General features: G+C 45.3%; 52 protein-coding genes and 1 tRNA gene (2 of these 53 only partly in view). 9 read left to right on the top strand and 44 right to left on the bottom strand.

Annotated elements, in window-relative coordinates:
- The 4 genes from purB to UM402_RS06830 form a co-directional block, all read right to left on the bottom strand.
- Positions 1-1,198: the 5' portion of an adenylosuccinate lyase gene (gene purB / locus UM402_RS06845; RefSeq protein WP_058579574.1), read on the bottom strand. Its footprint begins 173 nt before the window's first position; the window shows 1,198 of its 1,371 coding nt (coding positions 1-1,198); it begins with the start codon at positions 1,196-1,198; its stop codon lies off the left edge, out of view.
- 23 nt (positions 1,199-1,221) lie between these two features.
- The gene (gene hflD, locus UM402_RS06840; protein ID WP_058579166.1) at positions 1,222-1,842 is read right to left on the bottom strand and encodes a high frequency lysogenization protein HflD; all 621 of its coding nucleotides are present in this window, start codon (positions 1,840-1,842) and stop codon (positions 1,222-1,224) included.
- Positions 1,839-2,954 carry a tRNA 2-thiouridine(34) synthase MnmA gene (gene mnmA / locus UM402_RS06835; RefSeq protein ID WP_058579167.1) on the bottom strand — a complete coding sequence of 372 codons (1,116 nt, stop codon included), beginning with the start codon at positions 2,952-2,954 and terminating at the stop codon, positions 1,839-1,841. Before mnmA ends, hflD begins: the two co-directional genes overlap by 4 nt.
- Before the next feature lie 78 nt (positions 2,955-3,032).
- On the bottom strand, positions 3,033-3,611 hold the full coding sequence (locus UM402_RS06830; protein WP_053953762.1) for a pseudouridine synthase: 579 nt from the start codon (positions 3,609-3,611) through the stop codon (positions 3,033-3,035).
- A 105-nt stretch (positions 3,612-3,716) separates the two neighbouring features.
- On the opposite strand from UM402_RS06830, the gene UM402_RS06825 reads away from it, so the two are divergent.
- Entirely contained in the window at positions 3,717-4,469 is a 753-nt protein-coding gene (locus tag UM402_RS06825; RefSeq protein WP_058579575.1) for a hypothetical protein, read from the top strand.
- Between the two features lie 22 nt (positions 4,470-4,491).
- A complete protein-coding gene (locus UM402_RS06820; RefSeq protein WP_058579168.1) occupies positions 4,492-5,343 on the top strand; it encodes a glucosaminidase domain-containing protein in 852 nt (283 codons plus the stop codon).
- Positions 5,344-5,383: 40 nt separating this feature from the next.
- On the opposite strand, the gene ttcA is transcribed toward UM402_RS06820, so the two are convergent.
- The 12 genes from ttcA to UM402_RS06760 form a co-directional block, all read right to left on the bottom strand.
- Positions 5,384-6,301: a tRNA 2-thiocytidine(32) synthetase TtcA gene (gene ttcA, locus UM402_RS06815; protein WP_058579169.1), complete on the bottom strand. Its 918-nt coding sequence runs from the start codon at positions 6,299-6,301 to the stop codon at positions 5,384-5,386.
- 63 nt (positions 6,302-6,364) lie between these two features.
- Entirely contained in the window at positions 6,365-7,294 is a 930-nt protein-coding gene (uspE, locus tag UM402_RS06810; RefSeq protein ID WP_058579170.1) for a universal stress protein UspE, read from the bottom strand.
- A 79-nt stretch (positions 7,295-7,373) separates the two neighbouring features.
- Positions 7,374-8,045, bottom strand: a complete 672-nt coding sequence (locus UM402_RS06805) for a sulfite exporter TauE/SafE family protein (protein WP_063744331.1) — start codon at positions 8,043-8,045, stop codon at positions 7,374-7,376.
- Positions 8,029-8,247, bottom strand: coding sequence for a cbb3-type cytochrome oxidase assembly protein CcoS (gene ccoS, locus UM402_RS06800; RefSeq protein ID WP_058579171.1), 219 nt, complete (start codon positions 8,245-8,247; stop codon positions 8,029-8,031). The genes UM402_RS06805 and ccoS overlap by 17 nt, the downstream gene beginning before the upstream one ends.
- Positions 8,244-10,619 carry a heavy metal translocating P-type ATPase gene (locus tag UM402_RS06795; protein ID WP_058579172.1) on the bottom strand — a complete coding sequence of 792 codons (2,376 nt, stop codon included), beginning with the start codon at positions 10,617-10,619 and terminating at the stop codon, positions 8,244-8,246. The genes ccoS and UM402_RS06795 overlap by 4 nt, the downstream gene beginning before the upstream one ends.
- A 3-nt stretch (positions 10,620-10,622) precedes the next feature.
- The gene (locus tag UM402_RS06790) at positions 10,623-11,120 is read right to left on the bottom strand and encodes a FixH family protein (protein WP_058579173.1); all 498 of its coding nucleotides are present in this window, start codon (positions 11,118-11,120) and stop codon (positions 10,623-10,625) included.
- 50 nt (positions 11,121-11,170) lie between these two features.
- Entirely contained in the window at positions 11,171-12,124 is a 954-nt protein-coding gene (gene ccoP, locus UM402_RS06785; protein WP_058579174.1) for a cytochrome-c oxidase, cbb3-type subunit III, read from the bottom strand.
- A complete protein-coding gene (locus UM402_RS06780) occupies positions 12,117-12,302 on the bottom strand; it encodes a cbb3-type cytochrome oxidase subunit 3 (protein WP_053953649.1) in 186 nt (61 codons plus the stop codon). The genes ccoP and UM402_RS06780 overlap by 8 nt, the downstream gene beginning before the upstream one ends.
- Positions 12,302-12,922: a cytochrome-c oxidase, cbb3-type subunit II gene (gene ccoO / locus UM402_RS06775; RefSeq protein ID WP_053953648.1), complete on the bottom strand. Its 621-nt coding sequence runs from the start codon at positions 12,920-12,922 to the stop codon at positions 12,302-12,304. Before ccoO ends, UM402_RS06780 begins: the two co-directional genes overlap by 1 nt.
- An 11-nt stretch (positions 12,923-12,933) precedes the next feature.
- Entirely contained in the window at positions 12,934-14,370 is a 1,437-nt protein-coding gene (gene ccoN / locus UM402_RS06770; RefSeq protein WP_058579175.1) for a cytochrome-c oxidase, cbb3-type subunit I, read from the bottom strand.
- Between the two features lie 138 nt (positions 14,371-14,508).
- Positions 14,509-16,149 (bottom strand): methyl-accepting chemotaxis protein, encoded by a 1,641-nt coding sequence (locus UM402_RS06765; protein ID WP_058579176.1) that lies wholly within the window; start codon positions 16,147-16,149, stop codon positions 14,509-14,511.
- Positions 16,150-16,449: 300 nt separating this feature from the next.
- Positions 16,450-17,013 (bottom strand): FMN-dependent NADH-azoreductase, encoded by a 564-nt coding sequence (locus UM402_RS06760; protein WP_053953646.1) that lies wholly within the window; start codon positions 17,011-17,013, stop codon positions 16,450-16,452.
- Between the two features lie 114 nt (positions 17,014-17,127).
- On the opposite strand from UM402_RS06760, the gene UM402_RS06755 reads away from it, so the two are divergent.
- From UM402_RS06755 to fabA, 3 genes are all read left to right on the top strand, one after another.
- Positions 17,128-18,039 carry a LysR family transcriptional regulator gene (locus UM402_RS06755; RefSeq protein WP_058579177.1) on the top strand — a complete coding sequence of 304 codons (912 nt, stop codon included), beginning with the start codon at positions 17,128-17,130 and terminating at the stop codon, positions 18,037-18,039.
- Positions 18,040-18,194: 155 nt separating this feature from the next.
- Complete coding sequence (locus UM402_RS06750; RefSeq protein WP_058579178.1) at positions 18,195-20,111, top strand: AAA family ATPase; 1,917 nt, start codon at positions 18,195-18,197, stop codon at positions 20,109-20,111.
- Positions 20,112-20,199: 88 nt separating this feature from the next.
- Positions 20,200-20,712, top strand: coding sequence for a 3-hydroxyacyl-[acyl-carrier-protein] dehydratase FabA (gene fabA / locus UM402_RS06745; RefSeq protein WP_058579179.1), 513 nt, complete (start codon positions 20,200-20,202; stop codon positions 20,710-20,712).
- Between the two features lie 79 nt (positions 20,713-20,791).
- On the opposite strand, the gene rmf is transcribed toward fabA, so the two are convergent.
- The 5 genes from rmf to rlmKL form a co-directional block, all read right to left on the bottom strand.
- Complete coding sequence (gene rmf / locus UM402_RS06740; RefSeq protein ID WP_053953642.1) at positions 20,792-20,968, bottom strand: ribosome modulation factor; 177 nt, start codon at positions 20,966-20,968, stop codon at positions 20,792-20,794.
- Positions 20,969-21,137: 169 nt separating this feature from the next.
- Positions 21,138-22,847: a DUF3466 family protein gene (locus UM402_RS06735; protein ID WP_058579180.1), complete on the bottom strand. Its 1,710-nt coding sequence runs from the start codon at positions 22,845-22,847 to the stop codon at positions 21,138-21,140.
- Between the two features lie 14 nt (positions 22,848-22,861).
- Positions 22,862-24,814, bottom strand: coding sequence for an ATP-binding cassette domain-containing protein (locus UM402_RS06730; protein WP_058579181.1), 1,953 nt, complete (start codon positions 24,812-24,814; stop codon positions 22,862-22,864).
- On the bottom strand, positions 24,811-25,050 hold the full coding sequence (locus UM402_RS06725) for a glutaredoxin family protein (protein WP_058579182.1): 240 nt from the start codon (positions 25,048-25,050) through the stop codon (positions 24,811-24,813). The genes UM402_RS06730 and UM402_RS06725 overlap by 4 nt, the downstream gene beginning before the upstream one ends.
- A complete protein-coding gene (rlmKL, locus tag UM402_RS06720) occupies positions 25,050-27,167 on the bottom strand; it encodes a bifunctional 23S rRNA (guanine(2069)-N(7))-methyltransferase RlmK/23S rRNA (guanine(2445)-N(2))-methyltransferase RlmL (RefSeq protein ID WP_058579577.1) in 2,118 nt (705 codons plus the stop codon). Before rlmKL ends, UM402_RS06725 begins: the two co-directional genes overlap by 1 nt.
- 191 nt (positions 27,168-27,358) lie before the next feature.
- Here rlmKL and UM402_RS06715 point away from each other — a divergent pair.
- Positions 27,359-27,435: transfer RNA gene (locus UM402_RS06715), tRNA-Met, on the top strand.
- Positions 27,436-27,518: 83 nt separating this feature from the next.
- Here UM402_RS06715 and UM402_RS06710 read toward each other — a convergent pair.
- The 16 genes from UM402_RS06710 to UM402_RS06635 all read right to left on the bottom strand — a co-directional run bounded on the left by UM402_RS06710 (position 27,519) and on the right by UM402_RS06635 (position 48,599).
- On the bottom strand, positions 27,519-28,073 hold the full coding sequence (locus UM402_RS06710; RefSeq protein WP_058579183.1) for a cell division protein ZapC domain-containing protein: 555 nt from the start codon (positions 28,071-28,073) through the stop codon (positions 27,519-27,521).
- A gap of 89 nt (positions 28,074-28,162) precedes the next feature.
- Positions 28,163-29,167: a quinone-dependent dihydroorotate dehydrogenase gene (gene pyrD / locus UM402_RS06705; RefSeq protein ID WP_058579184.1), complete on the bottom strand. Its 1,005-nt coding sequence runs from the start codon at positions 29,165-29,167 to the stop codon at positions 28,163-28,165.
- Positions 29,167-34,014 carry an NAD-glutamate dehydrogenase gene (locus UM402_RS06700; RefSeq protein ID WP_058579185.1) on the bottom strand — a complete coding sequence of 1,616 codons (4,848 nt, stop codon included), beginning with the start codon at positions 34,012-34,014 and terminating at the stop codon, positions 29,167-29,169. Before UM402_RS06700 ends, pyrD begins: the two co-directional genes overlap by 1 nt.
- A 198-nt stretch (positions 34,015-34,212) precedes the next feature.
- Positions 34,213-34,437 (bottom strand): DUF2835 family protein, encoded by a 225-nt coding sequence (locus UM402_RS06695; RefSeq protein WP_053953635.1) that lies wholly within the window; start codon positions 34,435-34,437, stop codon positions 34,213-34,215.
- 22 nt (positions 34,438-34,459) lie between these two features.
- A complete protein-coding gene (gene pepN / locus UM402_RS06690) occupies positions 34,460-37,048 on the bottom strand; it encodes an aminopeptidase N (RefSeq protein WP_058579186.1) in 2,589 nt (862 codons plus the stop codon).
- A 19-nt stretch (positions 37,049-37,067) separates the two neighbouring features.
- Positions 37,068-38,522, bottom strand: coding sequence for a Na+/H+ antiporter NhaC (gene nhaC, locus UM402_RS06685; protein ID WP_058579187.1), 1,455 nt, complete (start codon positions 38,520-38,522; stop codon positions 37,068-37,070).
- 11 nt (positions 38,523-38,533) lie between these two features.
- Complete coding sequence (locus UM402_RS06680) at positions 38,534-39,916, bottom strand: sodium-dependent transporter (RefSeq protein WP_058579188.1); 1,383 nt, start codon at positions 39,914-39,916, stop codon at positions 38,534-38,536.
- 116 nt (positions 39,917-40,032) lie between these two features.
- Positions 40,033-42,093, bottom strand: a complete 2,061-nt coding sequence (gene prc, locus UM402_RS06675) for a carboxy terminal-processing peptidase (RefSeq protein ID WP_058579189.1) — start codon at positions 42,091-42,093, stop codon at positions 40,033-40,035.
- 9 nt (positions 42,094-42,102) lie between these two features.
- Complete coding sequence (gene proQ, locus UM402_RS06670; RefSeq protein WP_053953630.1) at positions 42,103-42,729, bottom strand: RNA chaperone ProQ; 627 nt, start codon at positions 42,727-42,729, stop codon at positions 42,103-42,105.
- Positions 42,722-43,018 carry a hypothetical protein gene (locus tag UM402_RS06665; RefSeq protein WP_273269847.1) on the bottom strand — a complete coding sequence of 99 codons (297 nt, stop codon included), beginning with the start codon at positions 43,016-43,018 and terminating at the stop codon, positions 42,722-42,724. Before UM402_RS06665 ends, proQ begins: the two co-directional genes overlap by 8 nt.
- Complete coding sequence (locus tag UM402_RS06660; RefSeq protein ID WP_058579190.1) at positions 43,018-43,482, bottom strand: GAF domain-containing protein; 465 nt, start codon at positions 43,480-43,482, stop codon at positions 43,018-43,020. The genes UM402_RS06665 and UM402_RS06660 overlap by 1 nt, the downstream gene beginning before the upstream one ends.
- A gap of 12 nt (positions 43,483-43,494) precedes the next feature.
- Positions 43,495-43,782, bottom strand: a complete 288-nt coding sequence (locus UM402_RS06655; RefSeq protein WP_053953628.1) for a YeaC family protein — start codon at positions 43,780-43,782, stop codon at positions 43,495-43,497.
- 3 nt (positions 43,783-43,785) lie between these two features.
- The gene (locus UM402_RS06650) at positions 43,786-44,112 is read right to left on the bottom strand and encodes a zinc ribbon domain-containing protein (RefSeq protein ID WP_053953627.1); all 327 of its coding nucleotides are present in this window, start codon (positions 44,110-44,112) and stop codon (positions 43,786-43,788) included.
- Positions 44,113-44,239: 127 nt separating this feature from the next.
- Positions 44,240-45,916 (bottom strand): alanine/glycine:cation symporter family protein, encoded by a 1,677-nt coding sequence (locus UM402_RS06645; protein ID WP_058579191.1) that lies wholly within the window; start codon positions 45,914-45,916, stop codon positions 44,240-44,242.
- Between the two features lie 44 nt (positions 45,917-45,960).
- On the bottom strand, positions 45,961-47,088 hold the full coding sequence (locus tag UM402_RS06640) for a M14-type cytosolic carboxypeptidase (protein ID WP_053953625.1): 1,128 nt from the start codon (positions 47,086-47,088) through the stop codon (positions 45,961-45,963).
- Positions 47,089-47,153: 65 nt separating this feature from the next.
- Positions 47,154-48,599: a glyceraldehyde-3-phosphate dehydrogenase gene (locus UM402_RS06635; protein ID WP_053953624.1), complete on the bottom strand. Its 1,446-nt coding sequence runs from the start codon at positions 48,597-48,599 to the stop codon at positions 47,154-47,156.
- Positions 48,600-48,755: 156 nt separating this feature from the next.
- Between UM402_RS06635 and UM402_RS06630 the strand changes: the two genes are divergently transcribed.
- Positions 48,756-49,559, top strand: coding sequence for a DUF2989 domain-containing protein (locus UM402_RS06630; protein ID WP_053953623.1), 804 nt, complete (start codon positions 48,756-48,758; stop codon positions 49,557-49,559).
- Here UM402_RS06630 and msrB read toward each other — a convergent pair.
- A complete protein-coding gene (msrB, locus tag UM402_RS06625; protein WP_053953622.1) occupies positions 49,544-49,942 on the bottom strand; it encodes a peptide-methionine (R)-S-oxide reductase MsrB in 399 nt (132 codons plus the stop codon). The two genes, UM402_RS06630 and msrB, sit on opposite strands and share 16 nt — an antisense overlap.
- A gap of 102 nt (positions 49,943-50,044) precedes the next feature.
- On the opposite strand from msrB, the gene pyk reads away from it, so the two are divergent.
- Positions 50,045-51,475: a pyruvate kinase gene (pyk, locus tag UM402_RS06620; RefSeq protein WP_058579192.1), complete on the top strand. Its 1,431-nt coding sequence runs from the start codon at positions 50,045-50,047 to the stop codon at positions 51,473-51,475.
- On the opposite strand, the gene UM402_RS06615 is transcribed toward pyk, so the two are convergent.
- Genes UM402_RS06615 through UM402_RS06600 form a run of 4 tightly spaced genes read right to left on the bottom strand, consistent with a single transcriptional unit; the run spans position 51,472 to position 54,931 of the window.
- On the bottom strand, positions 51,472-52,317 hold the full coding sequence (locus UM402_RS06615; RefSeq protein WP_058579193.1) for a DUF6279 family lipoprotein: 846 nt from the start codon (positions 52,315-52,317) through the stop codon (positions 51,472-51,474). The genes pyk and UM402_RS06615 overlap by 4 nt on opposite strands.
- 12 nt (positions 52,318-52,329) lie before the next feature.
- Complete coding sequence (locus UM402_RS06610; RefSeq protein ID WP_058579194.1) at positions 52,330-53,154, bottom strand: LytR/AlgR family response regulator transcription factor; 825 nt, start codon at positions 53,152-53,154, stop codon at positions 52,330-52,332.
- Complete coding sequence (locus tag UM402_RS06605) at positions 53,151-54,239, bottom strand: sensor histidine kinase (protein WP_053953618.1); 1,089 nt, start codon at positions 54,237-54,239, stop codon at positions 53,151-53,153. The genes UM402_RS06610 and UM402_RS06605 overlap by 4 nt, the downstream gene beginning before the upstream one ends.
- Positions 54,236-54,931: a flagellar brake domain-containing protein gene (locus UM402_RS06600; protein WP_058579195.1), complete on the bottom strand. Its 696-nt coding sequence runs from the start codon at positions 54,929-54,931 to the stop codon at positions 54,236-54,238. The genes UM402_RS06605 and UM402_RS06600 overlap by 4 nt, the downstream gene beginning before the upstream one ends.
- Before the next feature lie 75 nt (positions 54,932-55,006).
- Here UM402_RS06600 and UM402_RS06595 point away from each other — a divergent pair, with 75 nt between their 5' ends.
- Positions 55,007-56,770, top strand: coding sequence for a M61 family metallopeptidase (locus UM402_RS06595; RefSeq protein ID WP_058579196.1), 1,764 nt, complete (start codon positions 55,007-55,009; stop codon positions 56,768-56,770).
- Here the strand turns inward: UM402_RS06595 and UM402_RS06590 are convergent.
- Together UM402_RS06590 and UM402_RS06585 are read right to left on the bottom strand one after the other, a co-directional pair.
- Positions 56,767-57,591 (bottom strand): M23 family metallopeptidase, encoded by an 825-nt coding sequence (locus tag UM402_RS06590; RefSeq protein ID WP_058579197.1) that lies wholly within the window; start codon positions 57,589-57,591, stop codon positions 56,767-56,769. The genes UM402_RS06595 and UM402_RS06590 overlap by 4 nt on opposite strands.
- On the bottom strand, positions 57,584-57,671 hold the final stretch of the coding sequence (locus tag UM402_RS06585; RefSeq protein WP_058579198.1) for a 6-carboxytetrahydropterin synthase. 794 nt of this gene lie beyond the right edge of the window; the window shows 88 of its 882 coding nt (coding positions 795-882); its start codon lies beyond the right edge, outside the window — the gene reads right to left on this strand; the stop codon is at positions 57,584-57,586. Before UM402_RS06585 ends, UM402_RS06590 begins: the two co-directional genes overlap by 8 nt.

Genomic DNA, 57,671 nt, shown 5'->3' with positions numbered 1-57,671 from the left:
TTTCGACGCCGTAGCGACGCATCACGGTCTGTACCGGCTCCGCCATTAGCTCCCAGTTATCATCCAACTCGGCGGCTAGTTTGGCTTCATTAACTTCCAGCTTGCTGAGACCTTTTTGAGTCGCCTGATAAGCAATAACCGCATAAGCTAAACCAACACCCAGATTACGCAATACTGTTGAGTCCGTTAGGTCACGTTGCCAGCGGGAGATAGGCAGTTTTTGTGCCAAATGCTGCATAATGCTGTTAGCTATACCCAGGTTGCCTTCTGAGTTCTCAAAATCAATGGGGTTTACCTTATGAGGCATAGTAGAAGAGCCGACTTCACCTTCAATGGTTTTTTGCTTGAAGTGATTCAGGGCAATATAACCCCAGACATCACGGTCAAAGTCGATAAGCACGGTGTTAAAGCGTGACAGGGCATCGAAGTACTCTGCAATATAGTCATGCGGCTCGATTTGAGTGGTGTATGCGTTCCAGTTGATACCCAAAGACTCAACAAAACGCTCAGAAATGCCGTGCCAGTCAACGTTTGGGTAAGCCGCAAGGTGGGCGTTATAGTTACCCACCGCACCATTTATTTTACCCATAATATTAACCGCTTTAAATTGCTCAAGTTGACGCTCTAAGCGAACAGCAACATTGGCAAACTCTTTGCCCATTGTTGTTGGTGTAGCGGGTTGACCATGGGTACGAGCCATCATTGGAACGGCTCGGTACTCTTTAGCTTTGGCTTTCACATCGTCGAGCAGCTGCGTCATCATTGGCACCAGTACGTTGTCTCGTGCCGTTGCCAGCATTAAGCCGTGTGACAGGTTATTGATATCCTCTGAAGTGCACGCAAAATGAATGAATTCAGACACATTATTGAGTTCGTCGTTTGATGCCACTGACTCTTTTAAAAAGTATTCAACCGCTTTAACGTCGTGGTTCGTCGTTCTTTCAATTTCTTTAATGCGTTCCGCATCTTCAACAGAGAAGTTTTCAACAATACCATCGAGTACTGCATTCGCGTCGGCGCTTAATGCGGGAACTTCTTTAATGCCATCGACAGTTGCTAACAATTGTAGCCAGCGGACTTCGACAGTAACTCGGAACTTGATTAAGCCGTATTCACTAAAAATAGGGCGCAGCATTTCTGCTTTTGAAGCATATCGACCGTCAACAGGGGATATCGCAGTGAGTGAAGATAAGGGCAACATACAAAGTTCTCCGAGTTTAATTAAGCAATTTGAAGGAGCTGCTGAGCGGCTTTCAGCATCTGTTTTCTTGAAAATATGAAATGGCGGCGCTTACCGCCGACTTGATTCCAGAGTATGGCACTGCGTAATCCCGCAAGTAGCAGGGCACGGATATGATGCTGATTAGCATCGGACTTTAACACCTCTGGTTTACCGTTTATTCGAATAGGCTGACCTAATGGGCTTATTAACTCACGGTATACGCCAGCCATACTTTCTAAAATACGATACTGTTCAAAGCCAAATTCTTCTTTTTGGCGCTTTATTTGAGAAATGCGCTGACCCAGCTCGTCCAGTACTTTTGGCTCTTTTAATAAGCGTCTTGAAAGGTGCAGCATTCCAATTAAATAGCGTGTGACTTCAACATCTTTCTGAGAACTGCTGCCAATTTGGCGCACAAATGTTTGTAAGCCGGGCTGTAAATTTACTAGCCCACCGTAAACCTGTTCGATGGAGTCGGGCGACTGCTGTAAGACACTATGAACTAATGTGTCGGTAATGGACTCTGGGTATAAACTGCCGCTGCGCGCTATTTTCTGTACCGCAGCGGCACTTAATGACATACCGGCTAATGCAATAACTCGCTGCTGCCAGTCGTTCATAGTTTTACCTCAAAGTCGGTCAGACGCTTTTCGATAATGCCGCCACCAAGGCAAACGTTATCAATATAAAACACGGCTGACTGACCTGGCGTCACTGCCGCAACAGGTTCGTCAAACTCAACATGGACGTCGCCATTGTCTAATGGGGTTACCTGACAGGCGATATCGCTCTGGCGATAACGCGTTTTTACGGCACAGCGGAAAGGTTCCGCAGGTGTTTCCCGGTTAACCCAATGCAGCTGGCCGGCAATTAAGCCTTTAGAGTAAAGGCGAGGGTGGTTCTTACCTTGTGCAACAATCAGTACATTACGCTCAACGTCTTTGTCGACTACATACCAAGGGTCGTCAGAAGCGTCAGCCAGCCCGCCAATGTGCAGCCCTTTGCGCTGCCCAAGCGTGTGATACATCAAGCCTTCATGCTGCCCAAGAACATCACCGTTGACAGTTTCTATGTTACCCGGCTTGGCGGGTAAGTACTGTTGCAGAAAGTCCTTAAACTTGCGCTCTCCGATAAAGCAAATACCGGTTGAGTCTTTTTTGTCTGCGGTTACTAAGCCTTGTTCTTCAGCAATACGACGAACTTCTGGCTTTTCCAGTTCCCCCACGGGGAATAGTGTCTGGGCAATGTGCTCATGACTGAGCGTATAGAGAAAATAGCTTTGATCTTTGTTGTTATCCAACCCACGCAGCATTTGCCATTTCTTGCCGTCATATTGTCGGCGAACATAATGGCCTGTGGCAATATAATCGGCGTCCAGCGCTTCGGCAGCAAACTCAAGAAAAGCTTTAAACTTAATCTCTTTGTTGCACATGATGTCCGGGTTGGGAGTACGGCCTGCTTTGTATTCTTCCAGGAAGTACTCAAACACGTTATCCCAGTATTCCGCAGCAAAGTTAATAGTGTGAAGCTCAATACCCAGGGTTTCGCAAACTTTTTCTGCGTCAGCCAGGTCATCGGCCGCTGCGCAATACTCGTCCGTGTCGTCTTCTTCCCAGTTTTTCATAAACAGGCCTTCAACATGGTAGCCCTGTTGTTTTAGAAGATAAGCTGAGACAGAGGAGTCGACCCCTCCGGACATTCCGACAATGACTTTTTTTACTGCATCACTCATAAATTTGCTCGGACGTTTTGGCGTACTAAAATTGGCGCGTATTCTATCATTTCCACCGCCACAGCGGTAGTCAAAGGTTTACCAAACCGGCGGCTCTTCACGCCACTGTCCTGGCTGCAGGCCTTTTAATTGAAACGGCCCGACCGCAGCTCTTATCAGTCTTAACGTTGGTAGGCCAACATGCGCTGTCATACGGCGAACTTGCCTGTTTTTGCCTTCACGTATCTTTATACAAAGCCAGGTGTCGGGCACAGACTTTCGCTCTCTAATAGGCGGGTTACGGGGCCATAAGTTATTGGGCTCGGGCATAACAAAAGCTTCGGCAGGGCGCGTCATTCCGTCTTTGAGCTCAACACCGTTACGTAACTGCTCCAGTTGTTCTTCTGTCGGTTCACCTTCTACCTGAACCCAGTATGTTTTCCATACTTTATACTTGGGGTTCGCGAGCCGCGCCTGATACACACCGTCATTGGTCAGCAATAACAAACCTTCACTGTCTTTATCGAGTCGCCCGGCAGGATAAACGTCTTTATGAGGAATATAGTTTTTTAAGGTATCATCGTCTGCTTCGCCGCTAAATTGCGATAAAACACCGTAAGGTTTGTTAAGTAAAACCAGCTTGGGGTTCGCAGGACGTTCTTTACGTTTTTTCTGCATGAGACTCCTTAAGTGTTTATCGAAATTATTGGATTGTCGATGTGGATGCTCTAGTATAGCGGGCGCTATTTTAACCGACTCAGCAATTAAAGTGTGGTAATTTTTGTGAATGATAACAAGCTAATAGTAGGCGGATCACTAACCGATGCTTTGACCGGCAAATACGACTTTTCTTTAAAAAGCGTCATAGAGCAGTCTTTTAATGTCACTAAGAACCATCTTGGCTCTTTATTAGGCGGCTTTTTAATTCTATTTGGCATTAACGTTTTAATGGTGTTGGTGCTTATTAATTTCTTCTCGCTGGAAAGTTTTGAAAACTCGCTGGAACTGCAGTTTGTCACCAGTATTATTCAAGCGGTTATTAATGCGCCATTGCTCGGTGGCCTTATGCTGATGGGCATAAAACACAGCGTTGATATAAAAACAAAAGCGACACAAGTTTTTGATGGGTTTCAACGTTTAATGCCGCTTATTGTGGTGTCACTTATTGCAACAGTCTTAAATATTATTCTGACATTACTTTTAGGCCAACTGCATCCGAACTTAGGGTTGCTCGGGTCTTTGTATTTAACGGTAGTGCTTGCGTTAGCCATGCCTCTTGTTATTGAGCGAGGTGTCAGTCCGTTAAATGCGTTGTACTATTCTTTTCGTATTACTCATTACAAGTTACCTAAATTTATTGTCCTGTTCTTGCTTATTATGGGAGCATTATTTTTAGCCATTATTCCATTTGGCTTAGGGCTTATTTGGATGCTGCCGATGATTTATAACCTGATAGGTGTGGTCTATAAAGAGATTATTGGCGTAACCGTTATAGAGAAAGACAGACCTGAGCCGTCTGACAATATTTCTATTTAAGATTATTTTCCTGAGGAAAAATATGCGAATAGCTACGATAATTTTATTTGTTATTTTATGTGTTGCGGCGCTGTTAACGCCTTGGTTTATTCCAAAAGAGCCACCTAAAAAGGAAGACGCTTCGGTCGTTGCACACTTACCGCCTATTCCGGATGTCGAGATTAAAACAACCATGCCTGAGTTTTCGGCAATGACAGATGTGTCCGAGAAAAAAGAAGCCTTTTTTAGCTTTTTACTGCCTATGGTTGAAGCGGAAAACATTCGTATATTACATGAGCGGGCGTATTTAAAAGACGTTTATGGGCGTTTTCAAGAAGGCCAGTTAACCGCTGACGATAAACAAAAGATTGATGATTGGATCGAGTATTATCGTTTAGAAGAAGATATCGCCATTGATGACAACTTATTTGGCTTGTTAAAACGTCGCATGGACATCATTCCTGAAATGATGGTGCTGGTTCAGGCTGCTAACGAATCGGGTTGGGGAACCTCGCGCTTCTCCCGTATGGGTCTTAACTTATTTGGTCAATGGTGTTACGTAAAAGGTTGTGGGCTTGTGCCAACCGGGCGTAGCGAAGACGGCCGTCATGAAGTGGCTAAGTTTGATTCAGTCAATGAATCAGTAAAAAGCTATATGCGAAACATTAATACCCACGGTGCCTATTTAGACTTACGTTTGTTGCGCGAGCAGAAGCGTTTAGATAATGAAGATATTACGGCAAATGACTTAATTGTCGGTTTGGAAAGTTACTCTGAACGTGGTGTTGAGTACATTGAAGAGTTACGTGCAATGATACGGATTAACCGTCCTATTGTGAATGAAGTGCGCCAAGAGCTGGACACTGAAACAAGTAGCGAAGCTGCTCCTCAATAACTTTCATTAGAAATACAAAGAGCCCCGAAAGGGGCTTTTTTTAGGCCAGCTGTTTAATACTTATGCTCTGCACGTCGGAATTGCCACCTTCATAATCATTGGGCGCTACAAACTGCTTGTTTTGAATAGGCTCGTCATCAAAAGCTTTGTCGCCGTCTTCTTTAGCAACACCGTCTGCCATAACTGATAAAAAGTCGAAAAGGTTATTATCGGCCAAATGTGAAGGAGCCACATTCTGCATGGCGGTAAAAATACTTTCGACCCGCCCCGGGAACTGTCTGTCCCACTGATTGAGCATTTGCTTTATTTGTTTACGTTGTAAATTTTCCTGTGAACCGCACAAGTTACAAGGAATGATAGGGAATTCCATAGCTTGAGAATACTGCTCAATGTCTTTTTCTTTATTGTATGCAAGTGGTCGAATAACGATGTGCTCACCATTGTCGCTGGCAAGCTTTGGAGGCATCGACTTGAGCTTGCCGCCATGAAACAAGTTTAAGAAAAGCGTTTCAATCATGTCATCGCGATGGTGACCCAGCGCTATTTTGGTTGCTTTTAGCTCTTTCGCGGTTCGGTACAAAATGCCACGGCGTAAACGAGAGCAAAGTGAACAGGTGGTTTTTCCCTCAGGTATTTTGTCTTTGACGATGCTATAGGTGTCTTCTTCGACAATTTTGTAGTCAACGTCTAGTGAATCCAGATAATTTGGCAGAACGTGCTCAGGAAACCCTGGCTGCTTTTGATCGAGGTTCACGGCAACGAGAGAGAACTTAATAGGCGCGACACGTTGAAGATACATAAGGGTATCTAGCAATGTATAACTGTCTTTGCCGCCGGACAGGCAAACCATAATATGATCGCCGTCTTCAATCATGCCAAAATCCTGAATGGCTTTGCCGGTTTCCCGGCGAATTCGCTTCTGTAACTTATTGAAGCTGTACTGACTGCTATTTGCCATTATGGCTCCCGTTTACCCGACTTGCTTAAAAATAACGCGCGGATTATACCTAAGCGGTTCGCATCAAGCGAGGGGGCATTTGAAATCTTCCGGTTTTATGGCCAGTACGTCACAGTTTATTTGGTCGAGCACATGCTCTGCGGTATTGCCGAGTAGGGCAGCGCTAATGCCGGTACGGCCGATAGTACCAAGCACAACAAGTTCGGCGTCTAGTTGTTTGGCGAATTCTGGTATCACTTGTTCTGGTAAGCCTTGAGAAAGGTGCTGCGCATGAGTGGATATACCAAACTCACGACCTAACGCCGCCATTCTATTAATATGGTGTTGTTCCAGTGCATCTGAGTATTCTGTCACATCGAACTCAGGAATTTCGACCGCGATATTCACCGGAGCACTGGGATAAGCATTGACTAAATGAACACTGGCATCGAGAGTTTTACTCATTGCCTGAGCATGCTCAATTATTCGCTTATTAAGCTTTTGGTGGTGTTCTTCCTCAGAGCCTGTGTGAACGGCTGCGATAATTTGTCCGTGACTTGGCCACTCGTGTTCTTTCACCAATAACACGGCACAAGGCGCTTTTCTCAATAAATGCCAATCTGTTGGTGTAAAGAGAAGGTTCTGAAAGCTTGGACTCACTTGGGTGCCTTTAATCAGAAGCTCATGGTTATTTTTCAAAACTTCTTCAATAATGGCTTCAAAAGGACGGTTATGCCAGACAACCTCTTTTTCGATTTCCATGTTGTCAGTGTCAAACTCACTGAGCAGATCATCAATCCAGGCTTTTCTGTCTGCAATTAGGTTGGAGCGCATAATGTCACGCTCTTCACTCGACAGCATCGTGGTCATTTCATAAGAAAAGTCGTAAATAGAAAGAAATAATGTGAGTTTACAGTCAGGGTTGAGTCGCGCCATGTGCAGCGCACGTTTGAGCGCTTTATGTTGTTCATCAGCAGGGTCTAAAACGACCAGTAACTTATTAAAGCTATTCATTTTTATTCCTTAATGTGAACGCGACTAAAGTCATGTTTCTTTATCTAAGAATAGCTTATGAACAGTGAATTTGAAGCCTTTAATGACCCGATGCGTGGAAAAAAGGTTTGATCAGTGTCACGAAACTCCAAAGTGCATAAACAATAAGAAGAATACCCATAGCGGTGCGAACACCTCGGGCTTTTAAAAAGTTATGCAGGAACTGGCTAAAATGACCGGCGGCTATCATTGCGGGAAGGGTACCTAACCCAAAAAATGCCATAGTTAACGCACCGCCCTGAGCCGTGCCACTAATAGCCGCCCAGCTCAGTGCTGTATAAACCATTCCGCAAGGCAGCCAGCCCCATAGTGCGCCGGCCAGAAAAGTATTCAAAACACCTTGATTGTTCTTCAAACGTCCTGCGAGAGGCTGAATTTTTCGCCATAGCGGTGATGCCAACTTTTCAATATAAACCAGGCCGGAGAACCAGCCGGTAAAGTATAAACCAAGCAGCAATAAAAACAGTGCCGCAAGCCAACGGAGTACGACTGTGGTGTATGAACCATCGGGCGATATTAAACCAATAGCTGCGCCTACCAGCGCCCCAATCAATACATAAGAAGCAACACGCCCAAGGTTATAAATCCAGACAATATAAGGCTTAGAGCGAACGCCAATGGCACTGGCTATGCCACCGCACATTACTAAGCAATGTCCGGCCCCCGCTAAGCCCATCATCAGGGCGGTTATATAATCAGCGCTTTGCGTCATTATCACTTTCTTGCTCTTTGTTAGCCTGGTCACTTGGCGCTTTGTTATCAGCGTCTTTTGGCTTGTCGTCATCCATTAAAATATTCAGGCCTTGTCGCTCAATGTCTTCAAACTGGTCGGAACGAACAGCCCAGAAGAAGACAGCAATGGCAATAATAACGAAAATAATCGCCACCGGAATTAATGCGTAGACAACACTCATTTCTTGTATAGCCTTAATGAATTAGCGATAACCAGCAGGGAACTTAACGACATCCCTAATGCGGCTGCCCATGGTGCAACAAAGCCAAATGCTGCAAACGGTAATATGCTGACATTATACAGCAATGCCCAGGTAAAATTCTGCCGCATAATGCTGCGTACTTTTGTCGCACCTTTTATCACCGTTTCAATTTGCCAAAGTGACTCGCCCATTAAAATAACATCGGCCGATGTCTGAGCGAGATCAGAGGCGCTGGAAAATGTCATGGAAAGATCAGCTTGCGCAAGAACCGGGCTATCGTTGATGCCATCACCAATCATCCAGACCGTATGACCGTTTCTCTGCGCGTCAGTTATTAAACTCAGCTTGTCTTCCGGTTTTGTCTCATGGTGCCACTCCTTGATACCCAGCGAGTGAGCAACACGTTCCACTCTGTCTTTACTGTCTCCACTGACAATAACTGGGTTATATCCTTGCTGCTGAAGGGTTGTTATTGTTTCTTTTGCCTCTGGCCGAAGTTGATCATCAACATGATATTCGGCTAAAACCTCAGATTCGTTCGCAAGAACAACCTGGTGCTCGCCATCAGGTTGGTACTGTGGATGCCACTGTTGAATGAAAGCACGACTGCCAATGCGGTAGCGAATACCCTCGGCTATACCTTCTAGCCCAAGTCCCTGATGATTTTCGACATTATTAAAAGCCACAGGTTGCTCTGAAAGTAATTTCAATGGCGCTGCAATAGGGTGCTCTGAATGACTTTCAAGACCCGCAGCTAATGCATCGTTGTGCGTGTTATTAGTGTGATCAAGCTTGGTAATTAATTGAAACTTGCCTTCGGTTAAGGTACCGGTTTTATCCAGAAATACAGTGTTCAGGTTTTTTACTGACTCAATAACATCTGCATTCTTTAATAAGATGCCATCATTATTCAGACGATGGATAATGCCGGTTAGCGCGGTTGGAGCAGCTAACGACAGCGCACAAGGACAGGTGGCAACAAGGACGGCTAAGGTTACCCACAATGCGTGTTCGGGGTTGATGAACCACCAGGCTAAGAAGGTAACCGTTGCGGTTAAAAGAATGCCGGCAATGAAATAACCTGCAACTTTATCAATGACTTGTTGTACTTTGGGTTTGTCAGCTAAAGCTGCGTCTTGCATGGCAATAATTCCGGCAAGCACCGTTTGCTGAGCTACCTCTGTCACTTCCACGCGAATAGGGGAGCTTTGGTTTAAACTACCGGCAACCACTTTGTCGCCTTTTACTTTTACAGCAGGGCGGCTTTCACCGGTCAAAAGACTTTCATCAACTTGCGCTTTGCCACTGAGTAAGTGCCCATCTGCCGGCAAGGTCTCTCCCGGTTTGACACGAATGACATCGCCAACCTTTAGTTGGCGAACGGCTACTTCTTCTGTACTGTCAGCAGTTTCACGAATAGCTAATTTAGGCAGCAAGGTTAAACGATTGGTTGCAAAGCGTAAGGCTCGCTCTTTTGCCAACAGCTCAAGAAAGCGACCGGTCAACAAGAAGAACGTAAACATTGAGATAGACTCAAAGTAAACTTCTCCAGTGTTGGTAATAGTGGCGTAAACACTAGCGCTGTATGCACCTAATAAGGCAATGGATACCGGAATATCCATATTCAGCTTGCTGGCTTGCAGGCCTCTTAATGCGCCGGCATAAAACGGCTGAGCACTGTATAAAATAACGGGGGTAGCAAACACCAGACTAACAATCCAAAGGAAGCGCTGAAGGCTTTCAGACAAGTCACCACCAACACCAAAGTAAAGACCAAAAGCCACCATCATCACTTGCATTGTCGCAATACCGGCAACGCCTAAGCGTTTAATGTAACTCTTACGCTGTTTCTCGTACTGGTGCTCTGCTTCGTTAGGTTGAAAAGGCAACGCTTTATAGCCAATGCGTGCAAGCGCTTGCAGTATTTCACTGAGTTTTAGGGCACCGTCGTCCCAATGAACCTGTAAACGCCGGCTGCTAACATTCACGACCGCTTTTCTAATGCCGTTGAGTCTCATTAACTCTTGCTCTATTAACCAGCCACAAGCACCACAGGTAATATTTTCAACCGTCAGGGTGGCAATTTGAATATTGTCACCAGCGTCCCGTATAAACTCTTTTTGAATATCAGGGTGGTCGTAAAGGCTTAGCTGTTTTAATTCATCGGGCAATAAAGGCGTTTCTAATGGTCGCTCATCTCGATGCTGATAATAGGCATCGAGATTATGTTGAATAATGGTATTGGCAACGGCCTGACAGCCCGCACAACAAACGTCGTGCTCTTCGCCTTGATAACTGACGGTTAAGTCAACGCCTTTTGGAACAGGCTGTAAACAGTGAAAGCATTCCATCGTTTAAACGCCATAAAGAAGAGGGCGCAACGGCGTAAATTCAGCTTTGGGTAACTGATATTTTTCGCTGACTTTCCAGACACCATCGAATGGTTCAACCGTAATCGTCCATTTGCCACCAATATCTTTTGGAATTTCTGCACGGTAGGTTCCGTCTGCGCTGCCTGTCACCATTAAATCGAAATCTTTGGATGCTTGTGTTGCGTGTACGAATTGAACTTTCAAAGCGCTCAGCTCTTCCGGTTTTCCAGTTTTATAACGCAGCTCAAAAACACCATTATTGGCGATGAATTCAAAGCTAATATCACGTCGCTGCGCTTCTTCAACGTGCTCAATTATCGCATTAATGGTTTTGCCGCGTTTGTAATAGTCATCAACGACCATTGAAAAATTACCCTGACTTACGGACAGATAAATAATAACGCCGCAAACGATCATTACCGTAACAGGGAGGGAAATGAGAAACCAAGGCCAGAACTGCTTATACCAAGGTTGTTGCATAGTAAACCTCTTACAAAAAACCCCGCCGTAGCGGGGCTTGTGATTTCTTTTTACTCGTCGTCAGAGAGCGAGTAAACATAAGCCGATATAACGTGTATTTTATCCTCACCCAGAATATCTTTCCAGGCAGGCATAACACCATTACGACCATGCTTAAGCGTTTCTTCAATTTTATTAATTGAACCGCCGTATAGCCAAACGTTATCGGTTAAGTTAGGAGCGCCTAACTGTTGATTACCTTTACCGTCGGCGCCGTGGCAGGCACTACAAACTGCAAAGTTGGCTTTGCCAGCTTCAACCAAGTCAGGATCACGGTCACGACCACTTAGACTCGCAACATAGTTAGCAAGCTCTGTAATTTGCTTGTCACTGAACTGCTCGCCAAATGCCGGCATGTTGCCTTGACGACCCTGTAATAGGGTTGTTTTTATCGCCTCAGGCGAACCGCCGTATAACCAATCATTATCCGTTAGGTTAGGGAAGCCCTGACCACCCATAGCGTTTGAGCCGTGGCATTGGGCACAGTTTTGCAAGAACAGACGCTGACCGACATCCAATGCATCTTCGTTATGAGCCAACTCTTCAATAGGCTGTTGAGCATAAGCTTCAAAGATGGGGCCGTACTTTTCTTCCGCATCACGAACAGCTCGGTCATACTCAACAATTAAGCCTTGTTCATGGGCTTCTTTCATTGCCTGACGAGACTCTTCTAGCGACTGAATGTCCTGGTTAGAGCTTTTCCAGCCTAATAATCCCTGGAAATTACCTAGGCCAGGATATAGCGCTAAGTAGATAAAGCCCCAAACAAAACACGCCCAAAACAGATACGTCCACCATTTAGGTAGTGGGTTATTCATCTCTACAATGCCATCGAATTCGTGGTCCATTTCCTGACCTTCTTCGATGTGTGTGTAGTTTTTCATGTTACAACGCAGCAGCCAGATCAATACCACTAAGGTGGCTAGCGTTAAAACAATGATCCATGCACTCCAGAAGCTACTCATCTTTCTTCGACTCCGGTTTGTCGCTATTAGTCGTTGATGAAGCCTCGTCTTCGAAAATAGAGTTGGCGGCTTCATCAAATTGTTTTTTACTGCGGCGGCTGAAAGCCCAGAACACAATGGCAATGAAAATTGCCAGGATGATCAGGCTAAACACGCCGCGCCAAGTTCCGTAATCCATTATTTATCAGCCTGCTGCAAAGCGGTACCCAGCGACTGAAGGTACGCAATAAGCGCATCCATTTCAGTTTCGCCCTGAACGGCTTCTTTTGCACCGGCAATATCTTCATCGGTATACGGAACGCCAAGAGAACGCATTACTTCCATTTTCTTCGCAGTTTTTTCGCCAGTTAATTTATTCTCATCTAACCAGGGAAACGCCGGCATGTTCGACTCAGGAACTACATTACGCGGGTTCATTAAGTGAACATAGTGCCACTCGTCACTGTAACGACCGCCAACGCGAGCTAAATCAGGTCCGGTACGCTTAGAGCCCCACAGGTGAGGGAACTCCCAAACATGTTCACCGGCTAATGAGTAATGGCCATAACGTTCAGTTTCTGCACGGAATGGACGAATCATCTGGCTATGACAGTTATTACAACCTTCGCGGATGTAGATATCACGACCTTCAAGTTCAAGCGCAGTGTATGGCTTCAAGCCCTTAATGGGCTCGTTAGTCTGGTTTTGAAATAACAGCGGTGTAATTTCAACCAAACCGCCAATCGATACTGCGATTATCATGAAAATAGACAGCCAGCCTAAGTTCTTTTCAACAAATTCGTGTTTAAAGCGACTCATTTTCTTCCCCCTCAGGCTGTTTGTACGACGTTGCCTGCGGCAGTCTCACGACGGCCAGCACGAATGGTTTTATAACAGTTATATGCCATTAACAGCATACCTACGACAATGAAGACACCACCAATGAAGCGGCCAGTCCAGAACGGGTAAGACGCCTGAACACTTTCAACAAAGCTGTAGGTGAGAGTTCCGTCAGAGTTAGTCGCACGCCACATTAGACCTTGCATAACACCTGAAATCCACATAGATACGATGTAGAAAACAACACCTATAGTGTGTAACCAGAAATGCACGTTCACTAATTTAATGCTGTGAATTTCTTTTTGGTTAAACAGGCGAGGTACTAAGTAGTACATAGAGCCAATGGTGATCATTGCAACCCAGCCAAGTGCGCCTGAGTGTACGTGACCAACTGTCCAGTCAGTGTAGTGAGACAGGGCGTTAACCGATTTAATTGCCATCATTGGACCTTCAAAGGTCGACATGCCGTAGAACGACAATGACACAATTAAGAAGCGCAGGATTGGGTCAGTACGCAGCTTATGCCAAGCACCTGAAAGTGTCATGATACCGTTGATCATGCCGCCCCAAGAGGGTACGAACAAGATAACTGACATGACCATACCGACCGACTGAGTCCAGTCAGGCAAAGCGGTGTAATGCAGATGGTGAGGACCGGCCCAAATATACAGTGAAATAAGTGCCCAGAAGTGAACAACGGATAAACGGTATGAGTAAACCGGACGTTCTGCCTGCTTAGGTACGAAGTAATACATCATACCCAGGAAACCTGCGGTCAATAGGAAACCAACGGCGTTGTGCCCATACCACCACTGAACCATAGCGTCGACAGCACCTGAGTACATAGAGTATGACTTAGTAAAGTCCACCGGTACTGCCAGGCTATTAACGATGTGTAGCATCGCAATAACGACAATAAAGCCGCCGTAGAACCAGTTCGCAACATAAATATGCGAGGTTTTACGAATGGCTAATGTCCCAAAAAATACGATGAGGTAAGCAATCCAGACAATAGCGATAAGAATATCGATTGGCCATTCAAGCTCAGCGTATTCTTTGGTGCTGGTTAAACCGAGTGGCAGCGTAATAACAGCGGCAACAATAACGGCTTGCCAACCCCAGAAGGTAAAAGCAGCAAGTTTGTCCGAGAAAAGACTCACCTTACAGGTTTTTTGCACCACATAATAAGAGGTGGCAAAAAGCGCACTGGTACCAAACGCAAAAATAACGGCGTTGGTATGAAGAGGGCGAAGACGTGAGTAGGTTAGCCAAGGTGTATTGAAGTTAAGTTCAGGCCAGACGAGCTGGGCTGCAATTAACACACCTAACGCCATACCGACGATACCCCAAATAATGGTCATGACAGTAAACTGCCGGACGACCTTCATATTATATTCGTTCGGTTGTTGTGGAATAGTTTGACTCATCTTTTAAATCCGCAATGATTAAGATCAGGAAAAAGGAGACTTTTACCAGACACACTCCTTGTAAAAGTACCTTCATTTTACGCTTTATGTTCAAAAAGGTACAGGGGGATATTGCCAGTATCCCCATAACTTTCAAGGTTATTGCGTTTTAAAGCGGCTAACAAGTTGACTTAAATCAACACTGTTTTTATTAAGATCCTGACTGACCTCAGCAACTTGGGCGTTTGCTTCTTGATTTGCGTGAGAAAGATCAGAAATACCAGTGATGTTTTCGTTCAAATCTTTGGTGACTCGACTTTGTTCGTCTGTGGCCGAGGCGATTTGAACATTCATGGTTGAGATGTTTGCGACCGCTTCCTGTATTTGACCGATAGCTTGCTCGGCTTTCAGCGCTTCTTCATTGGTCGAAGCTGAACGACCCTCAACGTCCGTAATGATTTGGCTAACGTCTTTTATGGCTCCCTGAATGCTGTCAACAATGCCTGAAATTTCATCGGTTGAATGCTGTGTGCGCGTTGCCAGGGTTCTGACTTCATCGGCAACAACCGCAAAGCCACGGCCAGCTTCACCTGCCCGAGCAGCTTCTATAGCGGCGTTCAATGCCAGTAAATTGGTTTGTTCTGCAATAGCGACAATGACTCCAAGAATATTGCCGATTTTTTCCGAGCCGTCCTGAAGCAGGCGCGCTTGCTCTCCGGCTTTCTTAAGCTCATTAGTCAGTGCCTCGATATTATTGACCGACTCTCGCACAATGACAGCAGAGCGACCGGCTTCTTCATCTGCCGTGTTCGCTGAATCTGCCGCCTGACGTGCGTGCTCAGCCACTTCTGCAGCAGACGATGAAAGCTCTGTAATAGCCGTAGCAACCGAGCCTGTTTGCGAGCTGAGTTCGTCGCTTTGACGACGACTGGTTGAAGAAAGCTCAGTCAGTTTTTTAGCAGCTTCACTTTCACTGTGTGCGCTTTCCTGAACACTTTGCACGAGCTGCTGAATTTTATGCACGAAGGTATTAAACGAAGCGGCGAGCCTGGCAAGCTCGTCCGAGCCTGAGTCGTCTAAACGGCGCGTTAAGTCACCTTCGCCTTCGGCAATATCAACCATGGCGCTGTTGATGGTTTTAAGCGGGCGAGTAATTGAGCGAATAATGAATATAAATAAGAGCATCAAAGGAACAGCAAGCACAAGAGCAAGACCTGCAAGCTTAAAGAACTCCTGCCATAAAATATCCGCAATATTATCGGTATACTGACCTGTTCCCAGAATAATATTCCAAGGTTCAAAGACACGAATTCGGCTAATTTTTGGCACTAAGTTATTGGCATCACTGCCTTTTTGCCAAATGTATTCGACAGTGCCCCGGTCGTTATTACGTGCTTTTTCGACCATTTCCTGAAAAAGTTGGGTACCTTCAGGGTCTTCATAAGAAAGAACGTTTTCACCCACCAGCGACTTCGTAAAAGGGTGCTGAACCATCTTACCTTGTCGGTTCAGTGTAAAAATATACTCTGCACCTTCGTAACGAATATCGTCCAGCCTGTTAAACGCTTGCTGTCGGGCTTCTTCTTCGGTTATGTCGCCGTTTTCAGCTTGCTCGTAATAGTAGTTAACAATGGTATGGGCAGAATCTAATACAGCATCCAGCTTGCGCTTTTCTTCGTCTATTAAAAGTCCATTTAGGATAAACATCATAAACGCCACCATCAGGGCGGTACCAAAAGCCGCTATTCCTAATAAAGTGACCAGCCTTTGCGTAATGCTAAGACGCTGTATTAACTTCATTGCCGTTCCTTAACTTTTAACGTAAGTCTTTATATCGTCTTAATTTACCCTTTCTTTACATAAAGAAAAGTAGACCAAAGTCAAAGAACTTGCTGATAAAACCACCGTTTATGGTGCTTGACGTCTAATTTGGCAAGGTTGTTCACCAAACCATTTGGCGACAGGTTTGTTTGTAGTTGGGTTTAACTTATCCATCTACAAGTGGTTATTTAATTTACCTAATGTTAATTATAAATAACTTTATCGAAGTGGCGAATTGGTTGGTTTTGTCACCTTCACAATTCGCCGACCGTTTGAAAACTAGGCAATGTCTGCTATTTGTGACTGAGCATTCGATAAACCTTGCTCTCGTGACTCATCACCCATGTTCAGGCCTTCAGCACGAACGATTTCAACATCGGTAATACCGATAAAAGACAATGCTGTTTTTAGATAGGCCTCCTGGTGATCAAGCGCGCTCGCCTCTCCGGTTGAATAGACACCACCACGACCCGAAGCAATATAGGCTTTTTTGCCTTCCAGCAAACCTTCAGGACCATTTTCGGTATAACGGAAGGTTACGCCTGCCTGCAATACCCGATCAATCCAGGCTTTAAGCTGTGTAGGAATGGTGAAGTTATACATGGGTGCGCCAATGACTAAAACATCGGCGTTTTTGAGCTCTTCAATCAACTCGTTAATTAATGGCTTATCTTCAGCTAACAATTCATCAGCGCCTAAGTGCGGAATAGCGTCAGTCACTAAGTCACGGTGCTTTACCGAAATATCGCTTTCTGCTTGTAGCTTCTTAATAATGTCAGCACTTAACTGACGGCTCACTGAGCCTTCAACAAAAATACCAGAGTCTAAATGTAATACGTTCATAGGGTAGCTCCTTTAAGTCTTACCTTATTCATAATGTTGGCGTTAATACTAAGTGTTCCGAATTAAATGAAAAGACGACAAAATGGGATTAAACGTTCCAAAATTAGAACACCTATGTCTATACCCAATATTGCAAATTACTATTTATTCGCCCGCACGGTGCGTGCCGGCAGTATTAATGCGGCGGCAAGAGAATTAGAGCTACCAAAGTCGACCATAAGCCGTCGGCTCAGCCAGTTAGAGAAAGAGCAGGGCGTCCGTCTTGTAAATAGGGGACGTTCAGGGTTAAAGCTTACTGACGTTGGCGAAGCATTTTTGGTGCATTGCGAATCATTAGTTGATGCGGCTGAGTCTGCGCAGATGGTGACTCAGGCATTGTTAGAAAAGCCCAGAGGTCGTGTGAATATTAGCTGTCCGTATGCCATCAGCCAAAGTTTACTGGTCAAAGTACTGCCTGAGTTTATGGATAAATACCCCGAAGTGCAGCTTAATGTTATTGCTACCAATAGGCCGGTTAACCTCATTGATGAAAATATCGACATTGCGCTTCGGGTACGTCCGTATATTGAAGACTCCTCGTTAATTGCGCGGCCATTAACAGAGTCGCCATCAAGTTTGTTTATTTCTCCTGAGCTGTTGAACGCGCAGCCGGTTAAAGAGCCCCAGGACTTAATACAACACCCACAACTCAGTTTGCATTACACCAGCGGTCGTTACCATTATCAGCTAACCAATGAACAAGGCGACAAGCAGCAAATCAATTTCCAGCCGAAACTGATTAGCGACGACATGATGCTGTTAAAAGAAGCCGCCATTAATAACCAGGGAATTGTCGCATTGCCAAATTACATAGGGCAGCAAGCGGTATCTGAAGGGCTGCTTGTTCAGTTACTACCAAACTGGAACTTACCGGTTGGCATTATGCACATGACATATTCTCATCGCCGTGGACTTAAACCTGCGGTAAGAACCTTAATAGATTTTCTTGCTGAAAAACTTCCTGAAGTAGCAGAGCACACGTTTTAAAGTTAGCGCTTACCGCCTTGATTATCCTTTTATATATCTTATTTAACATAATATACATTATGCGCAATCATATAATGTGGCGTTTTACGGCCCAAATCATCGGTTACTCGGGAATTCTGGTATCATGCGCTCATAGATAATAAAGAGACGGTTTTATGAAATTAGACTACAAGGCGTTACAGCCGGATATTGAAACCTGGTTAAAGAGTTTTCCTGCTGAGCTGAGTGAGAACCCATTGGTTGGTCAGTCACGCGCAACTAAGGCTTTTGGCGACTCACTGCAGCAGCATGGTACGTATTCAAATATCTATGCGTTGTTTTCGCCTGGCATTTTAAAACGTGATGTACTTAACGCGTATTTCAATGAGCATCAGTGGGAGTATTCAAGCTGGTACGACTGGGTTTATATGGCGAATCCAAAAGATGCACTTCGACCTGTTGCGGTTAATATCCCGTCAGGCTCTGCTGAGTCATTTTTAGAAGCGGTTTGGGCGTTCATTAATTTACCCAAGGACAATCGCGAAGAAGCCTATAAAGAAATAACTCAAACCTATGACACGCACAAACTGCGTGACTATATGCAACAAATACGAGATGTGGCGCCCGAAGACATACAAGGCGAACAACTGGCCAGTATTTTAGTCGCACACGAGCACCCTGCTCCTTATTACTATTGTGATCGGGTTACTGAGGAGCGGCTATTCGGCCACATTGGCGTACAGGCTATTGAAGGAACTGTTCGTTCAGAGCTTCACCTTATTGAGCCTGGACTTATTCATAAAGCCAATGGTGGCGTTTTAGCCATTGAAGTCGCAGAACTTTTAGAAGACATTAAGCTTTGGAAACGTTTGAAAAACGTGATTGAGTGCAGCGAGCTGGAATGGTCAACAGCAAAACCTGACTCTGGTACAGCGTTCTTCTATCGTCCTGAGCCGGTTCCGGTTAACTTAAAAGTAATTTTATTAGGCTCTCGTAATGAGTATGCTCAGCTGCGTGAGTACGACGAAGACTTTGATCATTTCTTTCCATTTCTGGCGGACTTTCATGGGCATTATGCCACTCAGAATGAGCCTGTTGCCCCCTACTTCGATTACCTTAATTACGTTTGGCAAATTGCTGATGTTTTACCTTTGAGCCAAAGTGGCTATGCGGGACTACTAAAGGTTTGCGCGCGATACACTGACTATCAGCAGGAGTTAACGCTTAACTCCGTGCGCTTGTTACAAGTATTAAGAGAAGCGAACAGCTGTGCTTTGGAGCGTCAACAAACGGAAATTGATAAGCAAGCTATTGATGACGCTTTACAACAACAGCGTGACCGCGAAGGCAATTTAGCAGAATTGAGTCGTCGTAGCATACTTGAACAACAGGTTCGTATTGATACACATGGTGAGGCAATTGGTCAGCTAAACGGCCTTACGGTTGTAACTATGGGCGGTAGCGAGTTTGGCGAACCTTCGCGAATTACCGCGACTATCCATTATGGCGACGGCGATATTATTGATATCGAGCGTAAATCGGATTTGTCCGGAAATATTCATACAAAAGGCGTGATGATTCTCAGTGCTTATTTAGCAAACCAATTTGCACGGTACGCGCCGCTGTCGGTGTCGGCGACAGTCGTCTTTGAACAGTCTTACTATGAGGTCGATGGTGACAGCGCCTCTTTAGGAGAACTGTGTTGCTTGCTGTCGGCTCTGGCTAATATTCCGCTGAAGCAGTCGTTAGCCATAACAGGCGCTGTGGACCAGTTCGGTAATGTGCAGTCTATTGGGGCTGTTAACGAAAAAATTGAAGGCTACTACGCTCTGTGTAAAGAACGTGGTTTAAATGGCGAACAAGGCGTCATTATTCCTGTTTCCAATAAGCACCAACTGAACTTGAACGAGGAAGTCATTGACGCGGTAAAACAAGGGAACTTCCACATCTATGCTGTGGCTCACGTCGAGGAAGCATTAGAGATACTCTCTTCCTGCAGGGCGGATAACTTTTTCCAAAAGGTAAAAGAAAATACCTTAGAAGATGATGAGTCAGGTCAACCTATTGGCTTTTGGCGTCGACTTTTTTCTTAATTCCCCCTCATAAACACTTGTCGGATTTGTTTAGCGTACACCTGTACGCTAAACTGCTGCACAGTTTTTTCAATTACTTAAGGTGTTTATGAATCAGTCGAGCTTTACTCGGGAAGAGCTGCTGGCTTGCAGCCGTGGTGAAATGTTTGGTCCAGGTAACAGCAAGCTACCCGCCCCTGATATGTTAATGATGGATAGAATCGTCGAGATTAGCGAAGATGGCGGCGCTCATGGCAAAGGCTATATTCACGCAGAATTAGATATTAACCCTGATCTTTGGTTTTTCCAGTGTCACTTTATTGGTGACCCAGTCATGCCGGGATGCTTAGGCTTAGACGCAATGTGGCAATTGCTGGGCTTTCACCTGGCATGGTCAGGCGGCCCCGGTCGCGGTCGTGCATTAGGCGTTGGCGAAGTTAAGTTTACGGGACAAATTCTGCCTGAGCATAGAAAAGTCAGTTATTACATTGATATGAAACGCGTTATAAAACGCAAGCTGTTCATGGGCGTTGGCGACGGTCGTGTCGAAGTTGATGGCCGTGAAATTTATACCGCGAAAGACTTAAAAGTCGGATTATTTACCGATACTTCAACGTTTTAATTGCACGACATAAGTTTGCTTAAAACAAAAACGCCGATAGCAACAACTATCGGCGTTTCTCCTTTAAAGGAATGACAAATTAGCGAAACAAGCCGGTATTCCTTGCTTCCATGGCGTCTCTCCAGCCACCTAACCAATGCGACCTAAACTCGTCTTGAGTTTGATAAGGACAGTTATCTTTCGAACGCCCATGTAAGCCGGCTTTAAAGCCTTGAGTGTGAGCTCTTTCAAAGCGATCGCGTTTTTGTCTTTTCATAAATCTATCCTCGCCTGTTGTTCACAGTTGTTCTTTTAAAGAGGCTTTTTATTAATGCCTCTCTACTATTGATAGACTTATTTGGAGAGAGTTCAATTGTAAAAGTGGCAGAGTCTCAGTTGACATTTTTTAACGAATTGAAACTGTGCCACTTTTTTATATAGAACGTTTAGCTATTAATTTTTGATTTACGGCGAAATACAGAAATAAGTGCGCCTAAACCCATAAAGCCGAGCAACGTGCCAAGACCTAAACTTGCACCTTGTCTTTCAACACGGTTTTCTTGTTGGGTACAGTCGTTTAGCTCGCCATCAGCTGCCGAAGGGTCAAGTTTCACCGTAACGACCACGTCGCGTGTTTGAGTTTCCCCTTCGCTGTCAGTGTACTCTTCAGCTTTTAAAGCGGTTGCAACAATAACGCCGCTGTCATTAATACTGTTCGCCTCAATAATATTGTAGGGAGCGTCACAGCTTATTGTATCGTTCAAATTAATAAACTCAGCGCCCTCTTCTGTTGAGTCGAACATAAATCCAGCTCTGTCGCGAGTCGCTAAGGTTGCTTCAACTTCTCCAGTCCCGACCACAATACCGTCATCATTAATAGCATTAGCGACTGTAGATGAGCCAGTGAAGAAGCCCGGTAAGGTTGTAAGCTGTTCGTTGTCCACACTATAAATGAAGCCGGTAGTTCTCAGCTTAGACGAAATAACTTCGGCAAGGTAACCCGTCGCAACGTTATTATCGTTAATATCATTGACCGAACCCCAACGATATTTTGTGTCTTCTGTTACCGCTAAGGCTTCGCCTTCGACAAAAATAGCCGGCATTTTTATCGCGTCTAAGTCAGGGTGATACGTCCAGCTTTGACCACCGGCTATACCGTTGTTGTTGACCGTGTATGCGTAACTCGAAAAGTCGTTTTCATCTTCTTCTTCACGGGGCATTAAAGTACCAAGCTGCTGTGGTTCACCAATGACATTGCCACTGGCGTCCAATCGCCATAAGAAACCACGAACGTCGTAAATAGAACGGTTAGCACCAAAAGAGCCACTACTTCTTCTTGAGTAAAAGCTGTATGTAAATGGCTCTATATTATTTGCGGTACTGTTTTTCAAAGCGAACCATGTTTCCCAGGCACAAACCTGCACCGGTTTGGTAACAATGGTTTCATCGTCTTCGGGAGTACATTCAGCAATTTGCTCTTCCGCAAACGGACTCACAGCAACACTGGCATAACCAGCGGCAAGACCCGAATCGTTAATATCCATTAACGCAGTCTCACCGCCTAAATATTGGGTTTCTGACGGCGCAACCTGAGTCACTTCGCCATTATTAAACCAAACACCACGGGTAATAAAGTCAGAGACAAAGTATTCTCGCGTTTGCTCCTCGCCGTCGCCATCGGTGTAGGTATACTCAATAAGCTCGTAAGGCGCCGTACTGTAACCTACAGCCGAGTTAGCATTGTTTATGCTGTAGAAAAAGCTGTCTGTACTGTCTGCCCATTGCTCACCTGTTGGTGGTATAGGTTCTACTGCCTGGGTTGTCGTATCAAAGTAGAACGCTTGATTAAGTCCTATACGTTGTTGTTGAGTATTTGATGTGCTTTCATTTGCTAAGTTGCGTATGAAATTGACAATTTGCTCATCTGTAAGAGTGTCCGGGTCTTCAATTCCCAAGCGCTCAAAGTCAATTTCTGCGGTTTCTGGTAAGCGCGAAACACCTACTACAAAATTTTGAGCGTTAATATCTCTGGCAAAGCTATGACGGAAGTTGTCCGCTGTCGGCACTTCTTCTACCTGATACAAGTCAGCGGCAGCTGACAGTGACAGCGATGACAAAATAGCGGCAGTAACAGCTTTTGTTGTAAATTTTTTCATTATTAATAACTACTCTATTCTGATAAGTTTTCGAGTTCTTCCCAACGCTCAAGATCCTGCATGAGCTGCTCTTCCAGCTCAGTAATTTCGTTCATCACAGGCTCTGTTTTTTCTAGCGGTTGTTCAAAAAACCCGGCTTCATTAATTGATTCTTGTAATTTTTCCAGTCGCGTTTCTTTTTCAGCAATAACTTGCGGCAAAGCTTCCAGCTCACGTTGTAGCTTGTAGGATAACTTTTTACGCGGCTTGGCTGAACCTTTAACCGATTTTTGTGTATTCGATTCTTGTTTTTCGTTCGAGTCAGACTCTTTTGTTGGGGCTTTGGTTCCCTTAGTTTTAGAAGAATCTGCCTTAGTTGTAGGAGCTTTGTTTTTCAGGTAATGCTCAAGCTCTGTAAAACCACCCACTATCTCGGTTATGACGCCCTCACCTTCGAAATACAACACACTGGTTGCGGTGTTGTCGACAAATTCACGGTCGTGACTAACCAAGAGAACTGTGCCTTCGTAACTCGCAATAATCTGCTCTAAAAGCTCCAGCGTTTCAATGTCTAAGTCGTTGGTAGGCTCATCGAGTACCAAAATGTTGCTTGGTTTTAGCAGTATTTTTGCCAGAAGAGCTCGGTTACGTTCACCACCTGACAGCGCACTAACCGGCGTCCGCGCCTGCTTCGGTGTAAATAAGAAGTCCTGTAAATAGCTTAGAATATGTCGTGGACGCCCCTGGAACTCTATATCCTGTTTACCATCCCCCACGTTGTCCATTACAGACTGGGCTGGGTCGAGCTGTGCTCTATGTTGATCAAAATAAGCAACTTCCAGGTTTGTTCCTAAGCGCACGACGCCAGAATCCACCGGCTGGTCACCCAAAATAACCTTAATCAAGGTACTCTTTCCACAACCATTGGGGCCAACAAAAGCAACTTTGTCACCACGCATGAGCAACAAATCGAGATCGCTAATGATTTGTTGTTCTCCAAACGCCAGTGACATATTTTCGCCTTCAAAGACTTTCTTACCGGAACGCTGTGACTCATTAACCGATAAGTTTGCTTTACCCTGCAGTTCTCGGCGCTGTTGTCGCTGCTTGCGCAAGTCTTGTAACGCTCGAACACGGCCTTCATTGCGCGTACGTCTCGCCTTAATGCCCTGTCGAATCCACGCCTCTTCTTGTGCGAGCTTCTTATCAAACTCGGCGTTTTGGGCCGTTTCAACTTCCAGCGCTTCGTTCTTTTTTACCAAGTAATTGTCGTAGTTACCTACGTAGCTGGTGAGTATGCCGCGATCGAGGTCTATAATGCGAGTGGCCAGACGTCGAATAAATGCGCGGTCGTGACTGATAAACAACACAGCACCTTTAAAGGCGACAATTTGTTCCTCCAGCCAACGGACCATTTCAATATCTAAATGGTTGGTCGGCTCATCCAGCAATAACAAGTCTGGGTCAACAACCAAAGCGCGCGCTAAAGCAACACGTCTTAACCAACCACCAGACAATGAGGCCATGGTGTCGTCAGCAGGTAACTGCAAGCGCGTTAATGTTTGTTCTATACGAGTGGCCATTTGCCAACCGTTGCAGGCATCAAGAGCGGTCTGAACTCTTTCTAAGTCTTGTAACACCTTTTCGCTATGCGTTGCATCAGCCAGCTGTTCGGAAAGCTCATGATATTCCGATAATAGCTTTCCGGTTTCGGCTAAGCCTTCAGCAACATAATCATAAATTTTTTGCGTAGACTGTGCAGGAGGGTCCTGAGGTAAACGTGATACTTTAGTATCACCTATCCACTGCACACTACCCGAATCTAAAGTAACTTCGCCGTCAATTGCCTTTAGTAATGTCGACTTGCCTGCGCCATTGCGACCAACCAGGCAAATGCGCTCACCGGCTTCTACGGTAAAATCGACGCCATCAAGAATCGCATCTGCGCCAAAGGCTAAATGAGCATCCTGAACTCGCAACAAACTCATTGCTCAATAAACTCCAATAATTGCTTTTCATCAAATGGCCAACGAAGTTCACTGTCATCGCTGGCTTTCACGAATACCGGCACAAGCCAGCCATATTCTTCTTGTAAGTCATCTTGTTCCGAAATATCGACGACCCCAAGCTCTACTGGCTCTTCTAATGCTAACTGATGCAGCATTTGCAACGCTTGTGTGCATAACGGGCAATTAGGCTTAGTTAATAGGTAAACTGCCGACATTAGTGCGCCCGGGAAATAATAAAATAATGGTGTATGCCTTTATGCCGCTTGAAGTCTTCAGGTATAGACGCCTGCGTTTGGTCGTTAACTTCAAAGCCGGCTTTTTCCAAGCCTTCGACGTCAATTTTAAATTTCTTGCGGTTGTTAGAAAACAAAATGACACCGTCTTCGTGCAGCAAGTTTGCTGCGGTTTTTATCAACCCTACGTGGTCACGCTGTATATCCAGTGTGCCCATCATTCGCTTGGAGTTGCTGAACGTTGGTGGATCCAGGAAGATCACATCAAATGCTTGCTTCCCTCTTTGCTCCCGCATCCAGCTAAAGCAGTCAGCTTGAATAAAATCGTAGTCGCCACGCAAATTGTTGAGTTCGAAGTTGCGTTCACCCCATTTAAGGTAAGTGTTCGACATATCTACCGAAACCACACGTTTCGCCCTGCTTCTGGCGGCCTGAACCGATGCTGTGCAGGTATAAGCAAACAGGTTTAAGACATCGAGCTCATTACATTTGTCCAAAAGCTCCTTGCGAACTAAGCGATGATCCATAAACAATCCCGTGTCGAGATAATCGGTTAAGTTAACCTCGAAACGTGCACCGTATTCGTGAACCGTCAGTACCTTACTTTCCTGCGAGCGCTTCTCATATTGCTGGCGACCGCTTTGGCGCTGGCGGCGCTTTAAGACGATATTGCTTTCATCAAATGGTAGGGCTTCACTTAAGGTTTCCAGCATGAACCACAGGCGATCATTTGCGACCCCGTCGGGTACTGTTTTAGGGGCTGCATATTCCTGAACCACTAAGTAATCGCCGTATATATCAATGGCAGCATTGTACTCAGGAATATCGGCATCATAGACGCGCCAACAATCCAGCTCTTCTTTGTCAGCCCACTTTCGAAGTTTTGAATAATTCTTTTTAAGTCTATTTAAAAGGTCATTACTTTTACTTTCTGTAAAGTCTGGCTGCTCTTTAGTTAAGTCATAAAGCGCTAAAGTGACAGGAATGGCACCATTTAGTAACGAATACTTCTTATGACTTCTAAGTCGTAAACGCTTCAGCAGTTGCTCGTCACCGGCAAGTATTGATAGCTGCCAGTTGTGAAAGTTTTCTTTTAAGGTTTGTCCGAAACGCTGGTAAAGCAATAAGGTCTCAACGACTTCACCTAAACGCTCACCGTAAGGCGGATTCGTGACCAACAAGCCCGATTCAGCAGGCGCCTCCAGGTCTGTTGCGTCTCGCTCTTCCCACTCAATAACATTATTCAGCAGTACGCGACTCGCGTTACTGCGGGCAATGGATATCATTCGTCCGCTACTATCAGAACCTTTTATGATGCCTTTGAACGCGGCCTTGCCAACCTTGAAACGTTCTTCCGCTTCGTCTAGCACACTATGCCATGCGGCTGTATCATGTCCTTTCCAACGCAGGAAGCCCCAGTGTCCGCGGCCAAGGCCGGGGGCGTGATCACAGGCCATCATCGCAGCCTCAATAAGCAAAGTGCCTGAGCCACAAAAGGGATCAAAAATAGCGGGTTGAGGTTTTTCTAGCTCGGTTTTAATACCAGAGCGAATAAGAATTGCTGCCGCTAAGGTTTCGCGCAACGGCGCTGCGCCCTGCTCTGTCCGATAACCACGTTTGTGCATACCGTCACCAGAGAAGTCTAACGACCACACCAGTTTTCCTTTGTGCAGACGAACCGCAATACGAATATCGGGCTGCTCTTTTTCTATGTTCGGTCTTGTCAGATCTTTATTTCGGAAGTAGTCGACAATACAGTCTTTCACCAATTGCGCACCGAATTGAGTATGACGAATATCGTCATTACCACCGGAAAAGTCCACGATAAAGGTTTCATTATTACTAAAGACACTTTGCCAGTTAAACTGAGTCAATGTCAGTTTTATGTCGTCCAGACTGCTGGGTTCGTGTTCACCTAACTGGAGCAACATACGGCTTGCCAAACGAGACCACATAACAATGCGGTAGGCCTGCTCTAAAGAAGCATCGATATAGCAACCGGCAAATGTTTGTTTTAAATAAGGTAATTCGTAAGCCTGTAATTCTTCGTGAAGTAGCTCTTCGAGCCCTTTGGCACAGGCGATAAAAAAACGATGCATAAATTCCGACTTGTTCATTCAGTAAACCGCAATTATAACGGAGAGCCACTTGGCTGTCTTTAATAACCCGGGAAATAACCTTAAATGAGTAATTAATAAGCACTTAACTCCAATTTGACTGAATAGTAGGCGGTTAAGTGAAATAAGGCTTGCGCTATGGAAAGGACAGGTATAGTATTCGCCTCATCGGACGCGGGGTGGAGCAGTCTGGTAGCTCGTCGGGCTCATAACCCGAAGGTCGTAGGTTCAAATCCTGCCCCCGCAACCAATTATCCTTTCTAAAGTAACTTCTTTAAATAATCTTCTGAAATTTACTTCCAAAAAGAATACCTGAAAGCTAACACAAAAACTTTATGCTAAACGCTGTCCCCAGGACGACTGTGAAGACATTGCTAAGTCAATAGTGGCGGGTAGTAACCGATTTAAGGTCACTTTTATTGCTTGAAATTGGCGCATGGTCTTAATGGCAGACAACTGCATAGACTCGTCAAGCAAGACACAGGATGCAAACTCATCATCCGCATCTATAATCATAAACAAGCCTTGATCGAACCCGGAGTTGAGCTCACATAAACGACGCTCTTCTGGCCATTCAGTAATATCTGATTTTTGAAAGTGCCAGCTTTGTGGCATTTGAGGACGGCCGAAACGCTTCCAGGCCATTGCATGTAATGCAGCATCGTCAATAGCACATGGGAGCTTGTCGCTTGGATAGCCTTCGAGGAGTTCGGTTGTTGACTGAAATACAGTCGCATCCTCAATATCCAATTCAGAACGTTCAAAATGAATGTTGACCAGCTGGCTTGGTTTATACGCTATTTGGCATGAGTTTTCTTCTGAGAGCTTAACAGAAAGCTCGCCAGATTCTTGATTGTATAGCCATAACCAATGCGGTTGTGATTCCACGCTGTTGCCCTTTATTCTTCTAATATGAGCGAAATGATTCGAATGCGACTAAATAATATACGGCTAAAGATACTAGACTCAGGTATCTATTACAAGCCGTTAACAACTTCTTTAATAAGTTTGGGACCGTGATAAATAAACCCGGTATAAACCTGAACTAAACTTGCTCCGGCAGCTAATTTTTCTTTAGCCGCAGCTGCACTATTAATGCCCCCTACCCCAATAATCGGCATTTTTCCCTGAAGCTCGTTGCTTAATTGACGGATAACATCTGTGCTTTTATCTTGCAACGGACGCCCGCTAAGACCGCCGGCTTCTGACGCTTGCGAGTCAGTTAAATTATCTCGGGCAAGTGTTGTGTTAGTTGCAATAACACCGTCAATGTTGGCATTGAGCAGTGATTTCGCCATTACAGTGACTTCATCTGCTGTTAGATCTGGGGCAATTTTCACGACTAAAGGTACGTAGCGATCGTGCTTTTTATGCAGCTCAGCTTGGGACGCTTTTAGCTTACTGAGCAAGTCATCTAATGCAGTGCCGTGCTGCAAATTACGTAAACCCGGCGTATTGGGCGATGAAATATTAATGGTGACGTAATCTGCATACGGGTAGACTTTCTCAAGGCAAATAAGGTAGTCGTTAATAGCCTCTTCTTCGGGAGTTACTTTGTTTTTGCCAATGTTAATGCCAAGCACGCCTTTATAAGAAGTGGCTTTAACATTCTCCAAAAGCTTATCAACACCCTCGTTATTAAAGCCCATCCGGTTAATTATGGCTTCATCATTTACCAAGCGGAATAAGCGAGGTTTATCATTACCCGGTTGAGCAACCGGCGTGATAGTCCCTATTTCAACAAAACCAAAGCCCATTTGACCAAAAGCATCTATGCACTCGCCGTTTTTATCAAGACCTGCCGCTAAACCCACCGGGTTAGGAAAGCGAATACCCATCACCTCGCACGGTTTATCTGGAACACTCTGTTTCCAAAACAGCGACAACGGGGTGTTGTGCCAACGCTTTAAAATACCGAGCGCAAACTCATGCGTGCGCTCGGCGTCTTGGCGAAACAGCCATGAACGAATAATTCCGTACATTAGCTGGATACTTTTGGTGCACAGTTATGACTAAGTAACATCAGCTCGCGTAATGCGACTGAGAACTTAGCAAACTCGTGGCTCTTAGTAGTTTTGAAGTCAGAAAGCATTTGCTGCCAACGGTACAGCAGTGTTTCGTTCTTCTCTACCCACTCGCTTATCATCTTCTCTGGGTCTTTCGCGTCTGAGGTTGCTTTTAATACCACTTGCGTCAGTGCGCGTTGCTGCCAATCCAGCTCTTCGCGGAAAGCGGCACGAGCCAGTGCTTGCCAGTGGTTAGCAACCGGTTGGTTATTAATCTGCGTTAAGAACCAGTGTAAGTTAAGCTCAGCACCTAAACGGAAGTAAAGTGTTCCGACCGTTTTCAGGTTTTGCCCGCTTTCGTTAGCCACTTCAGCTAAATCCATAGCAGAGAAAATGGTGCTCAAGCTGGCAACGTGCTTCGCTAGTTCAGCCGGGAAGCCGTGTTCTTTGTATTTCTCTATCGTTTCTTCAATCACCTTCGCTTCGTCTTCAATCATATATTTCAGACTGTTTTTGCGAAGATCATCAAATGCGCCCATGTAGAAATCCAGGTGTTCCTGAATACCATTCAACGTTGGATTTCTGTGGCGCAGGAACCAGCGGGTTGCGCGGCGGACCATGCGGCGAAGTTGGAACAATACGTCGTTTTGTACCTCAGCCGGTACTTTATTGTTCAGCGCTTCAATTTTGTCGGTAAGCTCTTCAACTTTGAAACACTCACGTGCAACGACATAAGCTGAGGCAACTTCTGCAACACTAGCTCCTGTTGCTTCCTGCTTACGGAATACAAAGTTTGGCCCCATGTCATTAACAATGTTATTGGCCAGCTTGGTTGCAATGATCTGCCCTTTCAGCGGGTGCGATGTCATTGCTTCAGCGAAGCGCTCACGCAGTGGTACCGGGAACGAATCAAATAGCTCACGAGCATGGTAAGGATCTTCAGTGATCTCGTCTGTGATCAATTGTTCTTTCAGAACCATTTTTCCGTAAGCGGTTAATACTGAAAGCTCTGGACGAGTTAACCCCTGATTCGACGCCTGGCGTTCGGCCAGTTCATCATCATCTGGTAAGAACTCCAGTTGACGATTCAGCGCACCGTCACGTTCCAACTGATGAATAAAGCGCTGCAGCTCTTTTATCTGATCAGCGCCGCGAAGCGCGGTAACTGAAATTGACTGAGTTTGGCGATTACAGTCATCCAGCACAATTTCTGCCACTTCTTCTGTCATGTCGTACAGTAATTTGTCGCGTTGCTTCTGCGTTAAGTCGCCACTGGTCACCAAGCCGTTCAGCAAGATCTTAATGTTGACTTCATTATCCGAGCAGTCAACGCCACCCACGTTATCAACAAAGTCAGTATTAATGCGACCGCCTTTTTGAGCAAACTCGATACGTCCAAGTTGAGTGAACCCGAGGTTACCGCCCTCACCCACAATTTTTGCTTTGAGCTCGTGACCATTCACACGTAGTGCGTCGTTAGCACGGTCGCCGACGTCAGTATCGGTTTCCGCTTTACCTTTGACGTAAGTACCAATACCTCCGTTCCAAATAAGATCGACTTCCATCGTCAAACAGGCTTTTATCAGCTCGTTTGGCGTCATCGACTTCTTATTGGTGCCAATCATCTTTTTAATTTCTGGCGTTAACTCAATGGCCTTGGCACTTCTTGAGAAAACACCACCGCCCTTAGAAATCAACTCTTTGTTGTAATCGTCCCAGGTAGAGCGCGGTAACTTAAATAAGCGGTCTCTTTCTTTCCAGGAGCTTGCTGCATCTGGCTCTGGGTCGATGAAAATATGCATGTGGTTAAACGCAGCTTGTAAGCGCGTATGCTTAGACAACAACATGCCATTACCAAATACGTCACCGCCCATATCGCCGATAGCAACACAGGTAAAGTCAGTGGTTTGACAGTCAATACCCATTTCACGGAAGTGACGTTTAACAGACTCCCAGGCTCCGCGTGCGGTAATACCCATTTTCTTGTGGTCATAGCCGACTGAACCCCCGGACGCAAACGCATCGCCTAACCAGAAATTATATTCGGCGGAGATACCGTTAGCGATGTCCGAGAAGGTTGCGGTGCCTTTATCGGCCGCGACCACTAAATATGGGTCGTCTTCGTCATGACGCACAACGTCTTTCGGTGGAATAATTTCGCCTTCAATAATGTTGTCAGTAATGTCTAACAGTGCGCGAATGAACGTTTTGTAGCATGCCTGACCTTCTGCCATAAAGCCCTCACGGTCTTCCGGCAGCGCTTTACAAATAAAACCACCTTTTGCGCCAACCGGCACAATAACGGTATTCTTCACTTGCTGAGCTTTGACCAGTCCTAAAATTTCAGTGCGGAAGTCTTCTCGTCTGTCAGACCAGCGCAAGCCGCCACGGGCAACTTTACCGCCACGCAAATGAACACCTTCAACACGCGGTGAATAAACGAAAATCTCAAACTTAGGCAATGGCAGCGGCATTTCCGGCACCATTTCCGGCAGGAATTTCAATGAGATATAAGGCTTATCGTTGCCGTTTTCATCGGTTTGGAAAAAGTTTGTTCTAAGTGCGGCATCAATGAGCTCAACGTAACGACGAATAATGCGGTCGTCATCTAAGTTGGCAACGTTATCCAACTCGGTGTTAATGCGCGTGTGCAGTGCTTCGAGTTTTTTCTCGACATCTTTGGTACCCGGCTCAAACTTGGTGTAGAACATTTTCACAACCAATTTAGCCAGCAGCGGATACTTACTAAAGGTACTTTCAATGTAGCTTTGGCTGAATGTTGTACCAATTTGGCGCATGTATTTAGCCAGCATACGCAAAATGGTTGCCTGGCGACCATTCATACCAGCACCCAGTACTAAACGGTTGAAGCCGTCATCTTCAAGCTGACCGCCCCATACTTTAGCAAAGGCATTTTGGAAGGTCTCGCGACTTTCATCTAAGTCCAGCGAACCCGCCGTGTGAAGCATTTGGAAGTCAAGAACCCAAAAAATATGACCATCGCTGGTTTTAATCTGATACGGGCTTTCACCAATAACTCGTAAACCAAAGTTTTCGAGCATCGGCAGCACGTCAGACAAATGAATGGGTTCGTCTTTATGGAATAGTTTCAGATGCAGATGTTTGCTGTCGTCTTTCTCTTCTTGCGCACGATACAGCACCATGCCCAACTTGTGATCATCGTCTAGCGACTCAAGTTGCTTAATGTCTGAAATAGCCACCGACGGTAGTACATCTTCTTTGTATGAGCGAGGGAAAGCTGAAGAATAACGCTTGTTGAGACGCGTCGCCTGAGCTTCACCGTATGTAGACTGTAAAATTCTCTCGAAATTATCTTCCCAGGTGCGTGCAGCTTCAATCAAGTTTTGCTCCAAATCTTTCACGTTAATCGTCTGATGACCATCACTTAAACGGACTGTATAGTGAGTTCTCGCCAATGATGACTCTGAAAAATACGTCGTAAAGTCAACGTCGTATTCCGTTTTGAACGTTCTTGCCAATATACTTTGCGTACGCTCACGCAGTAAGGTGTTATAGCGCTCTTTCGGCACGTAAACCATGCATGACATGAAGCGCCCAAAGATATCTCGGCGCAAAAACACGCGAGTCATATCACGCTCTTGCATTTGCAGCACACCCAGACCGACTTCTAATAAGTCATCCTCTTCAGCCTGAACAATTTCATCACGTGGATAGGTTTCTAAAATATTCAGTAACGCTTTGGCGGCATGAGACTGTGGTGCGAAACCAGACATTTCCAAAACACGCTCGATTTTTTCACTAACCAGAGGAATATCCGAGGTGCTGTTATTATAGAAGCTCGCTGAGTAAAGACCGATAAAACGGTGCTCACCAATAACTTCACCTTTTTCATTGAAGCGCTTAATACCAATGTAGTCCGAGTACGCAGGACGGTGAACACGCGATTTAGAATTGGTTTTGGTCAATAGTAACAGGCGATCATTCTGAATGATTTCGCGAGCATCTTCCGGCAATGATGAAACCAAACGACCTTTATCGCTGACCGAATTTTTCATTAAGCCAAGGCTGGTCTCTTTAATCTGTTTTAGCTCATAGTCGCCTTTCACCGGGCTGAGCTCATATTCACGATAACCCGTTAACGTAAAGTTGTCGTCTGCCAGCCACTTAAGGAATTTCTTAGCTTCGTCTTTATAGACTTTCTCGCCGGGATAAAAGTCGTTATCGAGCTCTTTAGCTACTTCTTGCAAGCGCTCACGCATTGGCTTCCAGTCTTGAACAGCCAGGCTAATTTCTTCCATTACCGAGACCAACTCTTTCTTCAGTGTCTTAATTTCTTCTTTGCTGGTCTGACGGTCAATTTCTATCAGGAACACGGTATCGACGTAATTATCTTTACTACGTGTACCGGGTTTTTGTAACTCTGTAACTTGGTGCTCTTTGTCCCGCTTGTGACTAATTGGCATGTGCAGCAGTAAGTGCGACGTAATACCCAGGCGAGATAACGCCATACGCACGGAGTCGACCATAAACGGCATATCACTTTGAATAATTTCAACAATGGTATGTGGAGACTCCCACCCGTCAGTGGGAACATCGGGGTTATAGACCTTAATGAGAGCCTTATCGCCAGGATTGTACTCGTTAAAGCTGTGCCAAAGTCCTAAAACAGCACCGTACATATCGCTATCGTGACGATTGGTTAAATCATCGCTTGCAATGTTTCGGTATAACCGTTTGGCAAAATCTGCAACTAAATGCGCCTGAGGGGCTGGAACTTTCTTATTTATCAATTCAACGACTTTTTCCAGTAAAACCGGAGATTGACTATCGACCAACGACATAATTACAGAGTCCTTGAGGTTGTTGGTGAAACGTCGCAGGCAAGCCAAATGCGGCCCGCGGCCAATGAATCTATGATTGATGTTATTGTCGGACATTTATCATAGGCTTTCAACGCTATTTCGCATTAAAAACCAGTGTTTAGACCAGATATTTCGGGGATTGAGAAATAACTATGTTATTTAACTGAATGGAAGTCTTTAGACACGACGTAAATCAACAAATTTTTGGTTTTCATCGACTTGTAGGCAAAAGCGCCCTCTTATTCCCTGACTGTCAATAAACTTAATAAAGCGGCCCGCGGGAATTGCGACCCGCGTGCCGTTATCAGTGGTTACAACGACCTGTTGAAAGCCCTTGTTATAGTAAACATCACAGTATTCCTGATAGCTCATGGACAGACTAAAGACATACTGGATGATCACGTTACTCGCCTACCTTAAATAATTATTCAGTTAGACAACTTTCTACTTTTTCAAACAAGTCGCTGGCTAAATTTGGTAAAGACTGAATGCCTTTCAACTCAGCTTTCATTAGCTCTTGACGTTTTTCGTCATAGCGACGCCAACTGACAAACGCAGACAATAAGCGCGACGCTACCTGAGGGTTAAAGTCATTCAACACTTTAATTTGCTCAGCTACCAGTTGGTACCCTTTACCATCAGCTCTATGGAACTGCGCTTGGTTCTGTGTAAAAGCAGCCAGTAACGAATAAACCCGATTCGGGTTTTTAATGCTGAAATCCGGGTGCGACATAAGCTTAGTCAGCCGCTCAACGGTAGCTTCGTTATTGGCAAGTGCTTGAGTACTAAACCACTTGTCCATAACCAGTTTTTCCCCACGCCATTGCTTATCAAAGGCCTCCAGGAGAGTTTTCGCCAGCGAATGATTTGAGCAAACAGCAGCCTGCAATGCCGCAAGCTGATCAGTCAGATTGTCCGCTTGATTAAACTCTTGCTCAAGCAGTTCATCGCTGTTGCTGGTTAAGGCCAGATAGCTTAAGCAGGTTTTCTTCAACTGTCGCGCCGCAATGTCTTGTGCCGACAACTCATAAGGGTGTTTAGTTGAACACTTATTGTAAACACTAATAAAGTCTTCTTTTAACGCTTCAGCGAGCTGCTGTTTAAGCGCATCGAGGTTTTCGTTAATTCGCTCAACAGGTATCACATTAAAGTTTTCAGCGATGGTTGCAGGCGTGGGTAATGTTAACGCTAAAGCAATTAAAGCCGGGTCGCTGTTTCCAAGCAGTAAGTTTCGGCAAGACGTAACCGTTTGTTCGTCTAACTCTAGCGCCGTTTCACTCGAGATAGACTGCTCAACCTTACGTGAAAACAAGGTTTGTGCAGCGTCCCAGCGACTAAATTCATCTTGGCTGTGAGCCATTAGAACACGTAATTCATCGTCACTGATGTCGCGCTTCACTTTCACCGGTGCTGAAAAGTTCTCAAACAGCGATAAAACAGGTTGTTCGGCAACATTTTCGAAGCTTAGCGTTAGTTCTTTATCTTTCAGATGAATCAGCTGTTCATCAGACAACTGCAATGGCTGCCCTTTTAAGGAGTACGCTGACCATTTCACCGGAATATGGAATGGGGCCTTCTCACTTTGTCCGGGCGTTGCAGGCGTTTCCTGGCGCAGGGTAATAGTCAATTTTTGTTGCTGAGCATCATAATCTTGCTCGACGGAAACTGTTGGTGTACCCGCTTGTGAATACCAATGGCGGAAACAGCTAAAGTCAGCACCATTGGCATCTTCCATCGCCGCAACAAAATCTTCGCAGGTAACGGCTTGGCCGTCGAAGCGCTCAAAATATAGCGCCATGCCTTTTTGGAAGCCCTCTTCGCCTAACAAGGTATGAATCATGCGAATGACTTCTGCACCTTTGTTATATACCGTAACGGTATAAAAGTTGTTCATTTGAACCACTTTATCCGGACGTATGGGGTGCGCCATCGGGCTAGCATCTTCAGCAAACTGATGGCTTCTAATAACTTTGACGTCGTTAATGCGGTTTACTGCTCTAGAGCCTAAGTCAGAGCTAAACTCCTGATCTCGAAAAACAGTTAAGCCTTCTTTCAGCGACAACTGGAACCAGTCACGGCAAGTCACTCGGTTACCCGTCCAGTTATGAAAGTACTCATGACCGATAACCGACTCGATGTTGAGAAAGTCCTGGTCAGTCGCAGTTTCTGGATTCGCCAATACGTATTTGGCATTAAAGACATTTAAGCCCTTATTCTCCATAGCTCCCATATTGAAGAAGTCGACGGCAACGACCATATAAATATCGAGGTCATAAACCAAGTTAAAACGCTCTTCGTCCCATTTCATCGCATTTTTGAGCGATTCCATAGCGTGTGGGGCTCGATGAAGGTTGCCTTTATCGACAAACAGTTGAAGCTCAACGTTTCTGCCATCTTTGGTTGTGAAAGTATCTTCCAGTAAGTCGAAATTACCAGCAACTAAGGCAAACAAATAACTGGGTTTCGGATGAGGGTCTTCCCACACGGCCAGGTGCTTACCTCCTTCTATCTCACGATATTCAACGCGGTTACCGTTTGATAGCAAGTATGGGTAGCCTTCTTTATCGGCAATAACCGTTGTGCGGTACTTTGCCAGAACGTCGGGGCGATCCATGAAGTAACTAATGCGACGGAACCCTTCGGCCTCACATTGCGTACAGTAAGTTCCTTCGGCTAAATACAAACCTTCAAGCGCCTCATTGGCGCTTGGATTAACCGTATTCTCAATGGTGAGTTCAAAGCTATCGAACGCTGTTTCGAGTACCAACTGGTTATTTTCAACCTTCCACTTTTCGGCCGGAATAACCTCATTATTCACTTTGACGCTATCCAGTGTTATGTCTTCGCCATCAAGCACCAACGGCTTACTGTGACTCCCTTGGCGCTCAACCTTCATGACATTAGTGACCCGGGTATTTTCAGGGTGTAACTCAAAGGTTAAGTCAACCGTTGAAATAGTGAATTCGGGTTGTTGATAATCTTTTCTATACTTCGCTTTCGGTAACTGTGTCATAACTTCCTTTCGTTACTGATTAAGCCGTTGCTTCTTTTTGCTCTGGCTTTTTATAAAGAATGGTCCAGCCTGTGTAGGCAAACACGATAGCAATTAATGGTGTTAAGTAGTTGAAGAACGCAAAGATACCATACTCAAATGGGCTTACCGCAAGCACCGAGAACATATAAGCACCACACGTATTCCATGGAATTAATGCTGAGGTGATAGTACCACTGTCTTCTAACGTACGAGACAGCACACGAGGATCAAGATTACGCCGCTCATATTCCTCACGGAACATGCGACCTGGCAAGACAATCGCCATATATTGGTCAGCGGTTAAAACGTTGGCACCAAAACAGGTGAATATAGTACCGGTAATGAGTGAACCGACAGATTTGCTCGCCTTTAACATACCGCGAATAAATCGTTCTAACAGACCAATTTTTTCCATAATGGCGCCAAATGTCATGGCGCTCAGAATAAGCCAAACGGTGTTGAGCATGGAAACCATACCACCACCACTTAACAGAGAGTCTAAGTTAGCGCTGCCGGTGCTGACGGTCGTTCCATCCGATAATGCCAGCCAAACAACTTTTAACGATGCAACCCAACCTTCTTCACCGGCAATTTGCGTGACCATTTCCGGCTGGAAAATAAGCGCCCAGACACCGCCTAATAACGCCCCAAAGAACACCGTAGGTAACGCCGGTTTACGTGTTGCCGCTAAGTATAAAAGTACGGCAAGTGGTACCAGCATTTCCCAACCAATATTAAAGGTTCCGTGAAGCTGTGTTTGCATTTGTTCCAGACGCTGTAAGCTCACATTGGTGTCTGCGTTTAAGCCCAGAATTAAAAAGATGATGACTGAGATAACAAACGCCGGGCCGGCTGTGTAGCCCATGTAACGGATATGCGCAAATAGCTCTGTACCGGCAACGGCGGGAGCAAGATTTGTGGTATCGGAAAGCGGTGACATTTTGTCACCAAAATACGCACCAGAAACGATAGCACCGGCTGCAATAGCTGGCTCAAGCCCCATGCCTGAAGCGACCCCCATAAGCGCCACACCTATGGTAGCTGCGGTTGTCCAGGAGCTACCAATTGACAGAGCGACAATACCGCAAATAATACAGCTGGCCGCATAAAATAACCCCGGATTCAGCAACTCTAAGCCAAAGTAAATAAGTGTTGGTACGGTGCCCGAAAGCAGCCAGGTTCCAATTAATGACCCAACTGCAAGAATTATCAGCATAGCGCCAAGGGCTACTGAGATTCCCTCAGTAATACCCTCTTCTATTTGTGACCAGCTAAAACCATTACGAAAACCAATAATAACAGCTATGCCTGAGGCGACTAATAGCGCAATTTGATTTGGTCCGTAAGACGAGTCTTCTCCGAATAGATAAACGGATGAAGCCAGCATGACAATTAGCGCCATTAATGGAACAAGCGCCTGAAGCAAACTTGGTTGTTTGTTTGTGTGACTCATTAATTTTTAACCTAAAGTTTTATAAAACCAATTAGCTGTAAGAAAATAATAATAATGGCTACAGGCGCTATGTATTTAACGCACAACAACCAGATGTCAAAAACGGGTTTATGGCTGTCCAGCTCATTTTCGCTATGCTCTCTTTTCATGACCCAGCCAGCCAAAATTGCGAGCAGTAAACCGCCTAATGGTAAAAGAATACTCGACGTCAAAAGGTCAATAATATCAAAAATTGAGTTAATCGGTTTACCTAACCACTCGCCGCTAAGCTGCGCCCAGTCACTACCGGCAAATGAATGAATGGTGAGTTGTCCCAGCAACCACAGAACAAGGCCTGAAACTAACGTAGCCGGCCAACGGCTTAAGGAGAACTTCTCTGCCACAAAAGCGACTGACGACTCTATCATAGCAATGGCCGATGTGAATGCGGCTATGACCAGCATGATAAAAAAGACAGTGCCAAGTAACGTACCCGCAGGCATTTCTGCAAATGCCAGAGGTAATGTAGTGAAGATAAGGCCTGGTCCTTCGCTTGGCGTAAGACCGAAACCGAAAACCAAAGGGAATATGGCCAAACCGGCAAGTAGCGCAACGATGGTATCAATTACAGCTATCCACAGACTGGTTTGAACAATCGATGTTTCCCGAGGTAAGTAAGCGCCGTACATAATCACCACGCCGGATGCCAAGCCTAAGGTAAAGAATGAGTGACCCAGAGCAATCATTACGCCGTTTACCGACAGCTTGCTAAAGTCTGGCTCAAACATGAAGGTTATTGCCGCTGAAAAGTCACCAATATTACCAACGTAAATAGCGATACCAACCAGTAACAGGATCATCGCAGGCAATAGAAATCGGACAGAACGTTCTAAACCGTTTTTCACACCATTACCAACCACTAAAACTGTCGCTACGATGATAATGCTATGCCATAACATGAGCTCGCCCGGCGATGAGAGCAAACCAGTAAACACATTACCTACTTGCTCTGCCGATGCGCCTTCAAACAGCCCCTGTCCTGCTTTGAAAACGTAGGCTAATGCCCAGCCGGCAATAACCGCGTAAAAACTTAAAACCAAATACCCTGTTAGCATTCCCAGCCAACCAGCACTTTGCCAAAACGAGCTTTTCCCTGACTCCAGGGCGACAGACTTTGCTGCATATCCAGGTGAATGACGGCCCCGACGACCAATAATGACCTCGGCTATCATGATAGGAATGCCAATGCCAAGAATACACAGCAAATAAATAAGAACGAAAGCGCCACCGCCATTTTCCCCCATGACATAAGGGAACTTCCAAATGTTGCCCAGCCCAACGGCTGCTGCGGAGGATGCCAAAATGAAACTTAACCGGCTGGACCAGCGGCTTGAGATTGTTTGATTGTTTGTCATCGTATTTTAGTTATTGTTGTTATTTTATTGAGTTATATCACAACCGCTTCTGTTGTTGTCGGTTGTATTAAAAAAATACCGCCAGTTAAGGCGGTATTTCAGTGAAACAATGTCCATTAATTATTCGCGGCAAGCTCCTCGCCGTTAATAAAATCCATCGCTACGAGCAATGCCTGATCAAGGTAAGGGTCGACCTCCGTCACTTCCTCAGGAGCATCTTCGATGTCTTCAACTGGCTCCATTCCCGCTCGTTTTAATCGAGCATTGACTCTTTCAAGCTGGCGAGCTTTTTGCTCATCTTCTTTTTTCTTGCGCTCTTCTGAATTAAGACTGACCCAGGTTTTGTCTTTTTCCAGGCGATACCGCTCAATATCTTCAAAGATGAACTCAAATTCCGGCGCTTTTTCAATGCGTTTATTTAAACGTGTTTGCAGCACTTCAATTTCTGAGTCATCAACTCTATTGACAGGCTTAAAGTCTGCTTTTTTAATTTTGTCCCACGGTAGCGCATTATCTTCTTTGCTTTCGCCCCATTCTGATGGCTCCACATACGAAGGAAATACGATATCAGGCTGAACACCTTTCAGCTGCGTACTACCACCGTCAATACGGTAAAACTTAGCGATGGTGTACTGTACACTGCCCAGAGGCTCATCAAAAAAGTCGAAACGACGCGCTAACCCACGGTGCTGCTGAACAGTGCCTTTACCAAAGGTATTTTCACCCAGAATAAGCGCACGTTCATAATCTTGCATCGCCGCTGCGAATATTTCGGAAGCTGACGCGCTGTAACGGTCAACCATGACAAACAGAGGTCCGGAGTAAAATACTTTACCGTCTTTATCTTCACTCACATCAACGCGACCACGACCGTCACTTACCTGCACGACAGGGCCTTTATCGATGAACAAACCGGTTAACCCAATAGCTTCTGTCAGGGCACCACCGCCGTTACCACGTAAATCGATGATAAGACCTTCCACATTTTCAGACTGAAGGTCTTTAATCAGCTTTTGAACGTCAGCCGTCAGGTTGTTATAGAAACCGGGTATTTCAATAACGCCCATTTTCTGGCCTTCATAAACGCCTTCTTCAATGGTTTTCACTTCTGCTTTAGCGGCTCTGTCTTCCAGTTTAACTTTGTCACGAGTAACCTTAACAACACTTGGCGTGCCGCCTGCCCCTTGGCTGGACTTAAGCACCTGAAGGCGCACAGTGGTGCCTTTCGGGCCTTTTATTAGCTCAACAACGTCGTCCAGACGCATGCCAATAATGTCAACAAATTCTTCTTTATCTTCGCCCTCGCCCTGACCAACCGCGATAATTTTATCTTCGGGCGATAATTTACCTGTTTTATCAGCCGGACCGCCAGGAACCAGGCTACGAATAACGGTGTAGTCATACTCTGACTGCAAAACAGCACCAATACCTTCAAGCTCTAAATTCATGTTCTGTTTAAAGCGCTCAGAATTCGAGGGCGATAAGTAGCTGGTGTGCGGCTCCACAGAGCGAGCAAAAGCATTCATTAGCGTCTGAAATACATCTTCACTCTTAGACTTCGTTAAACGGTTAAGTGCACTATTGTACCGCTTACCCAGGGTTTCAACGATTTCAGGCCACTCTTTACCGGCAAGCTTCAAATTAAGCGCATCATATTTAACGCGGCTTTGCCAAAGTTCATTGAGCTCTTCTTCCGTTTTAGCCCACTCAGCATCTTCGCGATCGTAATAATACTTATCGCCTTGTGCCGAGAAGTCCATTGGCTTTTCGTCATCGAGTAAAGACAACGCGTAAGTATACCGGTCAAATCGACGTTTCAGACTACTTTGGTAAATGTCGTAGGCGACATCGAGGTCACCGCTTTTCAGCATGTCATCGAATAAGTGTTTATATTCAGAGGCACTTTCAACATCTTCTTTCAGCAAAAACATTTTGCTGTAATCGATCATCTCGAAGTAGCGGTCGTAAATTTGCTCAGACAACTCGTTATCCAGCGTCATTCCGCTAAAGTGATAACGAGTGAAATAGGATGTAATGCGTTCACTGGCTGTATCGTGCTGAGACTCTTGCTCTAATTCCGGCAACTCATCGACACTATGTTTTGGAGGGATAGCGTAAGCTGCAGGTACTGCGACAGCCAACGCCAATAAATAACTTTTTACAGCCAAGTGTTTCATTCAATGCTCCTAAGCGCGCAAAAATATCTTATCAGCTTTCACTTTCATGCTGAGACCATTTGCCAACTGAACCTGAACATCACTTTTGTCCAATTCAGTAATGGTTCCCGTCATGGGTTGGTTTCCAGCTTTTACCTGTACCTGTTGACCTACAGAAAGCTTGCTAAGTTCCGCTTCTTCCAGTTTAAGCTCTGGTTTTGGCTTTTTCTTAGCGGTTTTAGGCTTACTAGGTTTGCTCGCCTCAGGCTTTTTCTTTTTCGCCGGCGCTTTAGGCTTGGCAGCATTTTTTTCTTTCGCTTTTTGCGCTGCTTTCGCTTTAGATTCTTTTAATGACTCTTGAGCGTGTTCCTGATGCTCTTCAGTGACCTTATCGGCTTCGTTACCGTCAAGATCGACTCGAGCTTCACCGGCTTTAATACTGTAAAGGTAACGCCAGCTATTTGTGTAGTGACGAAGCGCTGTTCTTAAGCGTGTCTTGCTGACTTTTTCATCGTCTTCTAAGCGTTTAGCCAAATCTTCAAAAATGCCGATTTTTAGAGGCTTGGCATCACCTTTTAACGAAAAGCAGTTAGGAAACTGTTCTGCTAGATAGGCAATAACGTCTTTGCTTTTCGTTAGTTTTTCCGGTTCACTCATTCTGTTCTTCTTCCTGTTCTCGAACGTCGTCCATTAGGTTTTGAACGTATTCGTCCATTTCGTCAAATGATAATTCTAAAAGAGCCGGTTCCTCTATCCAATCGAACAAAGTTCGACGAACCATCTCTTCAAGCTGTTCTGTTGTATCGTCTTCAGTTCTCAATGCGTTAATGTGATGCAACATTTCGTTAATTTGATCAGACGCTTCCTCAGCGTAATCCTCAAAAAATATAGCGTCTTCACGCGTCACCAAATAACTATGAATATCGAATTCTGCAAACATTAACATTATTTCGACCAGTTCAGCGTGCTACAGAAGTCAGCTATTTTTTGAAAGCCTTCTGCATCTTCATTGTCAAAACGACCAATAGAAGGGCTATCAATATCAAGAACAGCGACGGTTGTGCCGTTCACAACTATAGGTGCCACAATTTCACTATTTGATGCTGAATCGCAAGCTATATGGCCTTCAAACTCATGCACGTTTTTAACACACTGCGTTTCTTGGGACTGTGCACCAACACCACAAACACCTTTTCCAAACGGGATTCTTACGCACGCCACTTTGCCCTGAAATGGTCCTAAAACAAGCTCATTATCGGAGTCGGTTAGGTAAAACCCAAGCCAGTTTATGTCATCGACAGTGTCGTACAACAAGGCAGAAATGTTGGCTAGATTAGCTATTAGGTTAGGCTCGCCTTCTGTAATAGCTTGAGACTGGCGTAAAAGGTCGGAATACAACTTAGCTTTCATAGTAGTTTCAACTTAGTTATCGAGCTTGAAACGGGCTATTGAACCCGTGTCATTGTCGGAGCGGAACTGATCTTTTAATTCCCGCTTAGACTTAGAAATAATATTGCCGTCCGGACCCACCGTATACGCCTCGTCAGAGTTACCGAACCGAGCTTGGTACGCCATAACCAACTGCAGCGAATTTTCTCGTTGCTCGTCGGTTAGTTTGTTGCCGTCAGGCCACCGGCCAGTCTCAACAGATTGAACCAAGCGTTCATACACCTCAGGCGTCATGCTATTAATTAAGTCATCGAACTGCATGGGTTACCGTTTCTTTTTCAGGAACATCAACTGAACTCGGTTTATAACAAACCATATTAAGCCAACAACAATACCGCCAATAGCGATATTATAGCCCCATGACTGAGGTTGTGGTTGTTGCATAAACAAATAGGTAAAAGCGGCTATTGCAATAATTAAGGCCAACATTGAGCGAGAAACCAGCTTATCTGATTTTTCCTGGTTCAAGCGGCGCCGTTCGCGCTGAATGTCTTCTTTGCTCTGCCCCGCCAAAACAAATTGGCAATGTGGGCATTCACGAGCCTTTGATGAAATTCGTTTATTGCAAGATGGGCATTTCGTTAACGCCATAATTTTATAACCTACCTCTTATGCAGTCCTTGCAATATAAGGCTTTTGCGCTGAATTTCAAGCATAGTGAATAAGAAAATAAAAAACGGCCAGCAAGAACTGGCCGTTTTAACTGACTCAAAAGAATTTATTTTTTCTTGTCAGCGTCACCAAAGTCTTTCCAATAAGACTTAACAGTCGACTTCATTTCTTTATGAAGCAATAACATACCCAGCAAGTTAGGTAGCGTCATCAGTACAATAGCAACTGCCGACGCCGTCCAAACCAGTGTGGTATCTGCGAAAGACGCCCAGAAGAAGCCAGCAACATACAGGATACGGTATGGCATAACGCCCTTTTGCCCGACTAGATAGACAACCGCCCTGTCACCATAGTAAGACCAGGCAATAGCTGTCGAAAACGCGAACATCAGTAGCGTTAATGGAATAATATATTGTCCGTAATCGCCGAAGTAGCCGTTAGCGAAGGCTAATGAAGTCAACGCAGCGGAGTGCACCAATGACTTACCAACCACTTCGATGTCTTCTTTTATTAAGTTACCGTTCTTAATCTCAACGGTACCGTTATAGGCATCCTCGTCGGCAATAATAAAACGAACATCTTCAGCTACTGAACGGGCATGCAAAATAGTAATTTCACCACCTGTTTGCGCTTCACCATCAACCACTTCCAGCTTACCGGAGTAACGCTCAATTTCAGTATCACTGAAGCCGTTCAAGTACTTATAAAGCTCTTCACGGTCGTCAGTATCAACGTCATTGTACTGACCAACAATAAAGTCGAGGTCACTGCGAGCAAAGTTATTCTCATGCTTCTCCGTCCACACACCAGAAGAGAGAATAACCAAACCGGTTAAAGTACAAATTAAAATGGTGTCCAGGAAAGGCTCGAGAATCGATACCAAACCTTCAGCAACCGGATCTTTCGCTTTCGCAGAGGCGTGAGCAATTGGCGCAGAACCCTGACCCGCTTCGTTCGAGAACAAGCCACGGTTAACCCCTCGGTTAAAGGCGTACGCGAAGCTTGCCCCTAAGAAGCCACCGGCAGCCGCTGAGCCAGTAAAGGCATCTCTGAAAATAGAGACGAATGACTCACCAATGTTATCAATATTGAAGAAGATAACGCTTAAAGAGCCGATAACATAAAGAATACCCATAATAGGAACTATCTTTGAAGTTACCGCTGCAATACGTTTAATACCGCCAATGATAACCATCGCCAACAGTATCGACAAAATAGCCCCGGTCCAGACAGGATCAATCTCGAAAGTCTGCTCCATCGACTGAGCAATGTTATTAATTTGCGGCATATTGCCCGTACCGAAAGAACTAACAATAGTGGCAATAGCAAAAATAACGGCTAGCCATTTCATGTTAAGGCGGCGATCCATGTAATACATAGGGCCACCAGCCATAGTGCCGTCTTCGGTTTTAACACGGTATTTATGCGATAAGGTCACCTCGACAAACTTGGTGGTCATACCCAAGAATGCCGTCATCCACATCCAGAAAATAGCGGCTGGGCCACCTAAGAATATAGCCAGTGCAACCCCACCGATGTTACCGGTACCTACTGTACCGGACAGGGCTGTCGACAAAGCCTGGAAGTGACTGGTGTCGCCTTGCGAGTCTTTGCGGTCAAATTTACCGGCTAGAACGCGCCATGCGTGTCTGAAGTAACGAACTTGTGGGAAACCAAGGTATAACGTAAAAAACAGACCCACACCCAGCAGAATGAATGGGAAATAGGCTGCAGAGCCTAAGAACCCATCAATCCATAATAGAAAATTATTGAGCGCTTCCAAGGAAGACCCCCTCTTGTTGTTATTATTGTTAATTCACTCTAGTTTTAACGCAATTTTGGCGATACTGCCAATATTGCGGTTAATACGTCTTCACCTAAACGCTGCGAACGTGGCGCAGACCAGCCAAAATCCTCATCTGGTAAGTCGGCATTGTCTTTAAATGGCATTTCCAGCGTATACGAAAGACACTTAAACTTCTCGCCCACGGCTGAATTGGCAACTGTCATATTAGCCTGGCCTGGTTCATCAAGGTCATAACCATACTTGGTCTGGAACTCTGGTGTCGCCGTTAATAAAGCAGCTTTAAAAGTGTTTTCCAAGTCCTTATGACGCTCATCGTATGACGGAATGCCTTCACAACCGGCGACGAAATTATATGGCAAGGCTTCATCACCATGCACATCTAAAAACATATCGACGCCGGTTTGCTCCATACGTTTTAAAACGTAGAAAACTTCCGGGCTTTTTTCCAAGCTTGGTTCCGCCCATTCGCGGTTCAAGTTAGTGCCTACCGCGTTGGTACGCAAATGCCCACGAACGCTGCCGTCTGGGTTCATATTAGGAACAACATAAAAGACATTATTGTCGAGCAGCTTACGAGCTACACCGTCTTCATCATCTAATAAGCGACCTAAAAAGCCTTCCATGAACCACTCAGCCATAGACTCGCCCGGGTGCTGACGCGCAGTAACCCAAATGGTGTTTTTGTGCTCTGCCGGTTCGCCAATCACCAATAAGTTAAGCTCGCGACCGTCAATGGTTTCGCCGAGTAATTCGTGATAGCAGTCTACTGACTGCTGAGCCGACTGAATTAAGTCCTGATGGCGCTCATAAGAGTACGGCACGAAATAGGCGTAATAGACACTTTCCTGCTCTGGTGTGTGGCGAATGGTCAGTTCTTTACCGTTGTATTCTGTCGGGACACGGAACCATGTTTCGCGATCATAAGACGCTAATGCTTCATAACCGTCCCAACCGTCTGGATAAGCCGAGCCCGATGCATTTTCAATGACCATGACGTGTTCAGTACCGGCTTCACCAAAAAGTTTAAAGTGAAACCACTGATAAAACTCGGATTGGTTGTCTTTATTTATTGCGAGTCGGATATTGTCGGCGCTGTCAGCGCTAATAACCTGAATGTTGCCACTATCAAAGTTAGCAGAAATACGCATAATTCACCCTTTATTAAGCAATTCTGTTGTAACAAAAAAAGCGCCCGGCGGGCGCTCTTTTAACGTTATTTAGGCAGGTTCGGAACCTTAAGTCCCGCCATAGCTTCTGCTACACGAACAACCTGACAGCTATAACCAAACTCGTTGTCATACCAAACGTACAATACAGCACGATCTTCATCGACAATAGTTGCTTGTGAGTCAACAACACCCGCGTGGCGCGAACCGACTAAGTCAGAGGACACAATTTCAGTTGATGCGGTGTAGTCTATTTGGTTAACCAACTCAGAATGCAAAGCAGTGTCACGCAAGAAGTCGTTTAACTCATCGCGAGACGTCGTCTTTTCTAAGTTCAGGTTCATGATAGCCATCGACACGTTCGGCGTTGGAACACGAATTGCGTTACCAGTAAGCTTACCAGCCATTTCCGGTAATGCTTTAGCGACCGCTTTTGCTGCACCTGTTGAGGTAATAACCATGTTTAACGGAGCTGAGCGCCCACGGCGGTCTGCTTTGTGGTAGTTATCAATCAGGTTTTGGTCGTTGGTGTACGAGTGCACGGTTTCAACGTGACCGTTGCGAATACCGTATTTGTCATTAACGGCTTTCAATACAGGCGTAATTGCGTTGGTTGTACAGCTTGCCGCTGAAACGATCGCATCACTGTCTTCAATATCGCTGTCATTAACACCAAATACGATGTTCTTGATGTCACCTTTTGAGGGGGCTGTCAGCAAGACTTTGTTTACCCCTTTCGACTTTAAGTGCAGACCAAGGCCAGCTTCGTCTTTCCAAATACCCGTATTATCGATAACAATCGCGTTGTTGATACCGTACTGGGTATAATCGACTTGATCCGGACCATCAGAGTAAATCACTTTGATGTTGGTACCGTTTGCTTTAATGCTTTGGTTTTCGTGGTCAACGGTAATAGAACCGTTAAACTGACCGTGGATAGAGTCACGGCGCAACAAACTTGCACGCTTTTCTAAGTCGCCATCGCGTCCGCCGCGAACAACTATCGCTCTTAAGCGCATTTTGTTGTTAGCACCATTACGTTCTATAAGCTGGCGAGCCAGTAAACGACCAATACGACCAAAGCCATAAAGCACAACATCACGCGGCTCAATATCGTCTTCTCTGTCAATAATGTCAGTCAGTTCGCGCTTAACATAGTCTTTAATTGACAAGTCATCGCTTTTGCCGCCAAACAGGTAACCATAAGCTAACTTACCTAAATCAACGCGTGCTGGAGACAGTTTCAACTCAGCCATTGCTTCCAGGAATGGGAAGCTTTCACGCAAGCGAACTTTCTGGCCTTCGTAACGGCGAATTAAACGGTGAGACTTGATAATGTTGATAGTTGAAACGTTCAAAAGAGAACGTCCGTAAACAAGAATTTCAACACCAAAGTTACGGTAAAGCTTGCCGAGAATCGGCTGCATTTGTTCGGCGTATTCCTGGCGTTCTTGCCAGCTTGCTAGAGTTGGATCTTGCTGGTTAGCATTCATATTGAGCCCTGTCCTCTGTACTTAATGTTCAGTGAGCGTGTTCAGTAAGCAAATAAAGTGCTACGCTTAAAAATCCGCAGTATTGTACTGAAAAGGTCGGCATGAAGCCAACTTTAAGAGAAAATCAGCTTTTAGTGATATCGTAAACGGGTGATTATGTTTAAAAAATACGCAGTTTTTATTGCCTTGCTTCCCTTGGCGGGATGTTATGACAGCGCTCCGACAGTTAGGGAAATTTGTCAGGGTACTCCATCAATGTGCAGTGACTTAAATGATGACAACTGGTGTAACTCCGAACGCCGTCAACTTATATTCAGTCGTTACGATGTCAGTCAGAACAAAACTCCCGAAAACCAATACTATTTGATGCAGGACCTGCAGGAATACAGCAAATGCATTGAGCTGGCGTCGACTATCGAACATAAAAAGCTGAAACAAAAACAGTCAAACCGTATTGAAGCTTACATTAACTCGCAGAAAAATATAAAAGCGCTGGCAAAAGAAACCGAAAATTCTGAGCACCCTCTTTGGCTTTACTGGCATTGGTCTAATCAAGGAGATACAAACGCACTTGATAAGCTGTTGGCAATGGAAGGCTCTAAGCGTATGCAGACACCCGAGCTGCAACTCGCTCTGGCTACCTATTACACCAAGCAAGACTCAGAAAAAACATTCAAGCTGCTTTACAACGCCCTACGCCTATATAAAGAAGGTGATCGCATTAACCCCGAAATACCTTCGACGTTAGTCTCTATGTACCTTAAAGAAGGCAAAGCTGAAAAAGCCTATGTTTGGTCACAAGTTGCCTGGCAGCTTGGCCAGGACAACCTGGATAAAAACAGCATGAAAAATATCGTCACCGCATCAGAAGATGAATACGATGACTGGGACGATCAGGCGGAAGATATTGTCGACCAAATCAAGGATGGTCAGTTTAAAGGCCGTTACTCATCTTCATAATGCATAGCCACTGAATTGATGCAGTAACGCTGCCCGGTTTCTGTAGGGCCATCATCAAATAGATGGCCTAAATGACCATCGCAGCGGCTGCATAACACTTCAATGCGTACCATGCCATGACTCATGTCTTTTTCGTAACGTACGGCACCATCAATAGCAGCGTCGAAACTGGGCCAGCCACAATGTGAATCAAATTGGGTGTCGCCTTTAAATATAGGCTGACCACAACCGGCACAGCGATAGACACCGTGTTTATCCGCCACCAAATATTCACCCGTAAAAGGTCTTTCCGTCCCTTTTTCTCTTAAAACATAATAGGTCTCGTCGGACAGCTGTTCTCGCCATTCAGCGTCCGATAGTTTTTTCCAGTCTTTATCTGCCATTGAACAATTTCCCACCCTTAAAGAGTTGTGACTTTATTGTCATACTACTGATATAAAGCCTATGTTAAACTGAGTATTACTAATAAATTGCTGGAGTTAAGCATGCTTCGACGCACCAAAATTGTTACAACCCTCGGCCCTGCCACAGACTCAAAAGACACCTTACGAGCCCTCATTGAAGCGGGTGCCAACGTAGTTCGTCTCAACTTCTCGCACGGCAGCGCTGACGATCATATTAAACGAGCCTCTATGGTGCGCGACATTGCTAAAGAATTAAATGCCCACGTTGCCATACTTGGTGACCTGCAAGGCCCGAAAATTCGTATTGCACGTTTTAAAAATGACTACGTTGAATTAAACGCAGGTGATCAGTTTACTCTGGATGCGGAAATGGCGAAAGACGCCGGTGACGAACACGCTGTGGGACTTGATTATAAACAGCTACCACAAGATGTGAAGCCTGGCGACATTCTTTTGCTGGACGATGGTCGGCTGCAGTTAAAAGTAACTGATATTGAAGGCACCAAGGTGCATACGGTTGTCACTATTGGTGGCACGCTATCAAACAATAAAGGCATTAACCGCCAAGGTGGCGGCCTCTCTGCCGCTGCCCTAACGGAAAAAGATCATGAAGACATAAAAACCGCCGCTAAAATTGGTGTTGATTATTTAGCTGTATCTTTCCCCCGTAGTGGTGATGATATCAACCAGGCCCGACACTTGCTGCGTGATGCCGGTGGCAAGGGCTTGCTTTGTGCCAAAATAGAACGTGCAGAAGCCGTCGCCAGCGAACATGCCTTAGACGACATTATTCGAGCGTCAGATGCTGTTATGGTTGCCCGCGGTGACTTAGGTGTAGAAATTGGCGATGCTCAGCTTGTTGGTAAACAAAAGCTTATTATCTCTCGCGCTCGTCAGTTAAACCGCGTTGTTATTACTGCAACGCAAATGATGGAGTCGATGATAGAGAACCCAATGCCAACTCGAGCGGAGGTCATGGACGTCGCCAACGCAGTGCTCGATGGCACTGACGCGGTGATGTTGTCGGCTGAAACAGCTGCTGGTAAGCATCCTATTGCCACCGTAAAGGCCATGGCTGATATTTGTCTGGGCGCAGAAACGCACCCCTCAGCGAAGCTCGATCATAAAGATCTGGAAGAGGTTTTTTCCAGCATTACTGAAGCGACTGCCATGTCAGCAATGTATGCAGCTACGCATTTAAGTGGGGTTGCCGCTATTGTTGCACTAACAGAGTCTGGCTTTACGGCTAAACTCATGTCGCGTATTACCTCACACTTGCCAATTTTCTCGCTGTCTCGTCATGCGGAAAGTCGCAACAAGTCAGCTATGTACCGTGGTGTGTACCCTATTAATTTTGACTCAACAAAAACCAGCAACCCTATTTTAGAAGCCATAGACGTGCTGAAAACCAAAGGCCACTTGAAAACCGGTGACTTAGTGATTCTCACACACGGTGATGTTATGGAAACGGTTGGTTCAAGCAACACCTGTAAAATTATCGAAGTCCGTTAATCGTTAAAGTCTTCCATAATACTATCAAGAAGGTCGATGTATTCGTCGGCCTTCTCTACTGCCGCTTCTCGTTGGTTGTCAGACAAGCTCAAATACATATTCCATAAAAACGTATTTCTTGTGTTACTGCTTTGCTCTATCTTTTCCTGAAGCGCTTCGGTTCGCAGTTGCTTAGGGTCTTGTATCAGAGCTGTCAGCTTATTGGTATCGGTTGGCTCTGCCAGTAGTATGGTTTCAAATTCTGTAAGCCATTGTGCCCGGTAATTCAGCCAATCTTCCTGTATAGAAGGGCTTTTCGCAACCCAGTCACGCAGTAACTTATCTTGCTGCTCTGTCAGGTCACCAATAATATCTTCCAAGTCACTTTCAACTTCATTAACCCGCTCAAGCTGTCGCAAAATAGGGTTTTCAGACTGTTTCTCTTCAAATTTTTCGAAACGCTCTTGTTGTTTCTCTTCTATTCTTTCAAACAGTTGCTGCTTTTGTTTAACCGTCAAGTCGTTAATTAACGCGGTTTCTTTTGACACTCTGTTCAACACGCTCTGCCAAAAGTCCAGTAAAGTCTCTTCAAAAGCGACAATATCGGCTTTTTCAAGCGTTTGGTTATGCACCTTTTCACGTAAGTTAAAGAGCGCTTCGCGATACTCGGGTATTTGAGTCTGGGCATGCCATAAATGAAGCTCATCCACTTTTTTTGCAAGCGTCGCTTCTTGTTGGTCATTGAGGTCAACGTACTCTTTTACCCGCCATTCAACTAGCGTATCTGCGAACTGGTAGCCGATATTCGCTGTGCAGCCCGACAGCACCAGTAGAGTTAGTAAAGCGAAGCCCAGAATGCGCATAGTGGTAGCCTTTTACTGACCTAAAATCAGCTGTTTAATTTTGTCTTTATAACTGCGACTGACTTTCAGCTGCTGTCCATTTTTTAACTGTAAATGGTATTCGCCATTTTGCTGATTACACAGTTTCTCGACTTGGTTAACATTGACAATAGCAGAGCGGTGTACACGCTGAAATAGCTGAGGGCTTAATTCTTTCTCAAGCTCTTTCATGGTACGCCGCAAAATAAAAGTATCATCGTTAGCATGGATGCACATATAGTCGCCTGCTGCATCAATCCATTTAATGTCCTTAATAGCCACCCGTGTAATTTCACCGCTGTCTTTAATCGCAATATGATCGGGGTACTGGTTTGTCGCTATATCACCACCTTCCGATAAGGTTTTCAGCAGATCTTCCGCATTCTGCCCTGTCACTTCAGCAACCAAACCCACCAACTTTTCATGTTGCTCGGTATCGAAACTGCTGTTTTCAGCAATAACTCGTTCGACACACTCTTTCAGTCGGTCGTCATCGACCGGCTTCAGCAAATAGTCTAACGCCCTTACTTCAAAGGCTTTTATCGCATATTCATCATAAGCCGTAACAAAAACAACGGTCGGCAATTCGCCACCCTGCTCTTTGACAGCTTTTAAGACCTCGAAGCCATTCAGTCCGGGCATTTGTATATCCAGAAACACTAAATCCGGCTTTTCTTCGACGATAACATCGACAGCCGTGCGACTGTTTGGGCACTCCGGCATAAGCTGAAGCTCTTCAAAAGCTTCCAGACGCACTGACAAGCCCTTTCGTGCTAAAGGTTCGTCATCAACAACGAGCGTTTTTAAGCGCTGACTCATACTTTCTCCAGTGTTTCAAAAGGTATAACAATGGTGACACAAAGACCTGAGCCTTCGTTCTTACTCATGTTAAATATAAAGTGCTTACCGTACAGTGACTGTAAACGTTGCTGAGTGTTATTAAGACCAACGCCTTCTTTCCTGAACAGTTTATTAGGGTCAGATTCCAATTGGGGCCCGTTATCACAGATGGTTATTTCTAAATCATCGTTTACTTTTTTCGATTGAATACTTATTTTACCCACCCCTTCGACCTGCGCAATGGCGTACTTAATCGAGTTTTCAATAAGCGGCTGGCAGATTAAACTGGGAACCAATGCCTGCTTAGTTTCTTCCTCGAGATTTATAGTCACTTCTAGTTGCTCATCAAAGCGCACCTTTTCAATGTCCAAATACAACAGCAGCGCATCAATCTCTTTTTCCAGCGGTACTTTTTTAATCGGATCGTTATCCAGTGAGAACCTTAAGAATCGACTCAACTTATTAACCATCTTATTGGCCTTGTCTGAGTCTTTTATCAAAATAAGTGTTGATATCGCATTAAGTGTATTAAACAGAAAGTGCGGGTTGAGCTGGTAACGCAGCATTTTTAATTGCGCCTGGTGGGCCATAGACGAGGCCAACAGCGCTTTCTGCTTTTCTTCCTGCAGCATTTGGTAGTATTTAATACCAAAATACAGCCCGCTCCAGCTTAAAATAATATAAAACTTCGCCAGGCTGTTTTTTAAATAAAAGAATGGGCTGTCCGGTCTGAATCCAAATTTATAAATTTCCCAGTAAGTCGCATTATCAATAATGGCCCAAAGCACCGAAATAACATAAGACGCAACGATAGCAATAAGCACCATAAGCGGTGGTGCCATCTCCCATATTCGCCGGTAGAAATAGCGCAACGGAACCGTCAGAAGAAAGCCAGCATACGCGCCAAGAATAATAATAAGCGTGTAAATATCACGCATTTCATGCATGAGTGAGCCAATGTAGTTCACTAACGCGTAGCCAATCCAACCGCCGGCTTGTAACAACCAGAAGAACCGGTTTCTATTTTCCATCAGCATTTGCCACTGATTCAACAAATGCTTCATGCGCTTCCTGACGCCTCCAGTTTAGACAACTCTTCAATATCGACTAAGCTTCCGGAGAACAACGCATTCACTTCGTCTTTCTGGTTGCCTAAAAACTGTAAACCTAATTCATAGTGGTCGTTTCGTTTAACCTGACGAACAATGGCTTTTAACGTCACTTTACGGTTATTTTTTTGCTCTATGACTAGGTCGACTTTACTGCCGTTTTCCCACAAGATCTTGTCATTACTCTCTGGTAGCTCATGTTTAACCCGGCAGCCGGTTTCCGACACATCCAGAACATGACCTTTGAGGGAAACCTTATCTCCTTCGGTAGACTGACCTTCAAGAACCATTGGTAAGAAGGCATCAAACCGCCGCCCTTTACGAATTACGCGGTATTCCACCTCATTTGGCCAACGGATGAACAGCATTTTTGTCGGGTGAGAAACAATGTAGTTAATGTCGCTTCGAAAAGCGCAAATTTCACCGTTCCCTGCTTCTAACACAAACCGTACTACGACAGGAATCGCTTCCTCGATATACTCCCGTAAATCACTGTATTTTCGTGCATCGGGCATATTTAGAATAAGCCAGCGATCTTTTAAGGCACCGATAAACTCAGTAAAAAACCGTGCGGGCACGTTTGAATTAGTCAGTTGTACTTCAATTCTTTGTCCGGGAACCAGTTCGGTGATTTTTTTGGTGCTCATACGGGTCTCGCGCTAGCTATCTGTATGCTACTATGATCGCTAGATGTCAGTCAGTGTCAAGCAAAGGAGACGCTCTTGATCGCTTACGATATAACACCTATCGATTTACATGGTCACCTATTCGAAGTCATTCTGACCATCGATACTCCCGAGCCAGAGCAGGAGCTGTGGTTACCTAACTGGATTCCGGGCAGTTATCTCATACGCGACTTCTCTAGGCATATTATCGGATTGTATGCCGAAGCTAACGGTGAAGCGGTAGCAATAAAGCAAGTAAGCAAAAACCGCTGGCGGCTGAATACAGCTGAAAAAACAGTCACTGTTAGGTATCAAGTCTACGCGTGGGACTTGTCTGTTCGCTCTGCCTATTTAGACCAATTGCAAGGGTTCTTTAACAACACCAGTTTATGTCTTGCTGTTGCTGGCCGAGAAGACGAAGCTTGCCAATTAACATTGCACGCACCAGTCGATGCGCTTGAATGGAAAGTGGCGACTGGCATGCCCCGCTTAACCGGCCAACCTCATTCCTGGGGAACCTTCGAGGCAGAAAACTACGACGCCCTTATCGACTATCCGTTCTTAATGGGCGACCTGGTCATTGAAGAATTTATTGCCCACGGAATTAAGCACTCATTGGTGTTAAGCGGGCGTCACTTTGCCGACACCTCAAAAATCTGTGCCGATTTGGCGCGTATTTGTGAAACTCAGATATCAATGTTTGGAGAAGCTCCATTTAAGTCCTACACCTTTCTGACTATGGTTGTTGGTGAAGGCTTTGGCGGGCTCGAGCACCGTAACTCAACCGCCCTTCTGTGCAGTCGTAAAAGTCTAATTGGCGAGCATGACCATGGTATTAATGAAGACTACCAAACCTTCTTGAGCCTTTGTTGCCATGAGTATTTCCACAGCTGGAATGTGAAAACATTAAAACCTAAAGCGTTTATTCCTTATCAACTGGATAAAGAAAGCTATACCGAACAACTGTGGTTTTATGAGGGCATGACCTCCTATTTCGACGACTATCTACTACATGCCGGAGGCATTGTCAGCGCCGAGCAATACTTAAAAGTTCTGTCAGAAACCTTAGCTCGGGTTGAGCGTGGCGCCGGTCAGTACCAACAAAGCGTGACAGAGTCGAGCTATCTGGCCTGGACTAAGTTTTATCAGCAAAATGAGAATGCGCCGAACAGTATTGTCAGCTACTACTCAAAAGGCGCGCTTATTGCGCTTAGTCTGGATTTAATACTGCGTTTGCAAAGCAACCATTCGCTGACATTGGCTCATGTCATGAAAAAGCTTTGGCATGAGTTCGGGAAAACCGGTTTAGGAACGGCAGATGACACCGTCCTTAACATTTTGGACAGCTATTCAGGCGTTGATATTGCAGACTTTTTACGAGAGCAACTGTACGCCAAGCAAAGCCTGCCGTTAGAAAGTTTATTGAATCAGTTTGGGCTAGAAGTTACGCGTTCAGTACCCGCGGATGACAACTCACTGAAAGCTGCTGATGAGCCTGCTCCAGTCAATTTAGGCGCAAAGTACAAAGCCTCTTCTGCTGGGTTGGAGCTGTTAAGTGTTTACCATGACGAAACAGCTTACAACGCTGGTTTGTCAGCGTCAGACCGTATTATTGCGATTGATCACTTGCAAGTGACCGATGCAAACGTGAAGTCTGTCTTGTCACGTTATCGCCCTGGTCAGAAAGTTACCGTGCATGCATTTCGACGTGACGAGCTATTAACCTTAGATTTAATTTGGGAGGAGCCAACCCCGGCATGCTGGCAGCTCTCGATTAAAGACGCTGCCAAATTGAATGGATGGCTTACCGTAGAAAGTTAGTCTTCGTAAAGCTGGGGAAGTAATGCCGGATCTAACCGGGTATTTCCCCAGTTAACCCGCCAATCTAAATGAGGCCCCGTAGCACGGCCTGTAGCGCCAACTTCTCCTATTACCTCACCCTGCTTTACTGTATCGCCAGTTTCCACGTGCAACTTGCTGAGGTGCAAATAGGTGGTGTTTACCTTGTAGCCGTGCTCAATAATGATAGTGCCGCCTGAGTAAAATAAGTCAGGCTCCGCCAAAACCACTTTCCCGGTCCAGGGAGCTTTTACCGGTGTTCCTGTTGGCACAGCAATATCTTCTCCATAATGAGGGTTACGAGGCTCGCCATTAAAGATTCGTTGACTGCCATAAACCCCACTAATACGCCCTTCAGCAGGTTTCGCCACAGGCGTCAGGAAGTGCTTATTTTTAGACGCTTCTTGTCTTGCCAACCACACTTTTTCAGCTTCTTTTCGAGCTCGTTTAACCTGCTCCGGGTCTGGTGTCACTGTCTTTTGTGGTACACCATCGACACGGTCAATATCGTATTCCCGTTCACTTAGTTTAATGGTTTTAGTGCGGGTCTCTCCGTTGGCCGATACACTGAGCTCATGTTCAAGTTCTGCTTTGCGACCGAACCCAAAAACAAAGTAACCATTGTCGGTCACTTCCACCGCTTCACCATTTAGCGTCACTTCAGCTCCAGCGACCGTTTTACCTAAATGCAACGCCCCTTGTGTAAAAGGCCCTTTAACTTCAAGAGGTACAGAGCTGTTGGCAAGCAGAGGGGCCGATACAAGCAGGCCTATCAACACGCCCATAAAACGAGACTTACGCATAAGCAATAGCTCCTTTACCAACGCCTTCATAAGCTCTGACTTCCACTGACTTGCCTGCGTACTCCTGCCCTATTGTCGAA

This window comes from Idiomarina sp. OXR-189 (assembly GCF_034373425.1).
GTDB classification, from domain to species: Bacteria; Pseudomonadota; Gammaproteobacteria; order Enterobacterales; family Alteromonadaceae; genus Idiomarina; species Idiomarina zobellii.
Note: the sequence above shows the minus strand (reverse complement) of the source record. Positions and strands in the feature narration are given on the sequence as shown.

Excerpts from the sequence above, each read along its gene's own strand:
- hflD (WP_058579166.1), bottom strand. The coding sequence starts at position 1,842 with ATGAACGACTGGCAGCAGCGAGTTATTGCATTAGCCGGTATGTCATTA.
- mnmA (WP_058579167.1), bottom strand. The coding sequence starts at position 2,954 with ATGAGTGATGCAGTAAAAAAAGTCATTGTCGGAATGTCCGGAGGGGTC.
- UM402_RS06830 (WP_053953762.1), bottom strand. The coding sequence starts at position 3,611 with ATGCAGAAAAAACGTAAAGAACGTCCTGCGAACCCCAAGCTGGTTTTA.
- UM402_RS06820 (WP_058579168.1), top strand. The coding sequence starts at position 4,492 with ATGCGAATAGCTACGATAATTTTATTTGTTATTTTATGTGTTGCGGCG.
- ttcA (WP_058579169.1), bottom strand. The coding sequence starts at position 6,301 with ATGGCAAATAGCAGTCAGTACAGCTTCAATAAGTTACAGAAGCGAATT.
- uspE (WP_058579170.1), bottom strand. The coding sequence starts at position 7,294 with ATGAATAGCTTTAATAAGTTACTGGTCGTTTTAGACCCTGCTGATGAA.
- UM402_RS06805 (WP_063744331.1), bottom strand. The coding sequence starts at position 8,045 with ATGACGCAAAGCGCTGATTATATAACCGCCCTGATGATGGGCTTAGCG.
- ccoS (WP_058579171.1), bottom strand. The coding sequence starts at position 8,247 with ATGAGTGTTGTCTACGCATTAATTCCGGTGGCGATTATTTTCGTTATT.
- UM402_RS06795 (WP_058579172.1), bottom strand. The coding sequence starts at position 10,619 with ATGGAATGCTTTCACTGTTTACAGCCTGTTCCAAAAGGCGTTGACTTA.
- UM402_RS06790 (WP_058579173.1), bottom strand. The coding sequence starts at position 11,120 with ATGCAACAACCTTGGTATAAGCAGTTCTGGCCTTGGTTTCTCATTTCC.
- ccoP (WP_058579174.1), bottom strand. The coding sequence starts at position 12,124 with ATGAGTAGCTTCTGGAGTGCATGGATCATTGTTTTAACGCTAGCCACC.
- UM402_RS06780 (WP_053953649.1), bottom strand. The coding sequence starts at position 12,302 with ATGGATTACGGAACTTGGCGCGGCGTGTTTAGCCTGATCATCCTGGCA.
- ccoO (WP_053953648.1), bottom strand. The coding sequence starts at position 12,922 with ATGAGTCGCTTTAAACACGAATTTGTTGAAAAGAACTTAGGCTGGCTG.
- ccoN (WP_058579175.1), bottom strand. The coding sequence starts at position 14,370 with ATGAGTCAAACTATTCCACAACAACCGAACGAATATAATATGAAGGTC.
- UM402_RS06765 (WP_058579176.1), bottom strand. The coding sequence starts at position 16,149 with ATGAAGTTAATACAGCGTCTTAGCATTACGCAAAGGCTGGTCACTTTA.
- UM402_RS06760 (WP_053953646.1), bottom strand. The coding sequence starts at position 17,013 with ATGAACGTATTACATTTAGACTCTGGTATTTTTGTTGAAGGCTCAGTG.
- UM402_RS06755 (WP_058579177.1), top strand. The coding sequence starts at position 17,128 with ATGTCTATACCCAATATTGCAAATTACTATTTATTCGCCCGCACGGTG.
- UM402_RS06750 (WP_058579178.1), top strand. The coding sequence starts at position 18,195 with ATGAAATTAGACTACAAGGCGTTACAGCCGGATATTGAAACCTGGTTA.
- fabA (WP_058579179.1), top strand. The coding sequence starts at position 20,200 with ATGAATCAGTCGAGCTTTACTCGGGAAGAGCTGCTGGCTTGCAGCCGT.
- rmf (WP_053953642.1), bottom strand. The coding sequence starts at position 20,968 with ATGAAAAGACAAAAACGCGATCGCTTTGAAAGAGCTCACACTCAAGGC.
- UM402_RS06735 (WP_058579180.1), bottom strand. The coding sequence starts at position 22,847 with ATGAAAAAATTTACAACAAAAGCTGTTACTGCCGCTATTTTGTCATCG.
- UM402_RS06730 (WP_058579181.1), bottom strand. The coding sequence starts at position 24,814 with ATGAGTTTGTTGCGAGTTCAGGATGCTCATTTAGCCTTTGGCGCAGAT.
- UM402_RS06725 (WP_058579182.1), bottom strand. The coding sequence starts at position 25,050 with ATGTCGGCAGTTTACCTATTAACTAAGCCTAATTGCCCGTTATGCACA.
- rlmKL (WP_058579577.1), bottom strand. The coding sequence starts at position 27,167 with ATGCATCGTTTTTTTATCGCCTGTGCCAAAGGGCTCGAAGAGCTACTT.
- pyrD (WP_058579184.1), bottom strand. The coding sequence starts at position 29,167 with ATGTACGGAATTATTCGTTCATGGCTGTTTCGCCAAGACGCCGAGCGC.
- UM402_RS06700 (WP_058579185.1), bottom strand. The coding sequence starts at position 34,014 with ATGTCGTTGGTCGATAGTCAATCTCCGGTTTTACTGGAAAAAGTCGTT.
- pepN (WP_058579186.1), bottom strand. The coding sequence starts at position 37,048 with ATGACACAGTTACCGAAAGCGAAGTATAGAAAAGATTATCAACAACCC.
- nhaC (WP_058579187.1), bottom strand. The coding sequence starts at position 38,522 with ATGAGTCACACAAACAAACAACCAAGTTTGCTTCAGGCGCTTGTTCCA.
- UM402_RS06680 (WP_058579188.1), bottom strand. The coding sequence starts at position 39,916 with ATGACAAACAATCAAACAATCTCAAGCCGCTGGTCCAGCCGGTTAAGT.
- prc (WP_058579189.1), bottom strand. The coding sequence starts at position 42,093 with ATGAAACACTTGGCTGTAAAAAGTTATTTATTGGCGTTGGCTGTCGCA.
- proQ (WP_053953630.1), bottom strand. The coding sequence starts at position 42,729 with ATGAGTGAACCGGAAAAACTAACGAAAAGCAAAGACGTTATTGCCTAT.
- UM402_RS06665 (WP_273269847.1), bottom strand. The coding sequence starts at position 43,018 with ATGTTAATGTTTGCAGAATTCGATATTCATAGTTATTTGGTGACGCGT.
- UM402_RS06660 (WP_058579190.1), bottom strand. The coding sequence starts at position 43,482 with ATGAAAGCTAAGTTGTATTCCGACCTTTTACGCCAGTCTCAAGCTATT.
- UM402_RS06655 (WP_053953628.1), bottom strand. The coding sequence starts at position 43,782 with ATGCAGTTCGATGACTTAATTAATAGCATGACGCCTGAGGTGTATGAA.
- UM402_RS06650 (WP_053953627.1), bottom strand. The coding sequence starts at position 44,112 with ATGGCGTTAACGAAATGCCCATCTTGCAATAAACGAATTTCATCAAAG.
- UM402_RS06640 (WP_053953625.1), bottom strand. The coding sequence starts at position 47,088 with ATGCGTATTTCTGCTAACTTTGATAGTGGCAACATTCAGGTTATTAGC.
- UM402_RS06635 (WP_053953624.1), bottom strand. The coding sequence starts at position 48,599 with ATGAATGCTAACCAGCAAGATCCAACTCTAGCAAGCTGGCAAGAACGC.
- UM402_RS06630 (WP_053953623.1), top strand. The coding sequence starts at position 48,756 with ATGTTTAAAAAATACGCAGTTTTTATTGCCTTGCTTCCCTTGGCGGGA.
- msrB (WP_053953622.1), bottom strand. The coding sequence starts at position 49,942 with ATGGCAGATAAAGACTGGAAAAAACTATCGGACGCTGAATGGCGAGAA.
- pyk (WP_058579192.1), top strand. The coding sequence starts at position 50,045 with ATGCTTCGACGCACCAAAATTGTTACAACCCTCGGCCCTGCCACAGAC.
- UM402_RS06615 (WP_058579193.1), bottom strand. The coding sequence starts at position 52,317 with ATGCGCATTCTGGGCTTCGCTTTACTAACTCTACTGGTGCTGTCGGGC.
- UM402_RS06610 (WP_058579194.1), bottom strand. The coding sequence starts at position 53,154 with ATGAGTCAGCGCTTAAAAACGCTCGTTGTTGATGACGAACCTTTAGCA.
- UM402_RS06605 (WP_053953618.1), bottom strand. The coding sequence starts at position 54,239 with ATGAAGCATTTGTTGAATCAGTGGCAAATGCTGATGGAAAATAGAAAC.
- UM402_RS06600 (WP_058579195.1), bottom strand. The coding sequence starts at position 54,931 with ATGAGCACCAAAAAAATCACCGAACTGGTTCCCGGACAAAGAATTGAA.
- UM402_RS06590 (WP_058579197.1), bottom strand. The coding sequence starts at position 57,591 with ATGCGTAAGTCTCGTTTTATGGGCGTGTTGATAGGCCTGCTTGTATCG.